The organism is Marimonas lutisalis (genome assembly GCF_005434965.1).
Lineage (GTDB): Bacteria > Pseudomonadota > Alphaproteobacteria > Rhodobacterales > Rhodobacteraceae > Marimonas_A > Marimonas_A lutisalis.
Window position 1 is genome coordinate 1,538,008 of the sequence record NZ_SKCI01000001.1, and the last position, 55,955, is coordinate 1,593,962.

Annotated in this window: 55 protein-coding genes (2 of these 55 only partly in view); 30 read left to right on the forward strand and 25 right to left on the reverse strand. The window is 64.1% G+C overall.

What is annotated here, in order from left to right; genetic code table 11:
- Positions 1–130, forward strand: the 3' portion of a protein-coding gene (locus E0501_RS07350; RefSeq protein ID WP_137700652.1) for an acyl--CoA ligase. The gene continues 1,403 nt to the left of window position 1, outside the view; 130 of the gene's 1,533 nt are visible here — the last part of the coding sequence; its start codon lies off the left edge, out of view; it ends in the stop codon at positions 128–130.
- 19 nt (positions 131–149) lie between these two features.
- Positions 150–1,127, forward strand: coding sequence for a 2-dehydropantoate 2-reductase (locus tag E0501_RS07355; protein WP_137700653.1), 978 nt, complete (start codon positions 150–152; stop codon positions 1,125–1,127).
- Here E0501_RS07355 and tkt read toward each other — a convergent pair.
- Positions 1,121–3,091 carry a transketolase gene (tkt, locus tag E0501_RS07360; RefSeq protein WP_137700654.1) on the reverse strand — a complete coding sequence of 657 codons (1,971 nt, stop codon included), beginning with the start codon at positions 3,089–3,091 and terminating at the stop codon, positions 1,121–1,123. The genes E0501_RS07355 and tkt overlap by 7 nt on opposite strands.
- A 115-nt stretch (positions 3,092–3,206) precedes the next feature.
- Positions 3,207–4,178, reverse strand: coding sequence for a LysR family transcriptional regulator (locus E0501_RS07365; protein ID WP_137700655.1), 972 nt, complete (start codon positions 4,176–4,178; stop codon positions 3,207–3,209).
- 162 nt (positions 4,179–4,340) lie between these two features.
- Between E0501_RS07365 and E0501_RS07370 the strand changes: the two genes are divergently transcribed.
- Genes E0501_RS07370 through E0501_RS07380 form a run of 3 tightly spaced genes read left to right on the forward strand, consistent with a single transcriptional unit; the run spans position 4,341 to position 7,812 of the window.
- Positions 4,341–5,591 (forward strand): ribulose-bisphosphate carboxylase large subunit family protein, encoded by a 1,251-nt coding sequence (locus E0501_RS07370; RefSeq protein ID WP_137700656.1) that lies wholly within the window; start codon positions 4,341–4,343, stop codon positions 5,589–5,591.
- Positions 5,588–6,952 carry a four-carbon acid sugar kinase family protein gene (locus E0501_RS07375; RefSeq protein ID WP_235857765.1) on the forward strand — a complete coding sequence of 455 codons (1,365 nt, stop codon included), beginning with the start codon at positions 5,588–5,590 and terminating at the stop codon, positions 6,950–6,952. The genes E0501_RS07370 and E0501_RS07375 overlap by 4 nt, the downstream gene beginning before the upstream one ends.
- Positions 6,953–6,963: 11 nt before the next feature.
- Complete coding sequence (locus E0501_RS07380) at positions 6,964–7,812, forward strand: phosphogluconate dehydrogenase C-terminal domain-containing protein (protein WP_137700657.1); 849 nt, start codon at positions 6,964–6,966, stop codon at positions 7,810–7,812.
- 40 nt (positions 7,813–7,852) lie between these two features.
- Here the strand turns inward: E0501_RS07380 and E0501_RS07385 are convergent, their stop codons facing one another.
- Positions 7,853–9,199: an NAD(P)H-dependent oxidoreductase gene (locus E0501_RS07385; protein ID WP_137700658.1), complete on the reverse strand. Its 1,347-nt coding sequence runs from the start codon at positions 9,197–9,199 to the stop codon at positions 7,853–7,855.
- A gap of 254 nt (positions 9,200–9,453) precedes the next feature.
- Here E0501_RS07385 and E0501_RS07390 point away from each other — a divergent pair, with 254 nt between their 5' ends.
- The 3 genes from E0501_RS07390 to E0501_RS07400 are packed head-to-tail and all read left to right on the forward strand — an operon-like array spanning position 9,454 to position 12,027.
- Positions 9,454–10,224, forward strand: a complete 771-nt coding sequence (locus E0501_RS07390; protein WP_137700879.1) for a transketolase — start codon at positions 9,454–9,456, stop codon at positions 10,222–10,224.
- Positions 10,221–11,264, forward strand: coding sequence for a transketolase family protein (locus E0501_RS07395; RefSeq protein ID WP_137700659.1), 1,044 nt, complete (start codon positions 10,221–10,223; stop codon positions 11,262–11,264). Before E0501_RS07390 ends, E0501_RS07395 begins: the two co-directional genes overlap by 4 nt.
- Positions 11,265–11,274: 10 nt before the next feature.
- The gene (locus E0501_RS07400; RefSeq protein ID WP_137700660.1) at positions 11,275–12,027 is read left to right on the forward strand and encodes an SDR family NAD(P)-dependent oxidoreductase; all 753 of its coding nucleotides are present in this window, start codon (positions 11,275–11,277) and stop codon (positions 12,025–12,027) included.
- Positions 12,028–12,072: 45 nt separating this feature from the next.
- On the opposite strand, the gene E0501_RS07405 is transcribed toward E0501_RS07400, so the two are convergent.
- On the reverse strand, positions 12,073–12,918 hold the full coding sequence (locus E0501_RS07405; protein ID WP_137700661.1) for a fumarylacetoacetate hydrolase family protein: 846 nt from the start codon (positions 12,916–12,918) through the stop codon (positions 12,073–12,075).
- Positions 12,919–12,945: 27 nt separating this feature from the next.
- Positions 12,946–13,638 carry a GntR family transcriptional regulator gene (locus tag E0501_RS07410; RefSeq protein WP_137700662.1) on the reverse strand — a complete coding sequence of 231 codons (693 nt, stop codon included), beginning with the start codon at positions 13,636–13,638 and terminating at the stop codon, positions 12,946–12,948.
- A 198-nt stretch (positions 13,639–13,836) separates the two neighbouring features.
- On the opposite strand from E0501_RS07410, the gene E0501_RS07415 reads away from it, so the two are divergent.
- From E0501_RS07415 to E0501_RS07455, 9 genes are all read left to right on the forward strand, one after another.
- Positions 13,837–14,850, forward strand: a complete 1,014-nt coding sequence (locus tag E0501_RS07415; RefSeq protein WP_137700663.1) for a TRAP transporter substrate-binding protein — start codon at positions 13,837–13,839, stop codon at positions 14,848–14,850.
- A 94-nt stretch (positions 14,851–14,944) separates the two neighbouring features.
- A complete protein-coding gene (locus E0501_RS07420) occupies positions 14,945–15,754 on the forward strand; it encodes a TRAP transporter small permease subunit (RefSeq protein ID WP_137700664.1) in 810 nt (269 codons plus the stop codon).
- A 3-nt stretch (positions 15,755–15,757) separates the two neighbouring features.
- Positions 15,758–17,353, forward strand: coding sequence for a TRAP transporter large permease (locus E0501_RS07425; protein ID WP_137700665.1), 1,596 nt, complete (start codon positions 15,758–15,760; stop codon positions 17,351–17,353).
- Between the two features lie 109 nt (positions 17,354–17,462).
- Positions 17,463–18,413, forward strand: a complete 951-nt coding sequence (locus tag E0501_RS07430; RefSeq protein ID WP_137700666.1) for a phytanoyl-CoA dioxygenase family protein — start codon at positions 17,463–17,465, stop codon at positions 18,411–18,413.
- Positions 18,414–18,440: 27 nt separating this feature from the next.
- The gene (locus E0501_RS07435) at positions 18,441–19,931 is read left to right on the forward strand and encodes a UxaA family hydrolase (protein ID WP_137700667.1); all 1,491 of its coding nucleotides are present in this window, start codon (positions 18,441–18,443) and stop codon (positions 19,929–19,931) included.
- Positions 19,928–20,992: a Gfo/Idh/MocA family protein gene (locus E0501_RS07440; protein WP_235857766.1), complete on the forward strand. Its 1,065-nt coding sequence runs from the start codon at positions 19,928–19,930 to the stop codon at positions 20,990–20,992. The genes E0501_RS07435 and E0501_RS07440 overlap by 4 nt, the downstream gene beginning before the upstream one ends.
- Positions 20,993–21,004: 12 nt before the next feature.
- Complete coding sequence (locus E0501_RS07445; RefSeq protein ID WP_137700668.1) at positions 21,005–21,895, forward strand: NAD(P)-dependent oxidoreductase; 891 nt, start codon at positions 21,005–21,007, stop codon at positions 21,893–21,895.
- Positions 21,892–22,617, forward strand: a complete 726-nt coding sequence (locus E0501_RS07450) for an SDR family oxidoreductase (RefSeq protein ID WP_137700669.1) — start codon at positions 21,892–21,894, stop codon at positions 22,615–22,617. The genes E0501_RS07445 and E0501_RS07450 overlap by 4 nt, the downstream gene beginning before the upstream one ends.
- A 3-nt stretch (positions 22,618–22,620) precedes the next feature.
- A complete protein-coding gene (locus E0501_RS07455) occupies positions 22,621–23,511 on the forward strand; it encodes a DMT family transporter (protein WP_137700670.1) in 891 nt (296 codons plus the stop codon).
- Here the strand turns inward: E0501_RS07455 and E0501_RS07460 are convergent.
- Entirely contained in the window at positions 23,499–24,293 is a 795-nt protein-coding gene (locus E0501_RS07460) for an NAD-dependent epimerase/dehydratase family protein (RefSeq protein WP_137700671.1), read from the reverse strand. The two genes, E0501_RS07455 and E0501_RS07460, sit on opposite strands and share 13 nt — an antisense overlap.
- Positions 24,294–24,358: 65 nt before the next feature.
- Here E0501_RS07460 and E0501_RS07465 point away from each other — a divergent pair, with 65 nt between their 5' ends.
- Complete coding sequence (locus E0501_RS07465) at positions 24,359–25,492, forward strand: mandelate racemase/muconate lactonizing enzyme family protein (RefSeq protein ID WP_137700672.1); 1,134 nt, start codon at positions 24,359–24,361, stop codon at positions 25,490–25,492.
- 3 nt (positions 25,493–25,495) lie between these two features.
- Here E0501_RS07465 and E0501_RS07470 read toward each other — a convergent pair whose 3' ends face one another.
- Both E0501_RS07470 and E0501_RS07475 read right to left on the reverse strand, forming a co-directional pair.
- The gene (locus E0501_RS07470) at positions 25,496–26,233 is read right to left on the reverse strand and encodes an SDR family oxidoreductase (RefSeq protein WP_137700673.1); all 738 of its coding nucleotides are present in this window, start codon (positions 26,231–26,233) and stop codon (positions 25,496–25,498) included.
- A 35-nt stretch (positions 26,234–26,268) separates the two neighbouring features.
- Positions 26,269–28,050 (reverse strand): IlvD/Edd family dehydratase, encoded by a 1,782-nt coding sequence (locus E0501_RS07475; protein WP_137700674.1) that lies wholly within the window; start codon positions 28,048–28,050, stop codon positions 26,269–26,271.
- 105 nt (positions 28,051–28,155) lie between these two features.
- On the opposite strand from E0501_RS07475, the gene E0501_RS07480 reads away from it, so the two are divergent.
- The 4 genes from E0501_RS07480 to E0501_RS07495 are packed head-to-tail and all read left to right on the forward strand — an operon-like array spanning position 28,156 to position 30,379.
- The gene (locus E0501_RS07480; protein ID WP_137700675.1) at positions 28,156–28,632 is read left to right on the forward strand and encodes a hypothetical protein; all 477 of its coding nucleotides are present in this window, start codon (positions 28,156–28,158) and stop codon (positions 28,630–28,632) included.
- On the forward strand, positions 28,629–29,342 hold the full coding sequence (locus tag E0501_RS07485; protein ID WP_137700676.1) for an AzlC family ABC transporter permease: 714 nt from the start codon (positions 28,629–28,631) through the stop codon (positions 29,340–29,342). Before E0501_RS07480 ends, E0501_RS07485 begins: the two co-directional genes overlap by 4 nt.
- The gene (locus E0501_RS07490; protein ID WP_137700677.1) at positions 29,339–29,668 is read left to right on the forward strand and encodes an AzlD domain-containing protein; all 330 of its coding nucleotides are present in this window, start codon (positions 29,339–29,341) and stop codon (positions 29,666–29,668) included. The genes E0501_RS07485 and E0501_RS07490 overlap by 4 nt, the downstream gene beginning before the upstream one ends.
- A gap of 12 nt (positions 29,669–29,680) precedes the next feature.
- Positions 29,681–30,379, forward strand: a complete 699-nt coding sequence (locus E0501_RS07495; protein ID WP_137700678.1) for an RraA family protein — start codon at positions 29,681–29,683, stop codon at positions 30,377–30,379.
- A 23-nt stretch (positions 30,380–30,402) separates the two neighbouring features.
- On the opposite strand, the gene E0501_RS07500 is transcribed toward E0501_RS07495, so the two are convergent.
- The 3 genes from E0501_RS07500 to E0501_RS07510 are packed head-to-tail and all read right to left on the reverse strand — an operon-like array spanning position 30,403 to position 33,042.
- Positions 30,403–31,293 carry a phytanoyl-CoA dioxygenase family protein gene (locus tag E0501_RS07500; RefSeq protein ID WP_137700679.1) on the reverse strand — a complete coding sequence of 297 codons (891 nt, stop codon included), beginning with the start codon at positions 31,291–31,293 and terminating at the stop codon, positions 30,403–30,405.
- Between the two features lie 29 nt (positions 31,294–31,322).
- On the reverse strand, positions 31,323–32,243 hold the full coding sequence (locus E0501_RS07505; protein WP_137700680.1) for an NAD(P)-dependent oxidoreductase: 921 nt from the start codon (positions 32,241–32,243) through the stop codon (positions 31,323–31,325).
- Positions 32,244–32,280: 37 nt separating this feature from the next.
- The gene (locus E0501_RS07510) at positions 32,281–33,042 is read right to left on the reverse strand and encodes an SDR family oxidoreductase (protein ID WP_137700681.1); all 762 of its coding nucleotides are present in this window, start codon (positions 33,040–33,042) and stop codon (positions 32,281–32,283) included.
- 123 nt (positions 33,043–33,165) lie between these two features.
- On the opposite strand from E0501_RS07510, the gene E0501_RS07515 reads away from it, so the two are divergent.
- Genes E0501_RS07515 through denD form a run of 6 tightly spaced genes read left to right on the forward strand, consistent with a single transcriptional unit; the run spans position 33,166 to position 39,204 of the window.
- Entirely contained in the window at positions 33,166–34,197 is a 1,032-nt protein-coding gene (locus tag E0501_RS07515; RefSeq protein ID WP_137700682.1) for an L-idonate 5-dehydrogenase, read from the forward strand.
- Positions 34,197–34,796, forward strand: a complete 600-nt coding sequence (locus E0501_RS07520; protein ID WP_137700683.1) for a LysE family translocator — start codon at positions 34,197–34,199, stop codon at positions 34,794–34,796. The genes E0501_RS07515 and E0501_RS07520 overlap by 1 nt, the downstream gene beginning before the upstream one ends.
- Positions 34,793–36,169: an FAD-binding oxidoreductase gene (locus tag E0501_RS07525; protein WP_137700684.1), complete on the forward strand. Its 1,377-nt coding sequence runs from the start codon at positions 34,793–34,795 to the stop codon at positions 36,167–36,169. Before E0501_RS07520 ends, E0501_RS07525 begins: the two co-directional genes overlap by 4 nt.
- Positions 36,170–36,182: 13 nt before the next feature.
- Positions 36,183–37,313, forward strand: a complete 1,131-nt coding sequence (locus tag E0501_RS07530) for a fumarylacetoacetate hydrolase family protein (RefSeq protein ID WP_137700685.1) — start codon at positions 36,183–36,185, stop codon at positions 37,311–37,313.
- A gap of 32 nt (positions 37,314–37,345) precedes the next feature.
- Entirely contained in the window at positions 37,346–38,236 is an 891-nt protein-coding gene (locus E0501_RS07535) for a sugar kinase (protein WP_407943404.1), read from the forward strand.
- Positions 38,233–39,204 (forward strand): D-erythronate dehydrogenase, encoded by a 972-nt coding sequence (gene denD, locus E0501_RS07540; protein ID WP_137700687.1) that lies wholly within the window; start codon positions 38,233–38,235, stop codon positions 39,202–39,204. Before E0501_RS07535 ends, denD begins: the two co-directional genes overlap by 4 nt.
- On the opposite strand, the gene E0501_RS07545 is transcribed toward denD, so the two are convergent.
- The 6 genes from E0501_RS07545 to ltnD form a co-directional block, all read right to left on the reverse strand.
- A complete protein-coding gene (locus tag E0501_RS07545; RefSeq protein ID WP_137700688.1) occupies positions 39,201–40,145 on the reverse strand; it encodes a 2-hydroxyacid dehydrogenase in 945 nt (314 codons plus the stop codon). The two genes, denD and E0501_RS07545, sit on opposite strands and share 4 nt — an antisense overlap.
- An 11-nt stretch (positions 40,146–40,156) precedes the next feature.
- On the reverse strand, positions 40,157–41,326 hold the full coding sequence (locus E0501_RS07550; RefSeq protein WP_137700689.1) for a pyridoxal phosphate-dependent aminotransferase: 1,170 nt from the start codon (positions 41,324–41,326) through the stop codon (positions 40,157–40,159).
- A 66-nt stretch (positions 41,327–41,392) separates the two neighbouring features.
- Positions 41,393–42,166: a hydroxypyruvate isomerase family protein gene (locus E0501_RS07555; RefSeq protein WP_137700690.1), complete on the reverse strand. Its 774-nt coding sequence runs from the start codon at positions 42,164–42,166 to the stop codon at positions 41,393–41,395.
- Positions 42,163–42,813, reverse strand: coding sequence for a 3-oxo-tetronate 4-phosphate decarboxylase (gene otnC / locus E0501_RS07560; protein WP_137700691.1), 651 nt, complete (start codon positions 42,811–42,813; stop codon positions 42,163–42,165). Before otnC ends, E0501_RS07555 begins: the two co-directional genes overlap by 4 nt.
- A complete protein-coding gene (gene otnK, locus E0501_RS07565; protein WP_137700692.1) occupies positions 42,810–44,078 on the reverse strand; it encodes a 3-oxo-tetronate kinase in 1,269 nt (422 codons plus the stop codon). The genes otnC and otnK overlap by 4 nt, the downstream gene beginning before the upstream one ends.
- A gap of 4 nt (positions 44,079–44,082) precedes the next feature.
- Complete coding sequence (ltnD, locus tag E0501_RS07570) at positions 44,083–44,985, reverse strand: L-threonate dehydrogenase (protein ID WP_137700693.1); 903 nt, start codon at positions 44,983–44,985, stop codon at positions 44,083–44,085.
- Between the two features lie 130 nt (positions 44,986–45,115).
- On the opposite strand from ltnD, the gene E0501_RS07575 reads away from it, so the two are divergent.
- Positions 45,116–46,033, forward strand: coding sequence for a dihydrodipicolinate synthase family protein (locus E0501_RS07575; protein WP_137700694.1), 918 nt, complete (start codon positions 45,116–45,118; stop codon positions 46,031–46,033).
- 22 nt (positions 46,034–46,055) lie between these two features.
- On the opposite strand, the gene E0501_RS07580 is transcribed toward E0501_RS07575, so the two are convergent.
- The gene (locus tag E0501_RS07580; protein WP_137700695.1) at positions 46,056–47,426 is read right to left on the reverse strand and encodes an aspartate aminotransferase family protein; all 1,371 of its coding nucleotides are present in this window, start codon (positions 47,424–47,426) and stop codon (positions 46,056–46,058) included.
- A gap of 819 nt (positions 47,427–48,245) precedes the next feature.
- On the opposite strand from E0501_RS07580, the gene E0501_RS07585 reads away from it, so the two are divergent.
- Positions 48,246–48,791 (forward strand): SH3 domain-containing protein, encoded by a 546-nt coding sequence (locus E0501_RS07585; protein ID WP_137700696.1) that lies wholly within the window; start codon positions 48,246–48,248, stop codon positions 48,789–48,791.
- A 591-nt stretch (positions 48,792–49,382) separates the two neighbouring features.
- Here the strand turns inward: E0501_RS07585 and E0501_RS07590 are convergent.
- The 7 genes in view from E0501_RS07590 to E0501_RS07620 are tightly spaced (at most 21 nt apart) and all read right to left on the reverse strand, a layout consistent with a single transcriptional unit that may run on beyond the window.
- Positions 49,383–49,988, reverse strand: a complete 606-nt coding sequence (locus E0501_RS07590) for a V-type ATP synthase subunit D (protein WP_161594577.1) — start codon at positions 49,986–49,988, stop codon at positions 49,383–49,385.
- Positions 49,981–51,372 (reverse strand): V-type ATP synthase subunit B, encoded by a 1,392-nt coding sequence (locus E0501_RS07595; protein ID WP_137700698.1) that lies wholly within the window; start codon positions 51,370–51,372, stop codon positions 49,981–49,983. Before E0501_RS07595 ends, E0501_RS07590 begins: the two co-directional genes overlap by 8 nt.
- Complete coding sequence (locus tag E0501_RS07600; RefSeq protein ID WP_137700699.1) at positions 51,362–53,083, reverse strand: V-type ATP synthase subunit A; 1,722 nt, start codon at positions 53,081–53,083, stop codon at positions 51,362–51,364. Before E0501_RS07600 ends, E0501_RS07595 begins: the two co-directional genes overlap by 11 nt.
- 8 nt (positions 53,084–53,091) lie before the next feature.
- Positions 53,092–53,724: a hypothetical protein gene (locus E0501_RS07605; protein WP_137700700.1), complete on the reverse strand. Its 633-nt coding sequence runs from the start codon at positions 53,722–53,724 to the stop codon at positions 53,092–53,094.
- Positions 53,721–54,023 (reverse strand): V-type ATP synthase subunit F, encoded by a 303-nt coding sequence (locus E0501_RS07610; RefSeq protein WP_137700701.1) that lies wholly within the window; start codon positions 54,021–54,023, stop codon positions 53,721–53,723. Before E0501_RS07610 ends, E0501_RS07605 begins: the two co-directional genes overlap by 4 nt.
- Before the next feature lie 21 nt (positions 54,024–54,044).
- On the reverse strand, positions 54,045–54,386 hold the full coding sequence (locus E0501_RS07615; RefSeq protein ID WP_137700702.1) for an ATP synthase subunit C: 342 nt from the start codon (positions 54,384–54,386) through the stop codon (positions 54,045–54,047).
- A 5-nt stretch (positions 54,387–54,391) separates the two neighbouring features.
- Positions 54,392–55,955: the 3' portion of a V-type ATP synthase subunit I gene (locus tag E0501_RS07620; RefSeq protein ID WP_235857789.1), read on the reverse strand. Its footprint extends 275 nt past the window's final position; the window shows 1,564 of its 1,839 coding nt (coding positions 276–1,839); its start codon lies beyond the right edge, outside the window; the stop codon is at positions 54,392–54,394.

Here is a 55,955-nt window from a genome sequence, read left to right on the forward strand (position 1 = left end):
CTTTGCCGCCGAACATGTGGCCGATTTCAAGGTGCCGCGGTCGGTCATCATTCTGGAGGAAATTCCGAAGGGCGCGACCGGCAAGATCCAGCGGATCGGCATGGCCGAGAAGCTGGGGCTGACGGGCTGACAGGCGGGAGGACAAGGCCATGAAGATCTGCATATTCGGCGCCGGTGCGATCGGCGGTTACATCGCGGTCAAGCTGGTGCAGGCCGGGACGGATGTGAGCCTGGTTGCGCGGGGGCCGCACCTGGCGGCGATGCGCGAAAACGGGCTGACCCTGATCGAGGAGGACGGCACGCGGACCAATGTGCCGGTGACCGCCTCGGACGATCCGGCCGAGCTGGGGCCGCAGGATTACGTGATCATCACGCTCAAGGCGCATTCGGTGCCGCCGGTGGTGGAGAAGATGCAGCCGCTGATCGGGCCGGACACGACCATCGTCAGCGGGGTGAACGGGCTGCCCTGGTGGTATTTTCACAAGCTGGACGGCCCGTTCGAGGGCACGCGGCTGGCCTCGGTCGATCCGGGGGATGCGCAGTGGAACGGGTTTGGCCCCGACCGGGTGCTGGGCTGTGTCGTCTACCCGGCGGCGGAAGTGGTGGAGCCCGGGGTGATCAAGCATATCGAGGGCAACCGGTTTTCGCTGGGCGAGCCTTCGGGCGAGAAATCAGAACGCGCGATGGCACTGTCGAAGGCGCTTTCGGCGGCCGGGCTGAAGGCGCCGGTGCGGCCGCGCATCCGCGACGAGATCTGGGTAAAGCTGTGGGGCAACCTGTCGTTCAACCCGATATCGGCGCTGACGCATGCGACGCTGGATGTGCTGTGCACCGATCCCGGCACGCGGGCGGTGGCGCGCGGCATGATGCTGGAGGCGCAGGAGATCGCCGAGAAACTGGGCGTCAAGTTTCCCATCGACGTGGAACGCCGGATCGACGGCGGCGCGGCCGTGGGGGCGCACCGCACCTCGATGTGGCAGGACCTGGATGCCGGGCGGCCGATGGAGATCGACGCGCTGGTAGCCTCGGTTCAGGAGGTGGGCGAGTTGACCGGCACGCCAACGCCGACGATCGACACGGTTCTGGCACTGATCCGGCTGCGGGCGAAGATGGCGGGGCTTTACTGAGCCCCGCCCTGCCCCGCGAGGGCGCGGCCCACCTCGACAATCCGCTCGGACGTGATGCCGAAATGGGCGTAAAGCGCATCGGCGCGGTCGGACGCGCCGAAACCGGGCATACCGATGAAGCGGTCGCCCGGGCGCAGCCAGCGTTCCCAGCCGAACTGCATTGCCGCCTCGACCGCGATGCGCGGCGCATCGCCGAGCACCTCTGAGCGATAGGTTTCGTCCTGGTCGTCGAAAAGCTCCCAGCAGGGCATGGATACCACCGCCGTGGCGATGCCGTCGCGCTCCAACGCTTCGCGCGCGGCGACGGCGAGTGCGACCTCGGTGCCCGTGGCCAGCAGCGTGAGCACGCGGGGGCCGCTGGCCTCGGCCAGAACATAGGCGCCCTTGCGGCTGAAGTTATCGGCCCGATCCGAGCGCACCGGATGCGCATCCTGCCGGGAGAGCGCGAAGAGGCTGGGTGTGTTGCGCGCTTCTAGCGCAATTTCCCAGGCCTCGGCGGTTTCGACCGCGTCGGCGGGGCGAAAGACGCGCATGTTGGGCATGGCGCGGTAGCTGGCCAGGATTTCCACCGGCTGGTGCGTGGGCCCGTTGCTACCGACGCCAATGGAATCGTGGCTGAAAACGAAAAGCGCGGGCAGCCCCATCAGCGCGGCCATGCGCATGGCGGGGCGTTCGTAATCGGCAAAGGCCAGGTAGGTCACATTCACCGGGCGCAGGCCGCCATGGGCGGCGATGCCACAGGCCATCGCGCCCATCACATGTTCGCGCACGCCGCAATGGACGTAGGACCCGGCCCGGTCCTGCGCGGAAAAGGCCGTGCGGCTGCGCTTGTGATTGGTTGGCGCTTCGAGATCGGCGCAGAGCACGAGGCTTTCGGGCATGGGGGCGGCGAGTGCATCGCAGACATCGCCCGAAGCCATGATCGTCGGATGGGGAGTAGCGGCGGCGGTGTTGCGCAGGTTGGCCGCGATTTCGTCCCACGTTGCCGGAAGATCGCCGGCGATGCGGCGGTCGAACTCGACCGCGTGGCGGTGCGCGGCGTGGCGTGCGGACCAGGCGGACCGCGCGGCGCTGCCCCGTTGCGACAACGCGGCCCAATCGGTGCGAATGCCGGCTGGAATGTCGAAGGCGGGGCTGGACCAGCCCAGCATCGCGGCGGCATCGGCGCGGTCCTGTCCTGTCAGCGGCGCGCTGTGGCCGCCCCGCTGGCCCTGCAAGCGCGGGATGCCGCGCGCGATGGTCGTGCGGCAGGCAATGAGCGAGGGGCGCGGATCGGCCTTGGCCGTTTCAATCGCGGCGTCGATGGCGGCGATGTCGTGACCGTCGATGCTTTGCACGTGCCAGCCTGCCGCGACAAAGCGCGCGGGTACGTCTTCGCTGATCGACAGGATGGTGTCGCCGTCATCGGTGATGTGGTTGTCGTCCCAGAGGAAGGTGAGCTTGCCCAGGCGCAGGTGGCCCGCGAGCGAGATCGCCTCCTGCCCAACGCCTTCCTGCAGGCAGCCGTCGCCGACGAAGGCCCAGGTGCGGTGATCGACCAGATCGGAACCGAACTCGGCGGCAAGACGTGCCTCGGCCACGGCCATGCCGACGGCGCAGGCAATCCCCTGCCCCAGGAGCCCGGTGGTGATCTCGATTCCGGCGTGTTGTTCGATCTCGGGGTGGCCAGCGCAGACCGAGCCCAGCCGCCGGAAGGATTTCAAGGCATCGAGCGACAGTTCTTCATATCCCGACAGGTGCAGCAGGCTGTAGAGCAGCATCGAGCCGTGCCCGTTGGACAGCACCACGCGATCGCGATCGGGCCAGAGCGGGTTGGCCGGATCGGCTCTGAGGTGGTTGGCATAGAGCGTCGCCGCGATCTCGGCCATGCCGAGCGGCACGCCCTGGTGGCCTTCACCCGCGTTCAGGATGGAGTCGATCGCGAGAAACCGGATGGCGTTCGCCATCTGCTGGATGTCGGGCATGGCCGTAGCCTCTTTGTCATTCCTGTCTTAGCTGCAGAGGTAGCGGGTTTCGCGGCCGAATCCTTTGAAGAATTGCTAACAAGAAGATGCAGATTTCCGCAGGATCGTGCCCGTTTCAGTTTGCCAGCGGATCGCCCGGGCGGGCCGGCAGGAACGAGCAGCCGAGGTTTTGCAGGCGCGTGCGGACCTCGGCTTCGTGCGCTTGCGCTTCTTCGCTGATCCAGCTGGCGAAGCGGTTCAGAATCCGGCGGTTGAGGTAGCGCGGCGGGCAGACGAACCAGTAGGCGGGAAATTCGATCACCTGAAGCGCTGGGAAAAGTGGCACGAGTTCGCCCCGCTCAAGCTCGGGCAGGCAGAGCGCGGCGCTGTCGAGCGCGACCCCGCCCGACTGTTTCGCCATTTCTATGGCCATCGAGGAGCGGTCGAAGCGGAAGGGATAAACGAGATCGGAAAGCTCGATCTGGTTGGCGGCGAGCCAGAGATCCCAGCGGTAGAGCGTCTTGACGCTGTCGATCAGCCGCGCGGCGCGCAGCTGTTCGGCGGGATCATCGCTGTGCTGTTGGAGGCGGTCGCGATAGGCCGGGCTGCAGAGCGGCAGGACGAGATCGTGCATCAGGCATTCGACGGTGAGGCCCGTCCATTCGCCGTGGCCGTAGCGGAGATCGCAATCGACCGCTTCGGTCTCGAAGGCGGTGAAATCGGGTGTGGCGTCGATGCGGATCGCCCAGTCGGGGTTGCCTTCGGCAAAGCGGGCGACGCGCGGGCCGAGCCAGCGCACGCCGAAACTTGGGCTGACGCGGATCGTCAGGCTGCGCATGTCGCGCTGGCGGCCGATGGCGCTGCGAGCGTTGCGCAGGGCGCCGAAAGCGTGCGTGGTGGTCTGGAATAGCCGGTCGCCATCGAGGGTGAGCACCAGCCGGCGTTTTTCGCGGCGGAAGAGCTTGACCCCGAACTGGCCTTCCAGGAGGCGTATCTGCTGACTGACGGCGGAGGGAGAGACGCCAAGCTCGGCCGCCGCCTTAGTCACCGTTCCGAGCCGCGCAACCGCCTCGAAATACTCGGTCGCCTTGAGATTGATGCCGCGCATGGGGCTTACCTGTCTTTGTTCCGGCGCCTGGCCGGGGCTTCTGCATGGTTGCATCGTGAAGCCAGGCTTCACAACCCTTTTACCCTATTTTCTTGACCCGGGCGCGCGCGCGTGGAACCTCGGGGGCAGATTGCCGCCGAGGACCAAGCCGGGAGAGGCCAGATGAGCACGCGCATCGAAGCCGATTACACGATTGAAACGCCGCTGGACCCGGCCCGCGCGGCCGAGGTGATGGCGGGCGAGCAATCCTCGGGGACCTTCGTGAAGCTGCCGGGCGAGACGGAGGAACTGCGAGAGCGGTCGGCCGCGCGGGTGGAGCGGTTGGAGGAGCTGGAAAGTGTGGGCGCGCCGTCCCTGCCCTGCGTTACGCCGGACCAGGGGCAAGGATACCGCCGGGCGCAGGTGACGCTTTCGTGGCCGGTGGACAACATCGGCCCGGACCTGCCCAACCTGATGGCCACGCTGGGCGGCAACCTCTTTGAGCTGCGCGAGTTTTCCGGGTTGCGGCTGGAGGATATCCGCCTGCCCGGCAGTTTTGCCGCCGCCGGCCCGGGCCCGAAATTCGGCATCGATGGCACAAGACGGCTGGCCGGCGTTGAGAGCGGGCCGCTGATCGGGACGATTATCAAGCCGAGCGTGGGGCTGTCGCCCGAGGCCACGGCGGATCTGGCCGGAGAGCTGGCCGGCGCGGGGATCGACTTTATCAAGGATGACGAGTTGCAGGCCGATGGCCCCGCCTGCCCGTTCGAGGCGCGCGCCCGCGCGGTGATGGAGGTGCTGAACGCGCGGGCCGACAAGACCGGCAGGAAGGTGATGTATGCGTTCAACCTGACCGGCGAGATCGACGATATGCGGCGCCGGCATGATCTGGTGCGCGATTTGGGCGGCACCTGCGTGATGGTCAGCCTGAATTCCATCGGGCTGAGCGGCCTTCTGGCGCTTGCGCGCCATTCCGAGCTGCCGATCCATGCCCATCGCAACGGATGGGGGGCGCTGTCTCGGGCGCCGATGCTGGGCTGGTCCTATCCGGCGTGGTCGAAGCTGTGGCGCCTGGCGGGGGCAGACCACATGCATGTGAACGGGCTGCGCAACAAGTTCAGCGAAAGCGACGACAGCGTGATGGCCTCGGCCCGGTCGCTGCTGGAGCCGCTATTTGGCGACAAGCCCTGCATTCCGATGCCGGTCTTTTCCTCGGGCCAGACCGCCGCGCAGCCGCCGGACACCTATCGGAGGCTGGGCAGCGCCGATTGCATTTACGCGGCTGGCGGCGGGATCATGGGCCACCCCGATGGCCCAGCGGCCGGTGTGCAGAGCCTTCGCGATGCCTGGGACGCGGCAATGGCCGGCATCGCGGCCGAGGATTACGCAAAGACCCACCCGGCCCTCGCCCGGGCGCTGGAGACCTACAGGTGAGCCCGCGCCTGCCAGAAGGCATACTCGTCGGCTGGTATGGTGACGATTTCACCGGTTCGGCCGCGACGATGGAGGTGCTGGCCTTTGCCGGCGTTCCATCGGTCCTGTTTCAGAACATCCCGACGCTCGAGATGCTGGCGCGATTCCCAGATATCCGCGCGGCGGGCATTGCCAGCACGGCGCGCAGCCATGGCCCGGAATGGATGGAAGCACAGCTGCCGCCCGCCTTCGACTTCCTGCGCGAAACATGCGCACCGGTGGTGCATTACAAGGTCTGCTCGACCCTCGACAGCGCGCCGCATGTCGGCTCGATCGGCAAGGCGATCGACATCGGCGCGCGGGTGATCGGCACAGATCTGGTGCCCTTCCTGGTCGCGGCGCCGGTGATGCGGCGCTACCAGATTTTCGGCAATCTGTTTGCCGCAGCGGGCGGTGGCGTCTACCGGGTGGACCGGCATCCGGTGATGGCCCGCCACCCGGTTACGCCGATGGGCGAAGCGGATGTGGGCCGGCACCTGTCGGCGCAGACCGACAAACGGTTCGGCGCGATCACCATCGAGGACCTCGAGCGCGATCCAGCTACCGCCCTGACACGGGAACGCGCGGCGGGGGCACAGGTGGTCACGCTTGATGCGATGACGCAGGCGCATATGCGGGAAAACGGCGCGCTGATCTGGAACGACGGCACAGGCCAGACCTTTGCCGCGGGATCGCAAGGGGTGGAATATGCGCTGGTTGCGCATTGGCGCGCGGCGGGGCTGTTGCAGGGCGCGGACCAGACCGCGGGCGCCGGCCCTGTCGATCAGATCGTGGCGGTGTCGGGTTCGGTTTCGCCCACCACAGCGGCGCAGATCGACTGGGCCGAGGCAAACGGGTTTGCGCTGTTCCATCTGGACCCGGTGCTGGCGGTTGATGAGGCCGACGCCGCCGATCTGGAGGCCTTTGCCCTGAAAGTTTTCCGCGCCGTCGAAGCCGGGCGCGATGTGCTGATCTGTACGGCGCGGGGGCCGGATGACCCGTCGGTGGCGCGGATACGCGCAGCGGTGGAGCGAAGCGGGACCACGATGGAGTCCGCCAATGCGCGGCTGGGCCGTCTGCTGGGCCGGTTGCTGAAGGACTGCATCGAAAAATTCGCGATCAAACGCGCGGTGATTTCGGGCGGCGACACGTCAGGGCACGCGGCGCGCGAATTGGGGATCTACGCCTTTACCGCGCTGGCGCCGACCATACCCGGCGCGGCGTTGTTGACGGCCTATTCCGACAATCCCGCGCTGGATGGCCTGCAAATCGCGCTGAAAGGCGGGCAGATGGGAAGCCTGGATTACTTCGGCTGGATCAAACGCGGCGGTGGCGCTGCATGAAGGAGAACGACATGACCAAGATTGCATTGCTGGGCGCAGGCGGAAAAATGGGTGTGCGCCTGGCGCAGAACCTGAAACCCTCGCGTTTCGAGGTGGACCACGTGGAAATCTCAGACGAAGGCCGCGCGCGGCTGAAAGCCGAGGTGGGTGTCAACGCGGTGGCGCAGGATGCCGCGCTGGCCGATGCGGACGTGATCGTGATGGCGGTGCCCGACCGGCTGATCGGCAAGATCGCGCACACCTTCATCGACAAGGTGAAACCCGGTGCCGCGCTGATCGTGCTGGATGCGGCCGCCCCCTTTGCCGGCGAGATGCCCGAGCGCGGGGACGTGACCTATTTCTGCACCCATCCCTGCCACCCCAACATTTTCGAGGTGACGCCGGACGTGGAGGCGCAGCGCGACTATTTCGGCGGCATCCACGGGCCGCAGGGCATTGTCTGCGCGCTGATCCAGGGGTCGGAAGAACATTACGCGCTCTGCGAGGAAGTGGCGAAGATCATCTATGGCCCGGTGGCGCGGTCGCATCGCTGCACCTTGCAGGACATTGCCGTGCTGGAGCCGGCCCTGTCGGAAACCGTGGGCGCGACCTTTGCGCTGGCGCTGCGCGAGGCCACGGACCGCGCGATTTCAATGGGCGTGCCGGAAGCGGCCGCACATGATTTCATACTCGGCCACCTGAAGATCGAGCTGGCGATCGCCTTTGGCATTTTCCCCGAAGGCAAGTTTTCAGATGGTGCGCTGCTGGCGATCGACAAGGCGAAATCGGTGATCTTCCGCGAAAACTGGCTGGACGACGTGTTCAACCTGAACGCGGTCAGGAAATCGGTCGCGGATATCTGCAACCCCGAAAACGCCTGAGCACGCACCGTTGCCCGGCCCTGTGACGGGGCCGGGTGTGTCAGGTGGCGCTGTCGAGCAGGCGTTTTTGCTCCTCGCGCATCTCGACGATGTCGAGATCGTCGGTCAGCTCGACATCGTCGAAGCTGACCACCTGGTCGCGCTGGATCGGGCGTTTGAGTTTCACGTGATGTGCCAGGCCGATGGGCAGCGCGTTGCGCGCCACGGATTGCGCCGCCGGGATCGCCTTGGCCCAGACCTTGAAGCCGCCTTCGCCATCGAGATAGTCGCCGGCGGCGAAATCGCCCTTCGAGGTGGCGACCGCATCGGCGCGGTAGCGTGTGGAGGAGCCTGTCGCCTCGCCGCGCAGGCAGGCCGAGAGGACCGAGACACTGGTTTCCAGCCCGATCAGGTGGAAGGGCCGCCACATCGAGCCGTACCAGCCCGACTTGTCGGTCAGGAGCCCGTATTGCTGGAAACACGCCCGGGTGTATTCATCGGGCGCGCGGAAGGTGACGAACATGCCATACTGGATGTTGTTGAGCACGACACGGCCATCGGGTTCGCGGCTGGCGGCGATATCGACAAGGCCGGGCCGCGCCAGTTGCCCGCCGTCGCTGGCGGGTTTGAACACCTCGGCCAGGTCCTGCAGCCCGCTGGGGTGAAAGGCCAACCCGTCATCGGGGCAATCGAGGCCGGTGGCATTGGCGACCGCCGCCATTTCGATCGCGGCCTTGGTGCCATCGGTGAAGGAATTGTACATTTTCGGATTGAAGTCGCCGGCGGCGACTTCCTCGTCGCTCCAGCCGAAGAAACCCCAGACCGTATCGGGGGTGGAATAGCGGTAAGGCGGCGCGAAGTTCATGCCCTTGCCGGCAGCGACCAGTTCAAAGCCGCAGGCATGCACCCAGTCGACCAGTTCGCAGATCGCGGCGGGCTGATCGCCATAGGCCATGGAATAGACCACGCCTTTTTGCCGCGCGCGTTCGGCCAGGAGCGCGCCGCAGAGCACATCGGCCTCGACATTGACCATGATCACGTGCTTGCCCGCGTCGATTGCCGCCATGGCGTGCCGGATGCCCGCGATCGGGTGGCCGGTGGCCTCGACCACGCATTCGATGCCGTCTGCGGCGCAGAGCGCCTGCGCGTCTTCGGTCAGGTGGGTGGTGCCGGCGTCAAGCGCGTGAGAGACAGACGCGGCGCCGTAGCGGTCCTCGGGCCAGCCGACCCGCGCTAGCGACTCGCGCGCGCGGCCGAGATCCAGATCGGCGATCGCGGCGACATGGTAGCCGGGGATGCACTTGGCCTGGGCCAGGATCATCGAGCCGAACTTGCCCGCGCCGATGAGGCCGACGCGCACCGGGCGCCCTTCGGCATTCCGCTGCGCCAACATTGCTGAAAGATTCATCCCTGCTCCTCCGCCATGGGTTCATGCGCAGGATAGGCAGCCGCGTGTTGCAGCGGCCACCGGTTTCTGTGCGAAAACATTTTAGTAATTCTAACGAAGTGGTTAAGAATTCAACGTTGCATAACGACCCCGTGCGCGCGAGTGATCATTGTGAAGAGACAAGATTTCCCGGGAGGCGAACCTTGGTACGGCAATCAGGCTCGAATGTCAGTCTTGCGCAGCGCGCGTGGGCGATCCGGCGCAATGCGCTGTTGATGGGCGAGGTCCAGGGACAGGGCTATATCGGCCAGGCACTGGGGGCGGCCGATCTCTTGGCCGTGACGCATTTTCACGCCATGACCTATCGTCCGGAAGAGCCTGAATGGGAAGGTCGGGACCGGTTCTACCTGTCGATCGGGCATTACGCCATCGCGCTGTACGCGGCGATGATCGAGGCTGGCATCCTGCCCGAGGACGAGATCGCCACCTATGGGATGGACGATTCACGCATGCCGATGTCCGGCATGGCGTCCTATACGCCGGGGATGGAGATTACCGGCGGATCGCTGGGCCACGGGCTGGGCATCGCGGTGGGCGCGGCGATGGGGCTGAAGCGCAAAGGCAACCCGGCCTTCGTCTATAACATGCTGTCGGATGGGGAACTGGGCGAAGGCTCGACCTGGGAGGCGGTGATGTCGGCGGTGCAGTGGAAGCTGGACAACCTGATCGCGGTGGTCGACTTCAACAACCAGCAGGCGGACGGACCCACGCGCGAGGCGCTGGCCCGGACGCCCGAAGCCGCCAAGTGGGAAGCTTTTGGCTGGCACGCGCAGGAGGTGGACGGCAATGACCTGGACGCTCTGGTCGCGGCCTTCGACACCGCGAGACGCCACGAGGGCGCGCGGCCGCGTGTGATCATCTGCAATACCAAAATGTGCAAAGGCATCCCGTTCCTGGAAGAGCGGGAAATCACGCATTTCATCCGGGTCGAGCCGGACGAATGGCAAAAGGCACTGGCCATTCTGGACGAGGAGAAGCCGCAATGAGTGATGTCCCGTTCGGCGCCCATTCGCGGCGCAAGTCGAAATACACCCCGCGCAAGGCCGCCAATGACGGCGCGCGCACCTCGGCGATGATTGCCTCGCTCGATGCGGAAGGGCGCGAGACGATCGCGGCGCCCTTTGGCGAGGCGCTGTGCGAGCTTGCGAAAACCCGCGAAGATATCGTTGGCCTGTCGGCGGACCTGTCGAAATACACCGACATGCATGTTTTCGCCAACGCCTATCCCGACCGGTTTTACCAGATGGGCATGGCCGAGCAGGTGATGATTTCGGCCGCGGCGGGGCTGGCGCGCGAGGGGTTCACGCCCTTTGCCACCACCTATGCCGTTTTCGCCTCGCGCCGGGCCTATGATTTCATCGCCATGGCGATTGCTGAGGAAAACCTGCCGGTCAAGATCTGCTGTGCCTTGCCTGGCCTGACCACCGGGTATGGCCCCAGCCACCAGGCGACCGAGGATATCGCGATTTTCCGCGGAATGCCGAACCTGACCATCGTCGACCCCTGCGATGCGGTGGAAACGGCGCAGGCGACCCATGCTATCGCCGACCATCCCGGCCCGGTCTACATGCGCCTTCTGCGCGGCAAGGTGCCCGACGTGCTGGGGCGCTATGGTTACCGGTTCAAGCTGGGCAAGGCGCAGACGATCCGCGACGGGCGCGACGTGCTGTTCATTTCGTCGGGCTTCATGACGATGCGGGTGCTGGACGCGGCCGAGAAGCTGGCCGCCGATGGCGTGGATTGTGCGGTGCTGCACGTGCCGACGATCAAGCCGCTGGACGTGGACACCATTGCCGCCGAGGCCGCGAAATCGGGGCGGCTGGTGGTGACGGCGGAAAATCACACGGTGATCGGCGGCCTGGGCGAGGCGGTAGCGGGCGCGCTGATGCGCGCGGGCGTGCATGTGCCGTTCCGCCAGATCGGCCTGCCCGACGAGTTTCTGGATGCCGGCGCGCTGCCGACGCTGCATCACCAATACGGACTGTCCGTGGAGGCCGTTATGGCCTCGATCAAATCATGGCTGTGAGGAGAACCTGATGAAACTGCTGGAAGGCAAGACTGCCATCGTGACCGGCGCGGCCTCGCCGCGGGGCTTGGGCAAGGCGACGGCCTCGCTCTTTGCCGCGCATGGCGCGCGCGTGGCCATTCTCGACCTTGACGAAGGCGCGGCCAAGAAAGCCGCCGCGGATATCGGTGACGCGCATATTGGCCTGGCCTGCGATGTCACCGACAAATGGGCCTGTGTCGACGCGGTCGCGGCGGTGCTGGATGCCTTTGGGCAGGCCGATATCCTGGTCAACAACGCCGGCATTACCCAGCCGCTGAAGATCATGGATATCGAGCCCGAAAATTACGATGCCGTGCTGGACGTGAACCTGCGCGGCACGCTGTACATGAGCCAGGCGATCATCCCGCATATGCGCGAGCGCAAAACTGGTTCGATCGTCAACATCTCGTCGGTTTCAGCGCAGCGCGGCGGCGGCATTTTCGGCGGCCCGCACTATTCGGCGGCGAAGGCGGGCATCCTGGGCCTGACCAAGGCGATGGCACGCGAGCTGGCCCCCGATGGGGTGCGTTCCAACGCGGTCTGCCCGGGATTCATCGCCACCGACATCACCGGCGGCATGCTGACGGATGAGATGATGACGATGATCCTGGACGGCATCCCGATGGGCCGCGCGGGCGAGGCCTCGGACGTGGCGGGCTGCTGCCTTTTCCTGGCGTCGGACCTGGCGGCCTATGTCACCGGATCGGAAGTCGACGTGAACGGCGGATCACTGATCCACTGACCGCCCAAAAGGGACCGCCCCCGCATTGCGGGGGCGACCCGTGGATCAATCGGCGGCCACGGCCTTCTGGCGTTGCTCGCCCAGTCCTTCGACCCGGACCGTCATGACGTCGCCGGGCTTCAGGAAGCGCGGCGGCGTCATGCCCAGACCGACCCCGGAGGGTGTGCCCGTCGCGATGACATCGCCCGGCATCAGCTTCAAGAACTGGCTCATGTGGCTGATGATCTCGCGCACCGAGAAGATCATGTCGTCGGTGGAGCTGTCCTGCACCGTCTCGCCGTTGAGATCGAGCGACAGACCAAGCGCCTGGGGATCGGACACCTCGTCTGCGGTGACGAGCCAGGGGCCGGTGGGCCCGAAGGTGGGGGCCGATTTGCCCTTGATCCATTGACCGCCGCGATCCATCTGGAACGACCGCTCGGAGACATCGTTGATCACGCAATAGCCCGCAACATAGTCGAGCGCGTCAGCCTCGGAGACGTACGAGGCCTCGCGCCCGATGACGACGCCCAGTTCGACCTCCCAGTCGGCCTTTTCGGAGCCGCGGGGAATGACCACCGGATCGAACGGGCCGGAGAGCGCCGAGCTGGCCTTGGAGAAGAGGATCGGCTCTTTCGGAGGTTCGGCGCCGGTTTCGGCGGCGTGTTTGGCGTAGTTCAGCCCGATACAATAGAAATTCGGCACCGAGGCCAGGCAGGCGCCGATACGTCCGGGGGTTTCCACAAGCGGCAGGTCGGACAGGTCGAGCGCACGCAGCTGTTCGAGCGCAACGTGTGAAACCGCCGCCCCGGCGAGGTGAGGGACATGCGCGCTCAGATCGCGGACGCGGCCCTCGTCATCGAGGACACCTGTTTTCTCGGCCCCGGCCGGGCCGTAACGCAACAACTTCATCTTTGGCTTCCTTCGCGTTGATTTATCTCATGTTTTTTCGGGAACGGCTTCCGGTTCAGTCGCCTCCGGCAACAGCCCATCCTCTTCGAAACGGTGCTGCACGTTTATGACCAGATGTTCAAGGTGACTTCCGATTTCGCGGGTCACGGCCTCGGGATCGCGCGACAGAAGGCCGGCGACGATGGCGCGGTGCTGTGAAAGCACCCTGTCGCGCGAGCGTTTGCGGATCGCCGAGAGATAGCGCGCACGCCACAGACGGGAAAGAAAGGCGTTATGCGCCTCGGCCATGGACGGGTTGTGCGAGGCCCGGGCGATGGCGATGTGAAAACTCATGTCGATCTCGAACACGTCGATGGGATCGACCGTGTCATAGACGGCTTCCATATGCTGCTGAATGCGCTGGATTTCCTGCAACTCGTCATCGGTTGCGCGTTCGCAGGCGAGCTGCGCAGATTTCAGTTCGAGACAGGACAGCACCTCGATGTTGTCGGTGATTTCCTGCAGGCTCGGGCTGGCGACGATCGGGCTGCGCGAGGGACGCAGGATGACGAGCCCCTCTTTCGCCAGGATGCGGATTGCTTCGCGCATCGGTGTGCGGCTGACACCCATTTCGGCGGCATTGTCACGCTCCTTGATCGAATCGCCCGGCGCCAGCTTGCCGCGCAGGATGTCGCGGCGCAGAGTTTGGGCAATCTGATCAGGCAGGGTCTGGTCTGTCATAGAGCACTCTCGGTTGTGGGCCCAACTGCCGAAAAGCCCGATCCTAAGGCGTCCGGCCCGGCAACCTGGATTTGGTATACCAAAAAAACGTTGATTGTCGAGATTGCTTTCGCTAGCGTCCCGGCAGGATGGTATACCATCTGGCGCGTGGAGGGCGCGCCACTTAATGGGCCACGCGCCTGACAAGGGAGGAATTACATGAAACTTACCTCGATTCTGAAAACCGCGGCTGTTGCAAGCGTGATCGCGGTGCCCGCCGTGGCGCAGGACGTCACGCTGCGCATTCAAACGCACTATGCCACCGAGCACCCAACCGGCCAGCGCCTGGCCACGTTCATCGACGATGTGCAGACCATGTCGGGCGGCGAGATCGCCATTGAAATGTTCTATTCGTCCTCGGTCGTGGCCACGACGGAGACCTTCGACGCCGCGATCAACGGCATCGTCGACTGCGACGCCACCGGCGGCGCCTACCAGACCGGCAAGAACCCCGCGTTCCAGTTCGTCGGTGACATCATGGGCGGGTATGAAACCCCCTGGCAGCAATATAGCTGGCTCTATCACGGCGGCGGTTACGACGCGGCGCAGCAGCTTTACAACGCGCAGGGCATGCAGCTGATCGGCTGGTCGATCTATGGCCAGGAATCGCTCAGCTCGTCGAAGCCGATTGCCGGTTTCGAAGACCTGAAAGGCTGGAAGTTCCGTTCGCCCCCGGGCATGGAAACCGAGATCTTCGAGAAGCTGGGCGCCTCGCCCATCGTGATGGACTTTACAGAGATCTTCACCGCGCTGGAAACCGGCATCATCGACGGGGCTGACGCCTCGGGCCTGGCCAACAACGTGGGTCTTGGCCTTTACGACATCGTCAAGCACGCCACCTATCCCGGCTTCCACTCGATGCCGTCGGACCACCTGGCCTGCAACCAGGCCGTCTGGGAAGGCCTGAGCGATAAGCATCGCCGGATCATCGACACCGCCTGGCAGAAGCTGAGCTTCCAGATCGCGCTCTACAACGAAAAGGCCAATGCCGAGGCCGCGGCCAAGCTGCAGTCGGAAGGCGTGACGCTGTACAACTGGTCGTCGGCCGACCGTGCCGAGTTCCGCAAGGCCGCGCAGGCCGCGTGGGATGACTGGGGCACGCGTTCACCCGAGGCCGGTGCGATCCTGGCCAGCCACAAGGAATACATGAAGCAGCTCGGCCTGATCGAATGATCCGCAGGACTGTGCGCTTGTCCTTGTGACAGCATCCGGCGGGTCCCTATCGGGGCTCGCCGATTTTTTCCAAAGAAACGGGGGGAGGCGGAGTATGCAACAGGAAAGCCTGTGGCTGGGGCGTCTTAGACAACCTGTGAAAAAGGCGATGATCGGCTTTACCGGCCTGACCATCATCTTGTTCGTCTGGCTGGTGGCGAACCAGCTTATCAGCGCAGATGCCATTGGCATGCACGAGATGATCCGCCCGCAAGGCCGGCCGTTGGTCTGGCTGATGTTGCTGAGCATCGCGGCAAGCCTGTTTTTCGCCTCGCTATACCTGTCGGACACAAAGGGCGAGATTGAACCCCAGGCCGATGGATTCTTCGACATCGTGTCCCTGGTGTGTTCGCGGCTGGCCATGATCGCGGTCGCGCTAATCGTGATCGTGATGTTTTACGAGGTCGTCTCGCGCTACGTGTTCTCGCGCCCGACGCTATGGGCCAACGAGCTTTCGCTGTGGATCGCAGCGTTCGTGTTCCTGCTGGCGGGACAATACGCGATGCAGCAGCGCAGCCATATCCGGATCTACGTGATCTATGACATCATGCCGCGATGGATGCAGAAGACCGCCGACGTGATTTCGGTGGGCCTGATCTGCGGCTTTTTCTTCGCCCTCGTCTGGGGCGGTTATAACGATGCGATCCGACGCATGATGCGTATGGAGACCTTTGGCACGGCATGGGATCCGCCCATTCCCGGCACGGTCAAACCGGCCATCCTTGTCATTATCCTGCTGGTAACCATCCAGGCGATCTCGAACCTGATCGCCGACTGGAACAAGCTGCCCGAACATCACAAGGGCATCGAGGATATCGACGAGACCGAGATCGAAAACATTCGCCGCACGCTGGAGGAGAAGTAAGCCATGGTCGATATCGGCACACTGAGCCTTATCATCCTCCTGGCGATGTTCGCATTGCTCGCCATCGGGATGCCCCTGGGGTTTGCCTCGGCCTTCCTGGCCGTGGTCACCCTGATCCTGAAATTCGATTTCGACATCCTGTTCAGGACCTTCGGACAGGGCCCCTTCTCGGTTCTGGGGCAGGCCGTTTATCGGCAGATGACGAACTATGTCCTGATATCCGTGCCGTTATTCATATTCATGGCCGCGCTGCTGGAGCGATCCGGCATCGCGCGGGACATGTACAACTCTCTAAATCAATGGCTGTCGCGCACCCGCGGCGGTATCGCCATCGTCACCTCGATCATGGCGGTGATCATGGCGGCCATGTCTGGCATCATCGGCGGTGAGGTGGTTCTTCTGGGGCTTATCGCCCTGCCCCAGATGCTGAGGCTGGGGTACAACCAGAACCTTGCCATCGGCACGATCTGCGCAAGCGGCAGCCTGGGCACGATGATCCCGCCCTCGATCGTGCTGATCTTCTATGGTCTTGTAACCGAGACCTCGATCAAGGCGCTGTTCACCGCGTCGTTCCTGCCGGGGTTCATGCTGGCTTCGTTCTTCATCCTCTACATCATCATTCGCACGCGGCTGAACCCGTCGCTGGCGCCGCTGCCCGAGGAAGATCCGAATGCCCCGAAAGGGGCAGAGAAAGGCCTGATGTTTCTCGGCTTCGTATCGCGGTTCGGCATGTGGATCGTCGGCGCGCTGATGCTGCGCGCGCTGTTCTTTACCGTGACGGGCGCGAATGCTGTGACCGAAGGGGTCGATCCGATCTTCCTGGGCATGGTGGCCGACATACCGTGGCTGGTGGGTTTCTTTGCGCTTTTCGCCGTTCTCATGGTGTTCGTCGCCGGCAAGGAACGCACCGCCAAGGGCTGGGAAATGGGCAAGGGCCTGATCGCGCCTATCGTGGTAATCGGGGTTGTTCTGGGCTCGATCTATGGCGGGATCACCGGCATCACCGAGGCCGCGGGCATGGGCGTGGTGGCGGTGTTCGTCATCGGCCTGATCCGCCGGGAAATGACCTTCGAGATCGTCTGGGACAGCCTGATGCGGACCCTGCGATCGACCGGGACGATCATCTGGGTGACGATCGGCGCCGCCGCGCTGGCCGCGGCCTACACGCTGGCGGGCGGGCCCACCTACGTGGCCAACATGATCGTGGGATCGGACCTGCCGACGATGGGCGTGATCCTGGTGATGATGGTGATCTTCCTGATCATGGGGATGTTCATGGACTGGATCGGCATCGTGTTGCTGATCATGCCGGTCTTCCTGCCGATCGTCGTGCGGCTTCCGGCCGAGGAAATCGGCTGGCTGGGGTCGATCGACGCACGCTACATCCCGATCTGGTTCGGCGTGGTCTTCTGCATGAACATGCAGGTCAGCTTCCTGTCGCCGCCCTTTGGCCCCGCGGCCTTCTACCTGAAGTCGGTGGCGCCACCGCATATCTCGCTGACGGCAATCTTCCGCGGCTTCCTGCCATTCATCGTGCTGCAGCTGCTGGCGCTGTCGGTGCTGTTGATCTGGCCGCCTATCATTACGCTGTTCCTGTAAGGCAGCGCTGTTCCGGGGCGGTTGCCGCCCCGGGCTTTTCTCAACCCTCCGGCACGGACAGTCGCCAGTGTGAATGAGCGGGCCGGTGTTGTCGCAAGAGGCATGACACATGGCCCTTTTCCTGACCCGGGATCAGATCGACGCGTTCAACGCGAACGGTGTTCTGGTCGTACCGGATGTTCTGCCGCCGCAGGTACTGAACGGGGTGAAGGCCGAATACGAGAGCCTGCTCGACGGGCTGTATTCGGCCTGGCATGCCGAAGGCCGCGTACCCGCACCCGAGGGGATGGATTTCTGGGACAAGCTCCTGGTCAGCTACGAGGCCGGATGCGACTGGTTCCAGCCGATGGACATTTCCCTGCCGGGCGACGAGATCACGCCGGAGACGCCGTTTCACTTCGGCCCGGCGGTGTTCGAGATGATCACCTGTTCGCACCTTCTGGACCTTGTCGAAGACCTGATTGGGCCCGAGATCACCTCGAACCCGATTCAGCACGTGCGCCTGAAGCCGCCGGTGCCCCGGCTGCGAGACGGCGAAATCCGCGCCCATATCGGCGGCACCGACTGGCACCAGGACAAGGCGGTGGCGCATGAGGAGGGCGACAACACGCAGATGGTGACGGTCTGGCTGGCGATGAATGATGCGACGGTCGAGAACGGCTGCCTGCAGGTGATCCCGGGCAAGCCGCAGATGTATCCGCATTGCCCCAAGACGCAGACCGCCATCGCCGACGGGTTCATTGATCCGGCAAAGGCCGTGCCGCTGCCCGTCAAGGCGGGCGGCGCGGTCATTTTCCATCCGCTGACGCCGCATGCATCGCTCGCCAATCTCTCGGACCGGTTCCGCTGGTCCTTCGACATCCGCTTCAACGTGACCGGACAGCCCACTGGGCGCGGTCATTTCCCCGAATTCGTCGCCCGCTCGCGGGCAAACCCCGAGACCGCGTTGACAGACTGGCGCGATTGGCGCGATCTGTGGGTTGCGGCCCGCGCGCGCCTGTCGGGCGCGCCGCATATTCCCATTCACCGCTGGACGGGCGACAGCCCAGCCTGCGCCTGACCACCCCCCCAAGCCGGAAATACCGCCATGAAAACCGTCCGCCTGTCAGATGCCGACAATGTCGTTACCGCCGTCACCCAGCTTCAGGCCGGAGATGACGGCGCAACCCAACTGATCCCGCGCGGCCACAAGATGGCCACGCAGCCTATTGCCAGGGGCGAAGCAGTGCGGAAATACGCGCAGGTGATCGGCTATGCCTCGGAGGATATTCCGGCGGGCGCGCATGTGCACACGCACAACCTTGAATTTCGCAATGTGGAGGCCGAATACGAGTTCGGCACTAATCTGCGCCCCGTCGCCCCTGCCGCAAAGCAAGACACGTTCATGGGCTATCGGCGCGCCACGGGCCAGGTGGGCACGCGAAACTATATCGCGGTTCTGACCTCGGTGAATTGTTCGGCCACCGCCGCGCGCATGATCGCGGATCATTTCACGCCCGAGGTTCTGGCGCCCTACCCGAACGTCGATGGCGTGGTCGCCTTCGTGCATGGCACGGGCTGTGGCATGGCCGGATCGGGCGACGGGTTCGAGGCGCTGCAACGCGTGATGTGGGGCTATGCCCGAAACCCCAACGTGGGCGGAGTTCTGATGGCCGGGCTGGGCTGCGAGATGAACCAGATCGACTGGCTGGTCGAGGCCTATGGCCTGACGCCGGGGCCGCTTTTCCAGGCGATGAACATCCAGGATGTGGGCGGGCTGCGCAAGACCGTCGAGCTGGGCATCAAGAAGATCGAGGCGATGCTGCCGATCGTGAACCAGGCGCAGCGCGAGGAGTGTCCGGCCTCGGAGTTGATGGTGGCGTTGCAATGCGGTGGCTCGGACGCATGGTCGGGGATCACCGCCAACCCGGCTGTTGGGCATGCCTGCGACCTGCTTGTGGCGCAGGGCGGCACAGGGGTTCTGGCGGAGACGCCCGAGATCTATGGCGCCGAGCACCTGCTGACCGCCCGTGCCGTCAGCCCCGAGGTGGGTGAAAAGCTGATTGGCCTGATCCGCTGGTGGGAGGATTATACCGCGCGCAACCACGGCAGCATGGACAACAACCCCAGCCCCGGCAACAAGAAGGGTGGGCTGACCACGATCCTGGAAAAATCTCTGGGCGCCGCGGCCAAGGGGGGCACCACGCCTCTGACCGGTGTCTACAAATACGCCGAGCCGGTGACCGCAAAGGGGTTCACCTTCATGGATAGCCCCGGCTACGACCCGGCCAGCGTGACCGGCCAGATCGCCAGCGGCTGCAATCTTGTGTGCTTTACCACCGGGCGCGGATCGGCCTTTGGTGCGAAGCCGAGCCCGTCGATGAAAGTGGCCACGAACACCGAGATGTACGAACGCATGACCGAGGACATGGACATCAACGCGGGTCGTATCCTGACAGGCGATGCCAGTGTCGAAGAGGTGGGCCGCGAAATCTACGAGATGTGGCTGCGCATGGCCTCGGGCGAGGCGTCGAAATCCGAAGCGCAGGGCCTGGGCGACTACGAGTTCGTGCCGTGGCAGATCGGAGCCGTGATGTGACCACCCCCCTGCCCCTTTGCGTGATCGGCGGCGGCGTGATCGGCCTGCGCCATGCCGAGGTTTCGGCCGTTTCGCCCCGGATCGAGTTGACCGCGATCGTCGAGCCCGATGAGACGCGGCAGAAGGACCTGCGGGATATGGGCCTGCCTGTCGTGACATCGGTCGGGGATGTGCCGGACCGAACCCGAGCGGCCATCGTCGCGACGCCGACGCCCGCGCATCTGGCCTCGACCCGGGCGGCGCTTGAGCGCGGCTGGCCGGTGATCGCGGAAAAACCGCTGGCCGAGACCCTGGATGCGGCACGCGCACTGATCGCGGCGGCCGAGGCCGCGGACCTGCCGCTTTTCACCGGGCATCATCGCCGCTGTCATCCGTTTTCGCTGTCGGCCCGGGATGCCCTTGGGCAGATCGGGGCGCCGGTGGGCGTGCAGGGCCTGTGGTCATTGCGCAAGCACGACACATACTATGATGTGCCGTGGCGCACACAGCCCGGTGCCGGGCCGCTGCTGACCAATCTCAGCCATGAAATCGACCTTTTGGGCTTTCTCTTTGGACGGGTGACCGAAGCGACCGCGCTGATCTCTTCGGCGCGGCGCGGGTTCGAGATCGAGGACAGCGCGGCGATTTCCCTGCGCTTCGACAATGGCGCGCTGGGATCGTTTCTGATGTCGGATGCCGGCGCGTCGCCCTGGGCTTTCGAGGCGGCGAGTGGCGAGAACCCGGCGATTGCCGCATCGGGCGAGGATTACCTGCGCTTTGTCGGCACCGAGGGCGCGCTGGCCTTTCCATCGCTGACCTTCTGGGGGCGGTCGGCACCGGGGGAGATCGAGTGGAGCAAACCGCTGCGTCGCCGCGAGGGTCAGAGCTTTGACCGGGTCGATCCGTTGTTGGAGCAGATCGAACGCTTCGCGCGGGTTGTCGCGGGCGGCGCAGATGACGTGCTGTGCACTGGGCAGGACGGGCTCGATGCGCTGGAAATGACACTCGCCGTCGCCCTGTCTGCGCGACAGGGCGCACCGGTGGCCCGCGGGGCCGTGCCGGGCGATTACAGCGGCGTCTGACAGGAGGAAGACATGACGAAACCCCGTATCGGATTTATTGGCCTGGGCCTTATGGGCCGGGCGATGGTGGAATGCCTGCAGGGCGCGGGCTATGGCGTGACGGTGCTGGGCCACCGTGACCGCAGCGGGATCGAGGAAGCGGTGGCGCGTGGCGCTACCGAGGCCAGTACAGCCCGCGACCTGGCCGAGGCGAGCGACATCGTGATGATCTGTGTCGGCACCTCGGAGCAGGTGGAAGCCCGCATTTATGGAGATGACGGCGTCCTGGCCGCGGCGCGCGAGGGGCTGGTGGTGATCGATTTCGGCACGTCCCTGCCCGCCTCGACCCTGAAGATCGGGGCGGATATGGCCGACAAGGGGGCCGCTTATCTGGATGCGCCGCTGGGGCGGACGCCGGCGCATGCGAAGGACGGCAAGCTCAACATCATGGGCGCGGGCGACAAGGCCGCCTTTGACAGGGTGAAGCCGGTTCTGGATGTGCTGGGCGAAAACGTCTTTCACCTGGGCAAGCTGGGCAATGGCCACACGATCAAGCTGATCAACAATTTCTACGCCATGACCACGGCGATGGCGATGTCGGAAGCCTTTGCCGTGGCCGATGCCTCGGGGATCGAGCGGCAGGCGCTTTACGAGGTTCTGGCCGCCGGCCCCAACCATTCGGGCATGATGGATTTCATCCGCAACTACGCTACCGAGGGCCAGATCGACCTGGCCTTTTCGGTGGCCAACGCGGCCAAGGATGTGGGGTATTACGCGCAGATGACCGCCGATCTGGAGCGCCATAGCCGGATGTCGGGCGCGGCCCTTGCCACGCTGCGCGAGGCCCGCGATGGCGGCGATGGCGATCTGATGGTGCCGCAGATGGTCGACTGGATGGCAAGACACCTGGGAGAGAAACCATGAGACTGACCGGCAAGCGTGCCTTCATCACCGCCGCGGGCCAAGGGATCGGCCGCGCGATTGCCGAGGCCTATGCCCGCGAAGGCGCGGCGGTGACGGCGACGGACCTGAACGCCGACCTGCTGGAGGGGCTGGAAGGCGCGGAGACCTTTGCCCTCGACGTGACCGACAAGGCGGTGCTGCGGCGGACGATCGAGGCGGCACGGCCCGACATCCTGGTCAATTGCGCGGGCTTCGTGCATTCCGGCACCATCCTGGAGGCCACCGACGACGAGTTCGATTTCGCCTTCGGCCTGAACGTGCGGTCGCAGTTCCACGCCATGCAGGCCGCCCTGCCCGGCATGATCGAGCGCGGCGGCGGATCGATCGTCAATATCGCCTCGGTGGCCAGTTCGATCGTCGCCGCGCCCAACCGCTGCATCTATGGCGCGTCGAAGGCCGCCGTGATCGGGCTTACGAAATCGGTGGCGCTCGACTATGTCACGCACGGTATCCGGGTGAACGCGATCTGCCCCGGCACGGTCGACAGCCCCTCGCTGCATGACCGGTTGCGCGCGATGGGCGATTACGAGGCCGCCTACAATGCCTTTGTCGCGCGCCAGCCAATGGGCCGGATCGGCACGGCCGAAGAAATCGCGCAACTCGCCATCTACCTCGGCTCGGACGAAAGCGCGTTCACGACCGGACAGGCGCATGTGATCGACGGGGGGTGGGCCACGGGCTGAGCCATGGCAATCGCGAAACCCAGAGAGGAGCGTACCGCTGCCGGCGTGATGATGATGGCGCTGGCCGTGGTCGGCTTTACCTGCATCGACACCACCGCCAAGTGGCTGATCCTAGGCGGGCTTCCGGTGCTACAGGTGGTGTTCGCGCGCTATTTCGGCCATTTCATCGTCGCGCTGGCGATATACCTGCCGCAGGAAGGGCTGCAGGTGTTCCGCTCGAACCGGCCGTTCCTGCAATTGCTGCGCTCGTTTTTCCTGTTGGGCAGCACGGTCCTAAATTTCCAGGCACTGAACCACCTGCCGATCACGGTGACAACAACGATCATGTTTTCAGGGCCCATCGTGGTGACCTTGCTGGCCATCCCGATGCTGGGCGAAAGGGTTGGGCTGCGCCGCATCGCGGCGGTCTGCACAGGGTTCGCGGGTGTGCTGGTGGTGATGCAGCCTTGGGGGGCCGAGTTTCATCCAGCGATGTTTTTCAGCCTCGGCGCGCTGTGCATGGCGTCGATGTATTTCATCATGACGCGGATGCTGGCCGGGCTGGAGGGCAATTCGACCCAGCAGATCTGGGCCAGTTTCGTGGCCGCCCTTGCGCTCTTGCCCTTTGTCATTCCCGGCTGGGCGTGGCCGTCGCATCCATTGCAATGGGTGATGTTCGGCATGATCGGCGTATTCGGCGCCTCGGGCCATATCGCGGCGGTGATTGCGCACCGCTGGGCGGATGCGTCGATCCTGGCGCCGGTGATCTATATCCAGGTTTTTCTGGCGGCGCTGGCGGGCATTCTGGTTTTCGATACCTGGCCCACTGTCTGGACGCTGGGCGGCGGCGCGATCATTATCGCCTCAGGGCTCTATATCTGGCAGCGTGAGCGCGCCAAGGCTCAGTCCTCGTAATGGCCGGCCTTGGCGAACCCACCGCCCTGGTATTTCACCGCCGGATCATTGGGATCATCCGGTTCGAAATCGGCGAACTTGGCCGCGAACTGTTCGGAACTGTCCTGCGGCTGCCAGCCGAGATAGGCCGCCTTGCCATTGTCCCACCAGCTTTCGCGGTTGTCCGAGACACCGTAGACGACCGGGCAGCCAAGGCGCGGAGAAAAGAGCATCCGTTCGATCAGGCGCAGCATGTCGCGGTCGCTCATCCAGGTGGCCATCATGCGGCGGTCTTTCGGTTCCGGAAAAAGCGATCCGATCCGCACGATCAGACTCTCGATGCCGAATTTCTTCCAGTAGTATTTCGCCAACGCCTCGCCATAGGCTTTCGACACGCCATAGATGCTGTCCGGCAGGATTTCGGCATCGGCGTCGATGCGATTTTCGCGCGGGTGAAACCCGATGGCGTGGTTGGAACTGGCAAAGAGGATGCGCTTTACACCCGCCTTCCGCGCGGCTTCGTAGACGTTGTAGGTGCCCTTGACGTTGACCTCGTGGATCAGCTCGGCGCGGTTCTCGGTCGAGATGCCGCCGAAATGCAGGATCGCGTCGCAGCCCTCGACGATCCGGGCGACGGCGGCCGGATCGGTCAGATCGCCCATGACCCAGGTTTCGCCATCGGCGCGCGGCATGTCCGGCTCGCTGACATCGCTGAGCCGCATGGTGACCTTCAATTCGTGCAGCATCGGCCGCAACAGCGTACCGATCCCGCCCGAGGCCCCTGTCATTACCACCTGCTGCATTGTCGTGCCTCCTCTGCCATGATGGAGGCAGCCTAGCAGCCTATTGCCCGAGCGAAAGACCCAGGATGAAAATCACCGACCTCAAGACCCATATCCTGCATCACCGGCTGGACCAGCCGTTTGAAAGCGCGTTTTCCACCTTTACCGACCGCTGGGCCTGCCTGGTCGAGATCGCTTGTGACGATGGCACCGTGGGCTGGGGTGAATGCCTGGGGCCTGCCGGTCCGAACGCCGCGACCGTTGCCGCCATGGCGCCGCTGATCCTGGGGCGCGATCCGCTGGCGATCGAGCCGATCTGGACGCTGATCTACAACCAGTTCCGCGACCAGGGTCAACGGGGCCTGAGCGTGACGGCGCAATCGGGTATCGACATCGCGCTGTGGGATATTGCCGGCAAGCATTTCGGCGTGCCGGTGCACGTGCTGGCGGGCGGCGCCTATCGCGACAGCGTGCCGGCCTATGCCACCGGCGGGTTCCGGCAGGTCGGGCGCGACCGGATCGCGGCGCTGGAAGAGGAGATGGCGCAACACGTCGCCGACGGGTTCGGCGCGGCCAAGATCAAGATCGGCTACGGCCATGAGATCGACGTGGCCGCCATCCGCACGGCGCGCGCCGTGCTGGGCGCTGAGCGGGCCCTGATGATCGACGCCAATCATGGCTATGACACGGTCGAGGCGATCCGCCTGGGACGCGCGGTGGCCGACCAGAACATCGCCTGGTTCGAGGAGCCGGTCGTGCCCGAGCAATTGGCCGCCTATCAGGACGTGCGCCGAGGGCAGCCCATTCCAGTGGCCGGCGGTGAGACCTGGCACACGCGTTATGCGCATGCGCAGGCGCTGGACGCGCGCGCGGTGGACATCCTGCAACCGGACGTGGCGGGCTGTGGTGGTATTACCGAGATGCGCAAGATCGCGACGATGGCGGAAACTGCGGGTGTGCGGCTGGTGCCGCATGTCTGGGGCACCGGGGTCACGGTGGCGGCATCGTTGCAGATGCTGGCCATCCTGCCCCCTGCCCCGCAGCGCCATGCGCCGTCGGACCCGTGGCTTGAATTCGACCGCACGCCAAACCCGTTCCGCATGGCGATCCTGAAACAGCCCATCACCTGTGAAAACGGGCGTGTTGCCGTTCCGGATGGCCCGGGCCTGGGCATCGAGATCGACCGTGAGGCGCTGGCCCGGTGGAGCGTGGGTGACTAGGCGTCAGCCGCGACCGATATAGGGCATGGCCGAGGCCATAACGGTCATGAACTGCACATTCGCGTCCAGCGGCAACGAGGCCATGTGCAGCACCGAACTGGCCACGTGGCGCACGTCCATGACCGGCTCGACCTTGATGGAGCCGTCGGCTTGCGGCATGCCTGTGGTCATCTTCTGCGCCATGTCGGTGAGCGCGTTGCCGATGTCGATCTGACCGCAGGCGATGTTGAAGGGCCGGCCATCGAGACTGATCGAGCGGGTCAGCCCGGTGATCGCGTGTTTCGAGGCGGTATAGGCTGCCGAGCCCCAGCGGGGCACATAGGCCGACACCGAGCCATTGTTGATGATCCGTCCGCCCTGCGGGTCCTGAGCGCGCATGATCGCGAAAGCATGCTTGGCGCAGATGAACGAGCCGGTGAGGTTGATGTCGATCAGCTGTCGCCAGGCGTCGACCTCGATCTCGTCCACGGTGGCCGAGGGCAGCGACACGCCGGCATTGTTGAAAATCGCATCGAGATGCCCCCACGCGCCCATGGCGCGCTGGAACGCGCCTGCAACGGCCGCGTCTTCGGTCACGTCGCATTCGAGCACGAGTGCGCGCTCGTGCCCGGCGGCGACATCCTCAAGCGCGGCCCCGGTGCGGCCAACGAGGCCCACGCGCCAGCCCTCTTCCAGAAACAGCTCGGCGCAGGCCTTGCCCACGCCGCGGCCCGCGCCAGTGATGATGATGCTTTTTTCCATTCTGTCCTTCCCCTTGATGGGCCCGTTTTACCGGATCAGTGGTTATCGCGCGGCAGGTCGCGGCCGACTTTCTGATAGGCTGTTGCCAGTTCCAGGCACCCGCCATCGGCCAGTTGGCCGACATGGGTGCGGTAAATCTCCTGCCAGGGTGTCTGGTTCACGATCTCGGGCTCTTTCCAGTCGGCCTTGCGGCGGGTCCATTCGGCATCGTCGACCATCGCATCGAGCGTTCCCGCGTTCAGGTCAAGCCGCACCTGATCGCCGGTCTGCAGATAGGCAAGCCCGCCGCCCACCACGGATTCGGGCGAGGCATTGAGGATCGAGGGGCTCTCGGATGTGCCCGACTGGCGGCCGTCACCCACCGTGGGCAGGTGATTGATGCCCGCCTTGATGAGCGCATCGGGCGGCTGCATGTTGACCACCTCGGCGCTGCCCGGGTAGCCCACGCAGCCGACATTGCGGATAAAGAGCATGCAATGCTCGTCGATCTTCAGCGCGGGATCATTGATCCTGTCGTGGTAATCCTCGGGGCCTTCGAACACGATGGCGCGGGCTTCGAGCACGCCTTCGTTGCCCGGCTCGGACAGGAACCGTTTCTGGAAATCCGGCGAAATCACGCTGGTCTTCATCAGCGCCGAGTCGAAGAGATTACCGGACAGCACCTTGAAGCCCGCATTCTGGCGCAGCGGCTTGTCATAGGGGGTGATGACGTCGGTATCGAGGCTTTCACAGCCCGCGAGGTTGGCGCCCATTTCGTTGCCGGTGGCGGTCATCGCGCCGGTATGGATACGCCCGGCCTTCATCAGTTCGGCCATCACGGCCGGCACGCCGCCGGCACGGAAGAAACTTTCGCCCAGGTATTCACCGGCCGGCTGCATGTTGACCATCAAGGGCACGTCATAGCCGATGGTTTCCCAGTCGCGCACGTTCAGATCGACGCCAATATGGCGCGCCACGGCCTGCAGATGCGGCGGCGCGTTCGTCGAGCCGCCGATCGCGGTGTTGACGACGATGGCGTTTTCGAAGGCTTCGCGGGTCAGGATGTCGGAGGGTTTGAGATCTTCGTAGACCATCTGCACGATCCGTTTGCCGGTCTCGAACGCCATTGCCATGCGCTCGCGGAACGGGGCGGGAATGGCGGAATTGCCGGTCAGCGACATGCCGAGCGCCTCGGCCATGGCGTTCATCGTGCTGGCGGTGCCCATCGTGTTGCAATGCCCGAGGCTGGGCGCCGAGGAACAGACGCGCGACATGAATTCCTCGTAGTCGATCTTGCCTTCGGCCAGCAGCCGACGGCTTTCCCAGACGATCGTGCCGGAGCCCGCGCGCTTGCCCTTCCACCAGCCATCGAGCATCGGACCGCCATTGAGCGCGATCGCCGGCAGATCGACCGTGGCGGCGCCCATCAGCATCGCCGGGGTGGTCTTGTCGCAGCCCGTGGTCAGCACGACGCCGTCGATGGGATAGCCATGCAGAACCTCGACCAGGCTGAGATAGGCAAGATTGCGATCCAGCGCGGCGGTGGGCCGCTTGCCGGTTTCCTGGATCGGGTGCACCGGGAACTCCATCGGGATGCCCCCGGCCTCGCGGATGCCGGCCTTGATCCGGTCCATGAGGAAGACGTGGATCTTGTTGCAGGGCGCGATATCGGACCCGGTGTTGGCGATGCCGATCACCGGCCGCCCGCCCTGCAATTCTTCGCGCGTGAATTCCTGGTTCTGGTAGCGTTCGACATAGAGCGCCGTCATGCCTGGGTTGTTGGGATTGTCGAACCATTCCTGCGAGCGGAATTTCTTGTTCGCGCGAGTATCTGTCATGGCTGTCCTCCCTTCCGTGCGGCACGGCACCTCGTCAGTCTTGTGACAGGTTTCCAATTTGGTATACCAAATGCAAGTGGATTCATGCCGAGAGGAGGAGCGGCAATGAAGATATCCCGGTTTCTGTGCTCGGCAGCGTTCTGCGCGGCGCTTCCGCTGACCGCGCGCGCCGAGATCGACCTTGCCGCGGTCAAGGCTTGCGTGGCACGGCATGCGGCCGAGGACACCCTGCCCGCGCCCTGCGTGGCCGAAGCCATGGGCGATTGCCTGGCGATGCCGGCGGATGCGCCATCGCTTGCCAGCCAGTGTTTTCGCAGCGCGCATGACAGCTGGTCCAAGGGCATCGCCGCGCACATGGCGCATATCCGCGACACGGCGCCCGAGAAGATCGCTGCAATTGCCGGGATCGAGGTCAAGTATGACCTACTCGCCGGGCTGACCCAATGCGACCGGGCCGAAGAGCTCGCCCTGCTTGGGCGGACGCCCGTCGAAACCATCCAGCGCGACAAGGACCGCTGCACCGCTGCTGCCTCGGGAATCGCCTATGTCCGGTTGCTTTGGCGTTCGCAGGACCTGCCATGACCAAGTCCCAGGCCTTCTGGCGCGGATTTCGCGATTGTGCGCCCTTCATAATCATCGTCGCGCCCTATTCGATGCTGTTTGGCGTTGTCGCGCGCGATGCCGGTCTGGATGTGCTGCAGACGATGTCGATGGCGGTGCTGGTCATCGCCGGGGCATCGCAATTCACCGCTCTTGCGCTGTTGCAGGAGAACGCACCCGTGATCATCGCGTTGCTGACCGCGCTGGCGGTCAACCTGCGCATGGCGATGTATTCCGCCGCGCTGGTGCCGCACCTGGGGCACGCGCCTTTGGGGCTGCGGGCACTGATGGCGTATCTGATGGTCGATCAGGCCTTTGCCGTGGCGGTGCGCACCTACGAGGACAACCCGGCCATGCCGACCCATGTCAAGGTGGCCTATTACTTTGGCTGCATGATGCTGATCTGCCCGTTCTGGTATGGCTTTACCCTGATCGGCGCGCTGGTGGGCCAGGCGTTACCGTCGGGACTGTCGCTGGATTTCGCGGTGCCGGTCTGTTTCATCGCCCTGCTGGCGCCGCTGTTGCGCTCGCTGCCGCATATCGTGGCGGCACTGGTCTCTGCGCTGGCCGCCGTGGCCTTTACCTGGGTGCCCTGGAGCCTTGGGCTGATCATCGCGGCCACGATCGGCATGCTGGTGGGTGCACAGATGGAACTGTTTCTGCGTCGCAGGGCGGATAGGGTAGCGCCATGATTTCGGACACGACCTTCTGGCTTCTGACCGTGCTGTTGGGCATCGGCACCTTCCTGATCCGGTTTTCCTTCCTTGGCCTGCTAGGCGGGCGCGAATTGCCGCCCGTCGTGCTGCTGCATCTCAAGTATATCGGCGTCGCGGTTTTTCCCGCGCTGTTCACGCCGCTCGTCCTCTGGCCCGAGGCGACGGGGGGCAACCCCGACCCTGCCCGCCTGATCGCCGCGGCTGCCGCCCTGCTCGCCGGTCTTTACGGCTCGGTCATCGGCGCGATCATCGCCGGGATGGGCATGCTCTATTTCGTGCAATTTCTCACCGGACAGATCTAGAAAGGTCCCAACATGATCGAAGAACCCCCTATCCTGACCATCGTGAAGAACCGCCCGCGCCCCACGCAAGCGCAGATCGACGCCTTTCGCGGCGTGCCGACCGGTTTTGTCTGTGACGCCATGGACGGCATGGGCGCGCTGGAGACCGCCATCGCGCCGGTTGGCGGGCGGGTAGATCCGCAGATGCATGCCGCGGGCCCCGCGCTGGTGGCCGAGAACGGCCCGGCCGAGATCCTGGCCACCCTGGCCGCCGCAACGCTGGCGCAGCCGGGCGACGTGATCGTGTCGTCGGTCTCGGGTTGGCAGGGCTGTTCGGCCGCGGGCGACCAGGTGCTGGGAATGATGAAGAACGCAGGCGCGGCCGGGTTCGTCACCGATGGGCCAATGCGCGATTTCGAAGGCATTCTGCAGGTCCGCCTGCCCGCCTGGTGCACGGGGCTGAACCCCAACTCGCCCTATGGCAACGGCCCGGGCCGCGTTGGCGGCAGCGCCGTGATTGGTGGCGTCACCGTGGCCACCGGCGACCTGATCGTGGCCGATTGCAACGGGGTGGTCGTGGTGCCGTTCGCCCGCATCGACGCGGTCATCGCGACACTGGCCAAGGTGCGCGCGCTTGAAGCCGATCTCGAGACCAAGGTCGGTGACGGCTTCCGGTCTCCGCTGGACCTGGACGAGATGCTGGCCGCGGGGCGCGCGGTCGAGATCGACTGAACAGCGCGCGGGCCAACCGCAGGTCAACTGAAAGCGCTTCTGGCGCCCGCCGATTCCTGGGTCTTGAAGATCGAGCTATTGTCGGGCGCCGGCGGCAGAGGCATGCGGACCGGCACCTGTTCGAGACGCGGTTCAAGACAGGGCTGCCCGGTGACCATGCGATCCTGCAGATCGGCCCAGAAACGCCGCTGGCCCAGTTCGTGAATATAGCTTGACGCGCCGAGGATCGGCCAGGCATCGGCTGAAGCGCATTCATAGAACAAGATCAGGCGCGCCCGGTCGCTGACATTCGGGGCCGACCCGTGCAATGTGCGGCAGTGATGCACCGTCATGCTGCCGGCCTTGCCAGTCAGGGTGACAGCCTTGTCACGCTGAAAAAGCGGATCGTCGGGATCAATGGCGCCGGCGAAGACGCCGTTCATATGATGCGAGAGTAACGGACCCTTGTGCGTACCCGGGATCACCATCAGTGGTCCGTTTGCTTCGTCCACGTCCTCGAGCATCAGGCCAAAGGCCAGGAGATCGTCATTCGTGTGCGGATAGAAGGCCCAGTCCTGGTGCCATTCCACAGCGGCCCCGCCGCCCGGCGCCTTGGTGTTGAGTTTTGATGTGATAATCGATGTGTCGGGCCCCAAAAGATCGGTCAGCACCTCGGTGACCTGCGATTGCGCCAGGATTTCCCAGAAACAGGGATCGCGCTTGTGTGGCAGCTTGATCCGCGTCAGCCGGGGAGTGTCGCGCGAATGGCCCTTATCGAGGTCATAGACCTCGTCGCTTTCGCCGACATCCCGCGATGCGTCGATCAGCCGGTAGGTAATCTCCTGCAAGCGCGCCAATTGCTGAGGCGTGACGGCATCTTCGACCATCAGGTAGCCGTTGTCCTGGTAGAAGGCTTTTTGCGCGTCGCTCAGCATGTCTTTCCTCCGAAAGGAAAAGGACGCCCTCAGGCGTCCTTTTTGGTGACCTCTTCCATATCAAGACCGTTGAGACGACCCACGTGATCAGACAGCATCGGCACGTAGTCATCGGCAGCGCCGATCGCCTCGACATGGGTGTAGTAATGCCGCGCGGCGGCGGCCATGATATTTACCACCCCTGCATCGGATGCCATCGCGTTGACATAGCGCAGGTCCTTGGCAGCATTGGCGATGGCGAATTTATGCGCGTCGCGGTTGCGGTCGACGACATAGCTCATGAACGTGTCGAAGAAGCCGCAGCCCATCCGGCTGGGGGCGATCACCTCGCGCAGTTGGGCAGGAGAGATACCCACCTTGGCCGCCAGCACCGTCGCTTCGGAAAAAAGCGCGCCATAGCTCATCGAGATGAAGTTCATCAGCAGTTTCATTTTGTGGCCGGTGCCGACAGGCCCCATGTGGGTGATCGAGCCGGCCCAGGTATCGATGACCGGCTGCACGCGCTCGAACACGGACGCATCGGCGCCCACCATGGCATCCAGCGTGCCTTCCTCGGCCTCTTTCGGGGTGCGCCCGAGCGGTGCGTCGACCATCGCCGCGCCCTTTGCCGCCAGATCGACGGCGAGCGCCATGGTCGACGTTGGATCGGCCGTCGTGGTGTCGATCACGACCAGGCCGTCATGCGCGCCGGCGAGGATGCCGTCCTCGCCGCGGATGACCTGCTCCACCTGGGGCGAGTTCGACAGGCAGAGATGGATGATGTCGCATTTCTCGGCCATCTCGCGCGGGCTGGCCGCTTCGGTGGCGCCCATGCCGACAAGGCTTTCCACCGGCGTGCGGTTGCGATGCCCCTTGATGATCAGCGGATAGCCCGCCTGCAGGATGTTCTTGGCCATACCATGGCCCATCAGGCCCACGCCGATGAAGCCCACCACGGGTTTATCGCTCATATCCATCTTCTCCCTCGATTCAGATTCCAGTTCGTGCCTAAAGGCTAGCGGTGATCCCGCCATCCACGTAAAGTGTGTGGCCGTTGACAAAACTTGATGCCTCGGACGCCAGGAAAACGCAGGCGCCGACCAGTTCCTCGACCCTGCCCCAGCGTCCTGCTGGCGTGCGTTTTTCCAGCCATGCGCAGAATTCGGGGTCGGCCACCAGCGCCGCATTGAGCGGGGTGTCGAAATAGCCCGGCGCTATGGCGTTGCAATTGAGGCCGTGTCGCGCCCAGTCGGTCGCCATGCCCTTGGTCAGATTGGTTATCGCGCCCTTGGAGGCCGTGTAGGGCGCAATACCCGGCCGCGCAAGTGCCGACTGGACCGACGCGATATTGATGATCCGCCCGGCGCCACGCCCGATCATGTGCCGCGCTACCGACTGGCCGACATAGAAGGCCGAATTCACATTGGTGCGCATCAGCCGGTCGAAGGCGTCGACCGGGAAGTCTTCGAGCGGGGTGCGGTGCTGCATCCCGGCATTGTTAACGAGGATATCGATGGCGCCGTGCTTAGCCTCGAACTCGTCGACGGCGTCGCGCACGGCCGCTGCGTCGGTGACATCGAAGACCAGCGCTTCGACCGAGGCGCCTTCGCCGCGCAATGTTTCTGCCGCCGCGTCGAGCCGTGCTGAATCGCGCGCGTTCAGCACCACGGAGGCGCCTGCCTGCGTCAATCCGCGTGCCAGCGCAAAGCCGATTCCCATCGACGACCCGGTGATCAGGGCCCGCCGGCCGCTGAGATCGAAGAGCTGCATGATCCCTCCCCTGCCGCGTGGTTTGCGGACGGTTGACATTCCCCGTCCGAGCGGCCTTGATTGCGAAAATGGTATACCATTTTGACGGCGTTGCAAGCCGTCGATGCACGGGAGGCCCCACCGATGAAAGCGCTATACGCCCACGCGGCGCGTGACCTTCGCCTGTCGGCCTGTGACAGCGCCGATCCCGGACCGGGCAAGGTGGCGATCCGGCTGGCCCGCGGCGGAATCTGCGGTTCGGATCTGCACTACTACCTGCATGGCGGCTTTGGCACCGTGCGCCTGAAAGAACCCATGATCCTGGGCCACGAGGTGGCCGGCTATGTCGAGGCGCTGGGCGAAGGCGTTACCGGTCTGGCAAAGGGCGATCTCGTGGCGGTTTCCCCTTCGCGGCCCTGCGGGCATTGCGGCGAATGCCTGCGTGGATTGCCGAACCAATGCCTGAACATGCGCTTCTACGGCTCCGCGATGCCGTTTCCGCATATCCAGGGCGCTTTTCGCGAATGGCTGATCGCCGATGCGAGCCAATGCGTGCGCGCCGAGGACCTTGACCCGGCCGAGGCGGCGATGGCGGAACCGCTGGCGGTGGTGCTGCACGCGCTGCGCCAGGCCGGCAATCTTGTGGGCCGGCGCGTTCTGGTGACAGGCTGCGGCCCGATCGGCGTACTGGCGATCCTGGCCGCGCGCCGCGCCGGCGCCGAAGAGATCATCGCCACCGACATTGCCGACAACGTTCTGAATTTCGCGCGTCAGGCGGGCGCCGACGTGACGCTCAACACGGCCACGACACCGGATGCGCTGGCGCCTTATTCCGGCGGCAAGGGATGCCTTGACGTGCTTTTCGAATGCTCCGGTGCGGAGCAGGCGCTGCGCGGTGCGATCCCGGCGTTGCGCCCGCGCGCCACGGTGGTGCAGCTGGGCCTTTCCGGCGACATGGCAGTACCAATGATGCAGATCACCGCGAAAGAGCTGAACCTGCGCGGTTCCTTCCGTTTTCACGAGGAATTCGCAACCGCCGTTGCGATGATGCAAAAAGGTTTGATCGACGTGCGACCGTTGCTGACGCACAGCTTTCCGCTGGCGGACTTCCAGGTAGCCTTTGATACGGCGGCAGACCGGTCGCAAGCGATGAAAGTGCAACTGGAGTTCACCTGATGCTGACATTCGCCGCCGCGGTCTTCTTTCTGATCATCACGCCCGGGCCGGGGGTTCTGTCGACCGCTGGTGTCGGCTCGGGCTATGGCTTTCGCGCGGGGTTGCGCTATGTGCTGGGGCTTTTTATCGGCACCAACCTTGTAGCGCTGGCCGTGATCACCGGCGTGGCCGCAATCGTGCTGTCGGTGCCGGTTATCCGGATCGTGCTGATGGTGGCTTCGACCGCCTACCTTCTCTATCTCGCCACGAAGATCGCCTTTGCCGGATCGAAGATCGCCTTCATCGAGGCCAAGACCGCGCCCGGCGTCACCGCAGGCATTCTGCTGCAAGCGATCAACCCCAAGGCCTATGCCGTCAACACGACGTTTTTCGCGGGTTTTCCCTTTGCCCCCGACAATCTGATGTTCGAAACTCTGGCCAAGCTGGTGATCTCGAACGCGATCTGGATCCCGATCCACCTGGGCTGGCTTTTTGCCGGGGCCACGCTGCACCGGCTGAACCTGTCGGAAGACGCGCATCGGCGCATCAATTACCTGATGGCGGCCTCGATGCTCGCGGTTGTCGTGCTGGCCATTCTTGCAGGTTTGCGCCAGTCATGAACCATGAGACCGCCCTTTCAGAGCTGAGCGGATTGCTGGGTGACCGCCTGTCGACGAGCATGGCCGAGAGAGAATTGCACGGACAGAACGAAACCTACTATGCGGCGATGCCGCCTGATGCGGTGGCCTATCCGGAAACCACCGCCGAAGTTTCGGAGATCCTGAAGATCTGCAATGCGCATGGCTGTCCGGTCACCGCTTATGGTGCGGCCAGTTCACTTGAGGGCCAGCATCTTGCCCGGGCGGGTGGCATCAGCCTCGACATGGCGCGGATGAACCGGGTTCTGGCGGTCAATGCCGAAGACATGAATGCCGTGGTGCAGCCTGGCCTGACCCGCAAGTTTCTGAACGAAGAACTGCGCGCGACCGGGCTCTTCTTCTCGGTCGATCCGGGCGCCGATGCCTCGCTGGGCGGGATGGCCGCAACGCGCGCCAGCGGCACCACTGCCGTGCGTTATGGCACCATGCGTGAAAACGTGCTGGCATTGGAGGCGGTGATGGCCGACGGCACGGTCATCCGCACCGGCACGAAGGCGCGCAAGTCCTCGACGGGCTATGATCTTGCGCATCTGCTGATCGGATCGGAAGGCACGCTGGGGATCATCACCGAACTGACGGTCAGGCTGCATGGCATCCCCGAGATGACCGCCGCCGCCACCTGCCGTTTCGACAGTGTGGAAGACGCTGTCAACTGCGTGATCACCACGATCCAGGCGGGCCTGCCGATGGCGCGGATCGAGCTTCTGGACGAGATGATGGTGCGTGGATTCAACGCCTATTCCCACGCCGGACTGCCGGAAAAGCCGCATCTTTTCCTGGAGTTTCACGGCTCGACCGCGGGCGTTGCCGACCAGATGGACACCTTTGGCACAATCGCCGACGAGTTCGGCGCCGAGGCCTTTCGCACAGCCACCACGACCGAAGATCGCAATGCGCTCTGGGCCATGCGGCATGACGCGCATTATGCCAGCGCCGCGCTGGGGCGTGGCAAGCACATCTGGCCCACGGATGTCTGCGTGCCGATCTCGCGGCTGGCCGAAGCCGTCGTGCAGGCGCAGACCGATGCGCGCGAGATGGGCCTGACATGCACCATCGTGGGCCATGTGGGCGATGGCAATTTCCATGCCGGCCTGAGTGTCGACCCCGAAGACGCCGAAGAGATGGCCCGCGCGAAGGAGTTTACCGACAAACTGGCCAGAACCGGGCTGCGGCTGGGCGGCACGGTCAGTGGCGAACATGGTATCGGCATCGGCAAGCGGCAGCACATGGCCGCCGAACACGGCGATGCGCTGGGTTTCATGCGCCGGATCAAGGCCGGGTTTGACCCGAACAACATTCTCAACCCGGGCAAACTGTTGCCCGCCAACGCCTGAGAGGAGCCCGTCCATGCTGCCCTTCTCCAACCCCGAGCCGGATGCTTTCTTCGTCGGGCGGATCGATCGCCCCGGTATTGGCCCGGCCATTGTCCTGCTGCAAGGCGATCGCGTGCTGGACATCACCAGCCGGGATACCCCTACCCTGCGAGATCTTCTGGAGCGCGAGGACCTGCCCGCCTATCTGCGATCCGCCGGGGGAGAGGATCTGGGCCTGTTGTCGGACCTAATCGCATCCTCCGATATGGCGATCCTGCCGCCCTGCGACCTGCAGGCGGTCAAGGCCAGCGGTGTCACCTTCGCCGAGTCGATGGTCGAGCGTGTGATCGAGGAACAGGCCGCGGGCAACCCGGACCGTGCCGATGCGATCCGCCGCAAGGTGCAGGCAGCCATCGGCGACACGCTGTCGGGGATCGAGCCCGGAAGCGAAAAAGCGATGGAGGTCAAGCGCGTGCTGCAGGCCGAGGGGTTATGGTCGGCCTACCTGGAGGTGGGCATCGGCCCCGATGCGGAAGTGTTCACCAAGTGCCAGCCGATGGCCGCCGTCGGATGGGGCGCCGATGTCGGACTGCATCCGATCTCGACCTGGAACAACCCCGAGCCCGAGATCGTTCTTGCGGTCAATTCCCGCGGCGAAATCAAGGGCGCGACCCTGGGCAATGATGTGAACCTGCGCGATATCGAAGGACGTTCTGCGCTTCTGCTGGGCAAGGCGAAGGACAACAACGCCTCGTGCGCGATCGGGCCATTTCTGCGTGTCTTCGATGATGGCTACGGCATGGCCGACGTGGAACGCGCCGAACTGTGTCTGCGTGTCGAAGGCGAAGACGGGTTCGTACTGGACGGCCATTCCTCGATGACCAAAATCAGCCGCAGGCCCGCCGACATCGTGGCGCAGACCATCGGGCGGCATCACCAGTATCCCGACGGTTTCATGCTTTTCCTCGGCACGCTCTTCGCCCCGGTGCAGGACCGCGACGCGCCCGGACAGGGCTTCACCCACAAAACCGGCGATGTCGTCACCATCACCGAGCCGCGACTGGGCGAGTTGCGCAACACCGTAAAGCTGTCCACGGACTGCCCGGAATGGACCTTCGGCACCGCCGCGCTGATGCGTAATCTAGCCGGTCGGGGGCTGCTTTGAGCGCGAAACGGTTTCTCTCGATCGGCGAGATCATGGTTGAAATGGCGCCCGCGGAAAACGGGCTTTATGCCATGGGGTTCGCCGGGGACACGTTCAACACCGCCTGGTACGCGCGCCGGCTTCTGCCAGAAGACTGGGCCGTCGACTATTTCAGCGCCGTGGGCACCGATGGCGTATCGAGCGACATGATCGACTTCATGGCGCGCGAGGGTGTCGGCACCTCGCTCGTGCGCCGCGTTCCGGACCGCACCGTGGGGCTCTACATGATCCAGCTGAAGGACGGTGAGCGCAGTTTCTCTTATTGGCGCGGACAATCCGCCGCGCGCACATTGGCCGACGATCTGGAAGCGCTAGATCACGCGCTTGCGGGGGCGGAGATCATCTATTTTTCCGGTATCACCCTTGCCATCCTGGACGATACTGCGCGCAATGCATTCTGCGACGCCCTCGCCCGGGCGCGTATGGCGGGCAGCCACATCGCGTTCGACACCAACCTTCGGCCACGGCTTTGGCCCGGACCCGAGGCGATGCGCGCGGGCCTAATGCAAGGCGCAGCGGTGGCCGACACGGTGTTGCCATCGCTGGACGAAGAAGAACTGGCCTTTGGCGACACCCGTGCGGATGACACGATTGCCCGCTATCGCGAGGCCGGGGCCAGTGCCGTGGTCGTGAAAAACGGCCAGCAGACCTGCACCGCCTGGTCTGCGAAGGAGGGAATGGTGCGCCACGCCCCGCCAGCCGTGGCGCGGCCCGTCGACAGCACCGCCGCGGGCGACAGTTTCGGCGCGGCGTTTCTGGCGGCACGGGCGCAGGGGGCCGGTCTGGCCGATGCAGTTGCACAAGCAGCCCGGCTCGCCTCGCAGGTGATCATGACACGCGGGGCGCTCGCCCCTGCTCTATTCGACAAGGGAGACACGACATGAAGGTTCTTATCATCGGTGGTGGCGGCCTGATCGGCCAGAAACTTGCCCGGTCACTGGCCGCGCGTGGCACGCTGCGCGGCGCGGCCATCGACACGCTTGTGCTGGCTGATATCGTCGATCCGGCCCCGGTCGAGGCGTCATGCACGGTCGAAACCACCCGCTGCGACATCGCTGATCCGGCCTCGGTAGCGGCGACGATCGACGCCGATACCGACGTGATCTACCTGCTGGCGGCCATCGTCTCTGCACATGCCGAGGAAGATCTCGACGCCGGGCTGAACATCAACATGATGGGTACGCTCAACGTGCTGCAGCGGTGCCGAGAACTGGGCACGAAGCCGGTGCTGGTCTTTACCTCCTCCATCGCGGTGAATGGCGGCGACGTGCCGCAGCCCTATTCCGACTATACCGCGCTCAACCCGCAGACATCCTATGGCGCGCAAAAGGCCATCGGCGAATTGCTGGTCAACGATTTCTCGCGCCGTGGTCTGATCGACGGGCGCGGCTTCCGCCTGCCGACGATCTCGGTGCGCCCTGGCAAACCGAACCGGGCCGCCTCGGGCTTCATGTCGTCGATCTTCCGCGAACCGCTGCAGGGCCAGAGCGCCAATTGTCCAGTCGATCCCGACTTTAACCACTACTACCTAAGCCCCCGGAAATGCGTGGAAAACCTGATAAAGGGTGCCGAGTTACATGCCGAGGACCTCGGTCAGAACCGCTGCATGGTGATGCCCGGACGGGTCTGGACAATTCAGCAGATGATCGACGCCATGACAGCCGTTGCCGGGCCCGAGCCTGCCACCCGCATTACCTGGGAGAAACAGCCCGAGATCGAGCCGATCCTGAAAGGATGGCGCATGGATGTGCGCGCCGACAAGGCCGAGGCGCTCGGGCTGGAGGCGGATGCAAGCTTCGAAGACAATATCCGCTATTTCCTCGAAGACGACATCGCGCCGGGTGGCGCCTAGTTTACGGGCGTTAAAAGCTCCTGCCCGTCGAGGAAGGCCTGCACGTTTGACAACTGCAGTTCCGCCATGGCCCGGCGCGTTTCGACCGAGCCCGAGCCCTGGTGGGGTTGCAGCACCACGTTGTCGAGCACCAGGAAGCGAGGATCGATATTGGGCTCGTTCAGGAAAACGTCGAGCCCTGCCCCGGCGATCCGCCCGGCCTCGAGCGCGTCCAGAAGCGCGCTTTCATCCACCGTGGTCCCGCGCGAGATGTTTATGACCACACCGCGCGGCCCGAGCGCGTCGATCGCTTCGCGCGTGACATAGCCCTGGGTTTCCGGACCGCCCACCAGGGCGACCACCAGGAAGTCCACCGCCTCGGCCAGCGACACGACATCGTCGTGATAGGTCCAGCCCGGCGTGTCCTTTTCCGACCGGGAGTGATAGTGGATCTCCATCTTGAATGCCGCAAGCCGGTTCGCGATCTCGCGCCCGATACGGCCCAGGCCGACGATTCCCGCAGTCGAGCCCGACACCTTGCGATTAAGCGGAATTTCCCCATCCCGCGCCCAGGCACCCGAGCGCACATGCGCCTCGCCTTTCATCATCGTGCGGCATTGCGCGATCAGCATGGCCACGGCCAGGTCGGCCACGTCATCGTTCAGCACGTCGGGCGTGTTCGTTACCCTGATGTCGCGTGCGCTGGCCGCCGCGACATCGATCGCATCATAGCCCACGCCGTAATTCGCAATCAGGCCCAGCCCGGGCAGCGCGTCCATCGCTCCGCCGCCAAAGGGTTTGTGCCCCTTGAAGGCCACCGCCTTCACGCTGGCGCGCGTTGCTTCGTCCAGCGCCACGATTTCGTCGGGGCCGCTGACATAGACGGCGGGAAAGGCACCCTCCAGCCGCGCGCGCTCCTCGTCGGTGAAGGCTCCGACGATTACAAGTTGCGTCTCACTCATGGCGCGTCCTTTCACAGAAGTTTGCGGATGCGCGACAGCGCTTCCAGTATGTTTTCGGCCGAGTTGGCATAGGAAAAGCGTAGGTATCCCTCGCCCCAGGCGCCAAATGAGGTGCCAGCCACCGTGGCGACGCCGGCCTCATCGAGGAACCGGTCCTGCGCCTCTTTCGCGCTCATCCCCGTGCCCTCGATATTCGGGAAGGCATAGAATGCGCCCGCCGCATCGGCACAGCGCACGCCGGGCAGCGCGTTCAGTTCGCGCACGATGATTTCGCGCCGGGCATCGAATTGGCGCACCATGTCATGCACGGCGTCCTGCGGCCCTTCCAGCGCGGCAATCCCGGCAAACTGAGTTGCCGCGTTCACGCAGGAATGGTCATTGATGCAGAGCCTGGTTACGTGATCGACACAGGCGTCAGGCCAGACGGCATAGCCAAGCCGCCAGCCTGTCATCGCGTAGGTCTTGGACCAGCCATCCAGCATGATCAGCCGGTCGCGGATCTCGGGATATTGCAGCAGGCTGACATGTTCACGCCCTCCGTAGAGCATGTTGGAATAAATCTCGTCCGACATGAGAGCCACATGAGGATGATCCAGCAAGCCCTTGACCAATTTATCGATTTCTTCGCGCGGGGTCACGCCGCCAGTGGGGTTTGCGGGCGAGTTGATGATGATCAGCCTTGTCTTGTCGGTGATCTGGCCCAGCACCTCCTCGGCGGAAAAGGCAAAACCGTTTTCCTCTTTCAGCGCGATCGGCACGGGCGTGGCGCCGCTGTATCTGATCACCGACTCGTAGATCGGGAAACCGGGATTGGGATACATGATCTCGGCGCCGGGTTCTCCAAACATCAGCACGGCGAAAAACATCGTCGGCTTGCCCCCCGGAACCACGACGACATTGTCGGGGTTCACCTCGACCCCATGACGCCGGTGCAGGTCGGCCGAGACCGCCTCACGCAGCGCCGGCAGGCCGTTGGCCGGCGTATAACCGTGATGCCCGTCACGCAGCGCCTTGATCCCGGCCTCGACGATATGGTCGGGGGTTTTGAAGTCGGGCTGGCCGATGCCAAGGTTGATGATGTCGCGGCCCTGCGCGGCCAGCTGCTGTGCCCGTGCGAGCACGACGAAGGCGGATTCCGTGCCCAAACGCGACAGGCTTTCTGCGAATTTCAGTTCCGTCATTCAGAGTTCCCTTTCCGGACTCGGAGCCTGGATATCCGACCTTGGTATACTAGAGCGCCAGGCAAGTTAAAGCCGCCCCGCTCGTGCAGCGCCGAGCCAGTTCAGTGTCTCATCCGTGGGGCGCACGGGCCTGTATTCGGCGCCAAGTGGACGATCCCAACCAAGGCCTTCGAGCACACCGAACAGGTACTCGAAATTCACCTCTCCCTCATCGGGTGGCCCGCGATCGGGGACCGAGGCGAACTGGATATGCCCGATAATGTCGATCAACGCCGCGACCCGGCGGCTCAGGTCGCCCTCCATCACCTGCACGTGGTAGAAGTCGAACATCAGCTTCAGGTTCGGCAGTCCCATGTCCGTGACGATCGCATGCGCCTGGTCCGTTGTTGTCAGGAAGTAGCCCGGCGCGTCGTAACGGTTCAGCGGTTCGATCAGGATGATGATGCCATGCGGCGCGGCCTGAGCGCAGGCATATCGCAGGTTTTCACGAAACGCGGCGTCGGCCGCCGGGCCATCGGCAAATCCGGCCATCACATGCACGGCCCCCGCCCCTACCGCGCGGGCATAGGCAATCGCCTCGTCGATCGCGGCGCGGGCTTCGGCTTCACGCCCCGGCAGCGCGGCCAAACCGTTTTCGCCTGCCGCCACGTTCCCGCGCCGGGTGTTCAGCCCCAGCATCGGCAGGCCGGTCTCCTCCAGGGCTTGGCGCACATCTTTCGCGTCCACGTCATAGGGCCAGTGACATTCGACCGCGTCGAACCCCGCCGCCCCCGCTGCGCGTATGGCATCGGGCAAGGGCCGGTCGGCCCAGAGGAACCCGAGATTTGCAGAAAACTTCATGTGTCCCAGTCCACGTCGAATTTCGTGACAACCGCGCGCACCTGCGCATCGCTCAGCTGCCGTGCGTCTATCCCGCGCATCAGTATGGCGAGCTTCGCGGTCGCTTCCAGCTCTTCGACGGCGTTGCAGGCGGCTTCAGCATCCTTGCCGGCCACCACCGGCCCGTGATTGGCCAGCATCACCGCGCTGCGCCGCCCGGCCAGACCGCGCACGGCCGCCCCCATGGCCGGATCGCCAGGTAAGAAGAACGGCAACAGCTTGACCCGCCCCAGCTGCATGATCGCATAGGGCGTCAGCGGCGGCAGGAAATCATCCTCGTCCACTTCGGGCATCATCGACCAGGCCACCGAATGGGTGGAATGCAGATGCACCACCGCACCCGCCTGTGCACGGGTATCGTAAAACGCCGTGTGCAGCGGCATTTCCTTGGTCGGCGCATCGCCGCCCACGTGTTGCCCCGCGGCATCAAACCGGCTGAGCCGGGCCGGATCCAGGCGGCCGAAGCTGGTGCCCGTAGGCGAGACCAGCAACCCGCCATCCGGTGTGCGCGCCGAGATATTCCCGGTCGAGCCATGTGTCAGGCCGCGATCGAAGAGCGACTTGGCCAGCAGGCAGATCTGCTCGCGCAGGCGGGTTTCTTCGGTCATTGTTCCTCCAGGCAGGACAAGGCATCCGCGAAAAAGCTTTCAGCCCCGAAATTACCCGATTTCAAGGCCAGCGCCAGCTGTGCGCCACCGCTTTCGCAATAGGTCCACGGCACACCCGGTGCGATTTCGGCCCCGATATCCAGCCGTGTCACGCCCAGGGCCTGCGTCACCGCGCCCGAGCTTTCCCCCCCGGCCACGACAAACCGCCGCTTGCCCATGTCACGGGCTGCGACTGCGATAGCCGCGAGCGCCTCTTCGACCACGGCACCGGCGCGGGCGCGTCCCAAAACATCCTGTGCGGCGCGCACGGCGTCGGGTTCGGCCGTGGCATAGAGTAGCGGCGCGGCCTCGGGCGGCTGGGCCGAGAGCCAGTTCAGCGCCTCTCCGATACCTGTTTCGGCCAGGGACAACGGTTCCAGCCGGAAGGCCGGCGCCCGCTGCGCATAGGCCGCAACCTGGGCCCGTGTCATCGCCGAACAACTGCCCGACAGGATGATGGCGCCCGGATCCAGCTTCGGGCGCGCGGGCCGCGCGCCGGGCGCTTTCAGGGTGCCGTCGCGCATCCAAAGCTGTGGCAGGGGCATCGCCACGGCGCTGCCCCCCGTCATCAACGGCATGTCCCGGCACGCCTCTGCGATCACTTCGAGATCTACATCGGCCACCGCATCCACCACCACGTGCGCCACGCCCTCTTTGGCCAGTTGCCGAAGCCTGTCTTGCAGCACCGCGGCCCCCCGGGCCACGGTTAGCCTGTCGGCCAACCCGACGGGGCGCGTCACCTGAGGCGCAAGCAAGCGCATCAGGTTGGAATCCTGCATCGGTGTCAGCGGATGATCTTTCATCGGGCTTTCCGCCAGCGGCTGCCGCCCGACGAACAGGTATCCCATGAAGATCGCCCGTCCGTTCTCGGGAAAGGCCGGGCAATAGATGGTCTGGTTCGCGCCCAAATCCGCCATCAGCGCCTCGGCGACAGGGCCTATGTTGCCCTCGGGTGTCGAATCGAAGGTCGAGCAGTATTTCCAGAAGAACCGCCTGGCGCCCGCGGCCTGGAGCCATTTCAGCGCCGTCCGGCATTCTGTTACCGCCTCCTGCACCGGGCTGGTCCGGCATTTCAACGCGATCACTTCGAAGGGCGCGGCATCCTCGGGCGGGATATCCGGCACGCCAATGCGCAACGAGACCGGAACGCCGCTGCGTGCCAGCAGCCCGGCCAGATCAGTGGCGCCCGTGAAATCGTCCGCGATGGCCCCCAGGAGCGTCGCCATGAGTTCAGCCCTCGCCCGGCAATTTCAGTTGCGCGTTGCGGGCGTAGACCTTGGCGATTGCCGCGTCATCCTCCTGCCCCAGACCCATGCCCGAAGCCGCAGCGAACTGCTGAAGCGCCGCCGCGACCAGGGGCGCGCTGAACCTGGCGCCCCGGGCGATGTCGGTCACGATCCCCAGATCCTTGATCCAGATATCAACGGCGCTGAGCGGGGTGTAGTCGCCCGCAACCACATGCGGCGCGCGGTTTTCCAGCACCCAACTGGTGCCGGCGCATTTCGGAATGACCTCGAGAAACTGTTCCGGGCTCACGCCCTGCGTCATGCCAAAGGTCAGCGCCTCACCCATGGCGGCCAGTTGCACACCGACCAACAGCTGGTTGACCGCCTTCATCGCCGAGCCCGGCCCGGCCGCATCGCCCAGTTCGAACACCGTCGCCGCCATTGCATCGAGCACCGGCCGCGCCTTGTCAAAGGCTTCGGGCGCACCTGCGGCCATCACGGCAAGCGTACCGTCGTTGGCGCGCACCTGCCCTCCGGAAATCGGGGCGTCGAGGTAGAGCAGCTCGGAGTCGCGGCAGCGTGCTTCCATCGCGCGGGCAAATTCGGGGGCGACCGTGGCACAGGATACCACCACGGTACCGGGGTTGAGATGCTGTGCGATACCCTCGGCACCGAACAGGACCGCCTCGGTTTGCGCGGCGTTGACGACCACGACGACAACCACGCTGCATCGGGCGTAGTCCGCCGCGGTTTCGACAACGCCGCCGCCCGCGTCACGGAACCGCGCACAGGCCTCTTCGTTCAGGTCCGCGCCCAAGGTCTGCAGCCCCGCCCGCAAGAGCGACCGCGCAATGCCCATCCCCATCGAGCCCAGCCCGACAACCGCCGCCGTCGTTTCCGCACCCATCGCGTTCCTCCTTTTCGCCCCGCCGGCGCGTGCCGGCCGCTGGCTCCAAGCCCTAGCACGACGCAAAAATATGGTATACCAGAATTTCACCAACCCGGCCGACCGAAACCGATTGTCCAAGGAGACCACGATGCGTGACGTGCTAAGCGGCATTCTGCCCGTCGCCCCGACCCCGTTTCATGACGACGGCAGCCTTGACGTGGCCGGAATGCGCCGGGTGCTCGACTGCATGATCGACCAGGGGGTCGACGCCATTTGCATCCTTGCCAATTACTCCGAGCAGTTCCTGCTGTCGGACGACGAACGCGCGGTGTTGACCAGGGCATGCCTTGAACATGTTGCAGGGCGGGTGCCGGTTATCGTGACCATCAGCCATTTCTCGACGCAGGTCGCCGTTCAACGGGCGCGCGACGCTGCAGAGATGGGCGCAGACATGGTGATGATGATGCCCCCCTATCATGGCGTCGGACTCGTTCCCTCTCCGCAAGGAGTATTCGAGCATTTCGCAGCCGTCTCGGAGGCCGCAGGCATCCCGATCATGGGGCAGGACGCCCCGCTTTCAGGCGTGTCCCTGCCCGTTTCCCTGCTGGCCCGCATGGCACGCGAGATCGAACAGGTCAGTTATTTCAAGATCGAAACCCCCTTTGCCGCCGACAAGCTGGCCGCCCTGATCGAAGCGGGCGGCGCAAGCATCCTCGGGCCGTTTGATGGCGAGGAGGCCGTTACCCTGCTGGCTGATCTCGATGCCGGGTGCACTGGAACGATGACTTCTGCCCTGCAACCAGAGCGGATCAAGCCCATCGTCACGGCGCACATGGCCGGCGATGAGGCGGCCGCCCTGGCGCATTGGCGCGATTGCCTGCCGCTGATCAACCACGAAAACCGGCAATGCGGGCTACGGGCGACCAAGACGGTGATGAAGGAAGGCGGGGTGATCGGCTCGGATCACGTCCGCCATCCGCTCACACCCCTTTCCCCCAGGACCCGCAGCCGCCTGCTGCAACTCGCCCGCGAGCGCGAGCTCGTTGCGCTCAATTGGGGCAAATAAGGCGAAGGCTTCGCGGGCCCGCTTAGCCCAGCACTTCGGCCACGGCGTCCTTGAGCTTGCCTGCGATCTCGTCGGCCTCGTCGCGGGTCAGACAGAACGGCGGCGCGAACCCCAGGATGTCGCCCTCGGGCATCGCGCGCGAGATGATCCCCCGCGACAGCAACGCGGCATTCAGCCTTGCGCCGACGCCCTGGGAAGGATCGAAGAACCTGCGGCTGTCGCGGTCCTCGACGAACTCGACCGCGCATAGCAGGCCCTCGCCGCGCACGTCGCCCACGTTCGCATGGCCGCCCACCGCATCCTGCAACACCTTCTTGAAATAAGCGCCGGTTTCGCCCGCATTCCGGACGAGATCCAGCTCGTCGATGAGCTTGAGGTTCGCCACGCCGGCCGCCGCGCCGATCGGATGGGCGGAATAGGTCCAGCCATGGCCGATCGGGCCGTTTTCGTCGGTGCCCTGCTCCAGCACTTTCCAGACCTTGTCCGACACGATCGAGCCCGACAACGGTGCATAGGCGCTGGTCAGCCCCTTGGCGATGGTGATGATATCGGGCCGGATGCCGTAGTGCTCGGAACCGAACATCGTGCCGAGCCGTCCGAACCCGGTCACCACCTCGTCGGCGATCAGCAGGATATCGTGCTTGTCCAGCACTGCCTGAATCGCTTTCCAGTAGCCCTCGGGGGGCGGGACCAGCCCGCCCGTGCCCAGTGCCGGTTCTCCGATCATTGCGGCGATGGTGTCGGCCCCTTCCCGCTCGATCAGCGCCTCCAGCTCGGCGGCGCAATGGGCGACGAAATCGGATTCGCTCATCGAAAGGTCGTCACGGCGGAAGAAATAGGGCGCCTCGGTGTGCACCACCTGCGACAGCGGCAGATCGAATTTCTTGTGAAAGAGCCCCAGCCCCGTAAGCGAGCCGGTCATCAGCCCCGAGCCGTGATAGCCGCGCCAACGCGAGATTATTTTCTTCTTCTCGGGGCGGCCGAGGATGTTGTTGTAGTACCAGACCAGCTTGATGTTGGTCTCGTTCGCATCCGACCCGGACAGGCCAAAATAGACCTTGCTCATGTGTTCGGGTGCGCGGTCCAGCACCATCTTCGCCAGTGTAATCGACGCCTCGGTGCCGTGTCCGACATAGGCGTGATAATAGGCCAGTTCGCGCGCCTGATCGGCAATGGCCTCGGCGATCTCCGGTCGGCCATAACCCACGTTTACGCAATACAGCCCGGCAAATGCATCCAGAAGGCGGTTGCCGTCACGATCCTCGATATGGCACCCCTTCCCGCCCGCGACCACGCGCTGGGGCACGTTGCCCCGGGCGAACTCGGCCAGGTGGGTCGAGGGGTGAAAGAAGTTCTCGCGGTCCCACGCATCGAGTTGATCGTTTTTCAGCATTGTTGGCTTCCTTTCTCCGCCAGCCGCAATCGCGGCAGGCAACCTTGCATTCCATATCGTCGGGCACACGGGCGCAGTGCGTTCCAGCACAAGTCCCGACTGTTCCGCACCGCCGGGGGGATCGGCACGCCGGTTACCTTCGCGCGCACCCCCTCTAATGCCGAAGCGCAGATGCCACCGTGCCCGAAATCGCGTCCCGCGTCTGCACTGCGCAAGCCGGCAATGCAGCCATATTCGCTGTGACTTCCGCGTGCAATCGCTTCTTCCGGGCCAGCGAAGGGTACATCATGGTATCCGGGTCAAGGGTTCTTTCCGGGAGGATGCCCGTGATTTCAGGCGACATCCGGTACGTGGCGCCCAGCTCCCGGGCTGTGTGCAGGCACGGCACTCGCTCCCTCAAACGAGTCTGCTGATCAATGCACCTTGCGACTCCGGTCCAATGTCGCAGATCAACTGGCCATTTGTGATGACGAAGTAACTCAACCCAATTTCAGGAGGCAGGAAAACAATGAAGAGGATTGTCTTGTCCGTTTCGGCTGCAGCGCTTTCGCTGCAAGTCTGGAACGGCCCGGCGCTTGCCGTGAACGACAATCAACGGCGCGATATCAGGCCGTTACTACACCGATCGCGTGATGCGCCTCATGGCGGGCCAACGTATGAACGTGACCCTTCGAGTGACTGGCACCAACGGGAACGGGAGCGTTTGCTTCAACATTCTTCCGGCGGGCCGGGATTGTGGCGGCCTCTTAACCGGCTCTGCCGATAGTCACAACGCAAGCGTCACGCATTCCCGGGGTAGCAGCTGGGCAACAGCTTGACGTGTTCGAGGCCGGTTATCTGAACGCGCACGGTCTCAGTGGCCCCTTGAACATCCGCGAATCCGCCAGCACGCAATCGGCAATCGTCACACGTGTTCTTGCCGGTACACTGCAGCGCAATGCAGGCTGCGCAAAGCAGGACGATCGCGACGGGTGCGAGATCGAGTGCCTGGACGCCTCCGGAACCCGCGGATGGGCAGCGGCGGAATACCTTCAGCCCGCACCCGCAACCATGCGGGCACAAAATGGCCGGTTCGACAATATCGGACGCTTATCCTGCAGGATCGGAGCAACCCAGGAGGCACAGGACTGCGGATTCGGCATCGCCCGCGATGGAAACCAATCCGCCATTCCCGTCGTTTTCAAACCTGATGGATTCGAACGCGTTGTCCATTTCGCGAACGGTGCGATGTCCTACGCGAAACTCGACGAAACCGATGCTCCGACGCTCATGGAGAGCTCGGTTTCCGACGGTATGATGCATATCCGCATTTCGGACGAACACTACGCCATCGCGGCACATGTCGTGGGCGGCAACGGGCAATAGCCTGCACCCGCCGAGGCCGCGCCCGATGATGACATACCGCCATGCCCCGCGGCCATATTCGAGGAGTGAGAATTCTCGATCCAGAAATGCCTGAACCCCGTTCCGGGTCTTGTCCTGGCTCTCGGCGCATCCGTCACCGGTGCGGGCGAAGACAACGTCGTTGATGCGATGGCGCTGCAACTTGTGCCGAGCAAGGCGGCCAGCGCGGTTTCGGCCGTTCCCGACGAGGGGCGCAAATTGCTGGCGCTGCGAAGCTATTAGCGCTCTGCGAAGACGCTGGAAGAGCGCTGGAGCTGGACCAAGGAAGAAATCGCTGCGTTCCAGGGCTCAGCCGGCACGGACGGGCCCGTGCCATAGACTTCCAAATCATGCAGAACTGCAGAATCTACGCCGGCGCCAATTCCAAGGACATGGAGCCGGTTTCAAACGTAAATGACGCACTTGCATGCCGTGGAAGAGTCGCTATTCAACTAGAAAGAATGGATTGTTTGACCCTAACTGCAATAAATCCGGTCAAGAAAGCCACGCGCCTGAAGGCAGCGTGTATGCCAGCCCGATTAACGCAACTCTTATCTGGCATGAAGCACTCGGCTAGCGCACCGCATTGCGAATGCGGATCGCTTCCTCCTGGTCGAACTCGTTCAGGTACTCGTTGATCTGCGCCAGCTTTTCGCGCGTCTCGGGTATCAGCACGTTTTCCAGGGCCCGTGCGCGGCGGTCGGTATCGCGGTATTCCCTGAGCAACCGGCATACATTCGACTGCCGAAACGCCAATCGAACTGCCAGCGGCACCAACCTGGCTGCTTCTTTGCGCAGGTTCTCTGCGGCCTCGGACAAGTCGGGGCCGTTTTCGACGCGCGGTGCATGCCACTGCAACTCCGGCATATCGAAAATAAGCCCCACGCCAAGAATCGGAGACTGGCGGATGCCGGGCAACTCTCGCAGCGTTTCCAACACCGGATAACGCTGCAAATTCTCAAGACCGTGGCGCGTTATAGCAGCTTTCATGGCGCTGACGGTGCGCGCGATCTGTTCGGAATACTCGTCACGAAGATCAGACCAGGCGCGCAATTCCCGCAAAAGGGTTGCCGCCAGCATCATGCGTTTTTCATCAAGAAAACCGAAGCCCGTTTCGAGGAAGCTTTTTTCTTCGGCAAGGGCCAGCGCCGTGCCGCGTGTCGGGGTTACTTCAACCACTGGCAGTCTCCGCGCGAATATGCGTCGCGATCTGTTCATCCGACAACCGAGACAATTCGACGGGCGGCAGCAGGCTCAAAACGCGCCAGCCAATTTCCATACTCTCTTCCAGTTCCCGAACTCCTGTTTGCTGAACGAACTCGGCCTCGAATCTGTCGCCAAAATCAAGGTAGAGGCGATCGGTTGGCGTCAATCCCTCGCGCCCGACCACGCTGGACAGGATACGCACCTGAGCCGCACGCGCATACGAGGCGAAAAGCTGCTGCGCAAGCGACGGGTGATCAGGGTCGGTAAACCCTTCGCCGATGCCCTGGTCCATCAACCGTGACAAAGAGCTTCGCACCTCGATCGGCGGATAGATCCCGCGATGATCCAGTTCGCGGTCCATGACGACCTGGCCCTCGGTGATGTATCCGGTGATATCCGGGATCGGGTGACTGATATCATCCGCCGGCATGGTCAGGATCGGCAGCTGTGTCACGGTCCCGGGGCGCCCTTCGACCCAGCCGGCGCGCTCATAAATTGTCGCAAGGTCGGAATACATGTATCCCGGATACCCTTTGCGGGAAGGAATTTCGCCATGGCTAGCACTGACCTCGCGCAGTGCCTCGCAATAGTTCGTCATGTCTGTCAGGATGACCAGAACGTGCCGCCCCTCGTCGAATGCCAGATATTCGGCAGCCGTCAGCGCATAGCGCGGAGTGAGAAGGCGTTGCGCCGTCGGTTCACTGGCAAGGTTCAGAAACATCGCCGTATGCTCGAGCGCGCCGCTGTGCTCCATCGCGGCGCGGAAGGATTCGGCACTGTCATGGCTGACACCGATACCGCAGAACACCACCGCAAAATCCTGCCCGTCTTCCTTTAACAACCGGGCCGATTGGGCAATCGACGTCGCCAACTTGTCATGCGGCAGGCCGCCTGCCGAGAAAATGGGCAGCTTTTGCCCCCGTACCAGCGAATTCAATACGTCGATCGCGGACACTCCGGTCAAGATGAAATCCTGCGGCAGTCCACGCTCTGCGGGGTTGATGACCGCCAGATCGATGCGCCGTTCGACCCGGGCGGCGACTGGGGCGCCGCCATCCCGCGGACGGCCCAACCCGTCGAAGATACGCCCCAAGAGCCCGGTTCCAAGTGGCATCAGCATCGGCTCTCCAAGAAAACGGATGCGCGCGTCTTCAATGCCAAGTCCCGTCGTGTCCTCCAGCAATTCAACGACAACCTGATCGCCGTCGATGGCCACCACCCGGCCAATTCTTCCATCGCCACCCGCATGGCTGACCTCGACCGCGTCGCCCAGCCCCACGTTCACGTTGCGGCGCAGAAAAACCAGCGGCCCTTCGATTGCAGTGACAAGATCTTCGGCATGCAGGTCAAACAGCATCGACGTCACTCCTCTTGAGCGTGGCCATCTCGCGTTCCATGTGCGCGATCAGTTCTGCGAAGCGGTCTGCTTCGCCCTCTCCGATCTCTTCGTTCATCCGCGCCATGCGCCGGTAGAACTCGCTGCCGGCAATGTCATCCGGCGAAACCCCTTCTGAAACGGCTTGCTCGGCGGCATCGAAGAACTGGATCAGCGCGCCCAGCATTGCCGTTTGTCGCTCGGGCGAACAGTATCGATCGACCTTGGAGAAGGCCGACTGGCGCAGGAAGGCGTTTCCGACAAGATCCGCGCAGAGCAGCTTGACCTGCTGCTCGGCCGGCAGGGCATCCTTGCCGACGATCCGCGCCATGCGCTCAAGGTTCGCCTGCTCCTCCAGCAAGACCAGCAGCCGCTCGCGCCACGCGCGCCAGTTGGGGTTGCCTTGTTTCGTCCACCATTCGACCAGGTTCGCGGCATCCTCAGAATAGCTCTGCAGCGGATGGATCGCCGGGTAGAACCGTGCCTGCGCCCGCCCCCTGTCAAGCCCCCAGAAGCAGCGAACATATCGCTTGGTGTGGCTTGTCACGGGCTCCGAGAAGTCTCCCGCTGGCGGGCTGACCGCTCCGATCAGCGTAAGCGATGCCTTTTTCCCGGCCAGCGTTTCGACCCGCGCGGCACGTTCATAGAACTCCGACAGCCGCGAACTGAGATAGGCGGGATAACCCGACTCCGAGGGTAGTTCACCCAGCCGTCCCGAAACCTCGCGAAGGGCCTCGGCCCAACGCGAGGTGCTGTCGGCCATCAAGGTGACGTTGTAGCCTTGATCGCGAAAGTACTCGCCCACGGTCACGCCGGTATAGATCGACGCCTCGCGCGCCGCGACGGGCATATTCGACGTATTGGCGATCACCACGGTCCGTTCCATCAGGGGCCGGCCGCTGCGCGGATCCTCCAGCTTTGGAAACTCGTGCAAAACCTCGGCCATTTCGTTGCCGCGCTCGCCACAGCCGACATAGACGATCACATCGGCATCGCACCACTTGGCCAGCGTTTCCTGAAGCACCGTCTTCCCGGTTCCAAAGCCGCCCGGAATAGCGGCTCGCCCTCCGCGCGCCACGGGGAACAGGCTGTCGAGAATGCGCTGACCTGTTACCATCATCTTGTTTGGCGCCAGTCGCCGGCGCACCGGGCGCGGCTGGCGCACCGGCCAATGTTCGATCATCCCGATCTCGCGCTCGGATCCGTCTTCAAGCGCGATCCGTGCGACAACGTCGTTTTCACCGGCACTGCCCGACGCGATCCATCCAAGAACGCCCTCTGGCAGGTCATGCGGGACAAGAACGAACTGCTCTTTTGCCGGGCCTTCGAGCCGCGCGAGACGCTGGCCCGCCTGCACCTTCTCGCCAGCTTCCAGCAGGGGCAGAACGGTGTATTGCACCTCTTCGCCGCCCTGTTGCAACGGCCGCAGCAGACCATCAAAGATATTGCCCAAAAGCCCCGGGCCCAACCTCACCGAAAGAGGCTGCCCGCTACCGATCACCGCATCACCAAATCGCAGGCCCGTCGTTTCCTCATAAACCTGGATGGTGCATTGTCCTGCGCTGACACGCACGACTTCGCCCAGAAGGCCAGCCGGGCCAACCGATACCGCCTCGCCAACGCTCAGCGGCGCGTGCCTGAGGGCCTTGACGACCGGGCCCGATACGGACTCGATCACTGCTGCTGCGGTCATATCTCCAATCACGGCTGCACCTCGTCCATCATTGCCTGCAATTCGGCCTGGAACAGCGCCCGCAGTCTCGTGCTTTCGCGGCACAGGGTCTGGCTTGTCGCATCGATCCAGGCCGTATCTGACCTGATCAACAGGCCCGCCTGTATCGCATCCGACACACACGTCTCGGGTGACACACCGCAAAGTGTTTCGACCTTTTCCAGGATGGCCGAACGCTCGACTTCGGGCCAGTTCCGGGGATGCTCGATCCTCCAGGCACCCAGCATGAGATGTCTCCCGGCCTCCTGCAGCGCCTGGTCGCACCAGGCCACCCTGGCCGCCTGATCTTGCCACAGCGCGTCCAGGGCGGCGCATAGCCGGGCAAGTCCCCGGTCCTGCGCCTTTGCAGCCTGTTGCTGGTGCAGTTGCCGCAATTCGGTATCGATACGCGACATGACCTTCGCTTTTTCGCGCGCCCCGGCACGGCGCAGTTCGGCGATCTCGGCGCGCAGCCTGTCGCGTGCCTGCGCTCGGGCAGCCGTCACGATGGCATTAGCCTCGTCTTGGGCTTCGGCGAGTATCCTATCGCATTCCGCCTGCGCCCCGGAGTCGATCCTGGCCACCAGCCGCCCGGCATTCTCCGACTGCGTTTGCTCGTTCATTTGCCTACATCAATTCCCAGTTCACGCCGCACACGAGCCTCGAGGTCCAAGGCGTCCACCCGACCGGCCAGGTCCGGCAGAAACACGACCAGAGGCTCCTGTGATTTCAGCAATCGTTCGTACAGGGCGACCGGCAAGGACCGCCCGATTTCGGTTGTCGTCAGGATCATCCGCCACTGGCCAAGTGCGTCCGTTACTATCCGCGCGACGTTTTGATCTTCCGCCAGCAGAATGTCGATTCCGGCCAGGCGGAATGCCGTGGCTGTCACCTCGTCCCCGATGAACACGATGTCTTGCATTGAGTCCCTTTGGTTGCCGGACTACACCGTGTTGAGTATCAGCACGGCAACGATCAGGCCGTAGATCGCGATACCTTCGGCAAGACCCACAAAGATCAGCAGGCGCCCCATGAGTTCTGGTTTTTCGGTCATCGACCCAACCGCCGCGCTGCCCACGACGGCCACGGCATAGGCCGCACCGAGGGCGGCCAAGCCGGCCGAAAGCGCTGCGCCGATCATTGCCCAGCCGGCATGATCCGAATTTGACGCAGCCACCGCGCCCCCCCCTTCGGATGCGGCCATTGCGTCGCCGGCCAGAAGGTACCAGGCCCCAACAGCCAGAACTACATTCCACAGAACGAACCAGGACACCGGTGTGGACATTCGTTTCACGTTGCCTCTCCATTTTTCGATTTGAAGTCATGTTCGGGAAAACTCAACGGACGGAACTCCCGCCCGCTGGCATGGAAGAACCGGGTAAAGAACTCGAAAAGCATCAAGCGCGTGATTTGGATTGCCGTCACCAATCCCTCGAGCGCGATGATCAGAATGTTGCCCAGCATCAGGATCACGAGGCCCAGTGCCCCGCCTGCCGCGTCGGCCATCCCGAAAATGGCGGCGGACAACCCGGCATGTGCCAGCGCAAAAGCGCCGACGCGCGAAAACGACACGCTCGAAACAAGAAGCCGCATCAAAGATTCAATGTACTCGCCGAACGCCTTGATCACGGCGGCGGGGCTGAACACGCCATCCGCATCACGCGCCCCGGCGATGGTAAGGGCAAGGCCAAGCGGCACGCCCCAGATTGCCCAGGTCTGAAGGAACGCTGCCAGGGCCGATACGTAAGCCAGCACGATACCGCCATTGGCCATTACCCAAGCCCCCAACCGGTGACGCCATACGGCCTGAACCGCGTCAAGAACAACACCGGCAAGAAGGAACACGATGCCCATTGCCAATGCCACACCCAGCACCGTCAGCGGTTCATTCAGTGGATGCAGCCAAAGCGCCGGCAGGATATCTTCGCGGCTGAACACAGAGCCGAACAACAGGCCGAAAACCATCGCCATGATCCCGCCGGGGACAAGGAGCGCCAGCATGGGGTAGCGACTGCGCCCCCATAACCCGATTGAAAGCAAAACCGCCCCCTGCCCTACGTCTCCGAACATGAAGCCGAACATCAGTGGAGCAATGACCGCGACAACGGGGCTTGGATCCGCTTCGCCGACCCCGGGAATACCCAGCAGACGCGGAAAGAACTCGAACGGCTTCAACCAGGCGGGATTGCTCAGAACCATGGGCGCCTCGCCATCGTCACCCACGGGCGGCAGGTTCAGAACGGCGTCAGCCCCGGCCGCCTCGAGAGCTTCCGCGACCTGTTCACTTTGGTCGGGGTCGATCCAGCCCGTGATGCGCACGGTCCAGTCCGAGCCTTGCAAATGCCTGCTATGGGTATGCAACCAGCGAAACAGGGCGACATGCGCCAAGACATCAGCGATATCCATCGCCTTTGAAATTCGTTCGATGCGTCGCGCCACGTTTCGCTGCGCTTCGGCGTTCTTTGCCGATGCTTCGGCAATCACCTGATGGGCCTCGCGCCCATCCTGCGACAGAAGTGCCGTAGGTGGGCGCACTTCCCGCGCCTGAGCCGCTTCCATTTCGCTGCGCAAGCTCGCCATGTCTTCCGCTGCACCGACGGCTACGAAAAACTCGCCCCGTGGCGACGGATACCTAAGAACCAGCATGCCCCCTGTGGCAGGTTCGATAGTTTCCCCCTCACGCGCCAGGAAAATCGTCCAGAAAAGTATTCCACTCTCCTTTGCCGGCAACCCGGCAAAAGGATAACCGCCGGCCGCTTCTACTAAGTCGCGAAGCAGCTCCAATTCTGCTTTTTCGGTCTCCAGTCGCTGGCTCTCGGCGATCGCGGGTTCTGCGCGCCGCGCCCACAGGCGC

Bases quoted from the DNA above. Each gene is read 5' to 3' on its own strand.
- E0501_RS07605 (WP_137700700.1), bottom strand. From the start codon at position 53,724: ATGAACGAGCAAACGCAGTCGGAGAATGCCGGGCGGCTGGTGGCCAGG.
- E0501_RS07480 (WP_137700675.1), top strand. From the start codon at position 28,156: ATGAAGATATCCCGGTTTCTGTGCTCGGCAGCGTTCTGCGCGGCGCTT.
- E0501_RS07495 (WP_137700678.1), top strand. From the start codon at position 29,681: ATGATCGAAGAACCCCCTATCCTGACCATCGTGAAGAACCGCCCGCGC.
- E0501_RS07600 (WP_137700699.1), bottom strand. From the start codon at position 53,083: ATGACCGCAGCAGCAGTGATCGAGTCCGTATCGGGCCCGGTCGTCAAG.
- otnC (WP_137700691.1), bottom strand. From the start codon at position 42,813: ATGACCGAAGAAACCCGCCTGCGCGAGCAGATCTGCCTGCTGGCCAAG.
- E0501_RS07595 (WP_137700698.1), bottom strand. From the start codon at position 51,372: ATGCTGTTTGACCTGCATGCCGAAGATCTTGTCACTGCAATCGAAGGG.
- E0501_RS07415 (WP_137700663.1), top strand. From the start codon at position 13,837: ATGAAACTTACCTCGATTCTGAAAACCGCGGCTGTTGCAAGCGTGATC.
- E0501_RS07615 (WP_137700702.1), bottom strand. From the start codon at position 54,386: ATGTCCACACCGGTGTCCTGGTTCGTTCTGTGGAATGTAGTTCTGGCT.
- ltnD (WP_137700693.1), bottom strand. From the start codon at position 44,985: ATGGGTGCGGAAACGACGGCGGCGGTTGTCGGGCTGGGCTCGATGGGG.
- E0501_RS07380 (WP_137700657.1), top strand. From the start codon at position 6,964: ATGACCAAGATTGCATTGCTGGGCGCAGGCGGAAAAATGGGTGTGCGC.
- E0501_RS07510 (WP_137700681.1), bottom strand. From the start codon at position 33,042: ATGCAGCTCTTCGATCTCAGCGGCCGGCGGGCCCTGATCACCGGGTCG.
- E0501_RS07445 (WP_137700668.1), top strand. From the start codon at position 21,005: ATGACGAAACCCCGTATCGGATTTATTGGCCTGGGCCTTATGGGCCGG.
- E0501_RS07435 (WP_137700667.1), top strand. From the start codon at position 18,441: ATGAAAACCGTCCGCCTGTCAGATGCCGACAATGTCGTTACCGCCGTC.
- E0501_RS07525 (WP_137700684.1), top strand. From the start codon at position 34,793: ATGAACCATGAGACCGCCCTTTCAGAGCTGAGCGGATTGCTGGGTGAC.
- E0501_RS07530 (WP_137700685.1), top strand. From the start codon at position 36,183: ATGCTGCCCTTCTCCAACCCCGAGCCGGATGCTTTCTTCGTCGGGCGG.
- E0501_RS07490 (WP_137700677.1), top strand. From the start codon at position 29,339: ATGATTTCGGACACGACCTTCTGGCTTCTGACCGTGCTGTTGGGCATC.
- E0501_RS07420 (WP_137700664.1), top strand. From the start codon at position 14,945: ATGCAACAGGAAAGCCTGTGGCTGGGGCGTCTTAGACAACCTGTGAAA.
- E0501_RS07390 (WP_137700879.1), top strand. From the start codon at position 9,454: ATGGGCGAGGTCCAGGGACAGGGCTATATCGGCCAGGCACTGGGGGCG.
- E0501_RS07470 (WP_137700673.1), bottom strand. From the start codon at position 26,233: ATGGAAAAAAGCATCATCATCACTGGCGCGGGCCGCGGCGTGGGCAAG.
- E0501_RS07370 (WP_137700656.1), top strand. From the start codon at position 4,341: ATGAGCACGCGCATCGAAGCCGATTACACGATTGAAACGCCGCTGGAC.
- E0501_RS07405 (WP_137700661.1), bottom strand. From the start codon at position 12,918: ATGAAGTTGTTGCGTTACGGCCCGGCCGGGGCCGAGAAAACAGGTGTC.
- E0501_RS07400 (WP_137700660.1), top strand. From the start codon at position 11,275: ATGAAACTGCTGGAAGGCAAGACTGCCATCGTGACCGGCGCGGCCTCG.
- E0501_RS07425 (WP_137700665.1), top strand. From the start codon at position 15,758: ATGGTCGATATCGGCACACTGAGCCTTATCATCCTCCTGGCGATGTTC.
- E0501_RS07385 (WP_137700658.1), bottom strand. From the start codon at position 9,199: ATGAATCTTTCAGCAATGTTGGCGCAGCGGAATGCCGAAGGGCGCCCG.
- E0501_RS07555 (WP_137700690.1), bottom strand. From the start codon at position 42,166: ATGAAGTTTTCTGCAAATCTCGGGTTCCTCTGGGCCGACCGGCCCTTG.
- denD (WP_137700687.1), top strand. From the start codon at position 38,233: ATGAAGGTTCTTATCATCGGTGGTGGCGGCCTGATCGGCCAGAAACTT.
- E0501_RS07465 (WP_137700672.1), top strand. From the start codon at position 24,359: ATGAAAATCACCGACCTCAAGACCCATATCCTGCATCACCGGCTGGAC.
- E0501_RS07355 (WP_137700653.1), top strand. From the start codon at position 150: ATGAAGATCTGCATATTCGGCGCCGGTGCGATCGGCGGTTACATCGCG.
- E0501_RS07500 (WP_137700679.1), bottom strand. From the start codon at position 31,293: ATGCTGAGCGACGCGCAAAAAGCCTTCTACCAGGACAACGGCTACCTG.
- E0501_RS07475 (WP_137700674.1), bottom strand. From the start codon at position 28,050: ATGACAGATACTCGCGCGAACAAGAAATTCCGCTCGCAGGAATGGTTC.
- E0501_RS07485 (WP_137700676.1), top strand. From the start codon at position 28,629: ATGACCAAGTCCCAGGCCTTCTGGCGCGGATTTCGCGATTGTGCGCCC.
- E0501_RS07515 (WP_137700682.1), top strand. From the start codon at position 33,166: ATGAAAGCGCTATACGCCCACGCGGCGCGTGACCTTCGCCTGTCGGCC.
- E0501_RS07535 (WP_407943404.1), top strand. From the start codon at position 37,346: ATGGTTGAAATGGCGCCCGCGGAAAACGGGCTTTATGCCATGGGGTTC.
- otnK (WP_137700692.1), bottom strand. From the start codon at position 44,078: ATGGCGACGCTCCTGGGGGCCATCGCGGACGATTTCACGGGCGCCACT.
- E0501_RS07520 (WP_137700683.1), top strand. From the start codon at position 34,197: ATGCTGACATTCGCCGCCGCGGTCTTCTTTCTGATCATCACGCCCGGG.
- E0501_RS07365 (WP_137700655.1), bottom strand. From the start codon at position 4,178: ATGCGCGGCATCAATCTCAAGGCGACCGAGTATTTCGAGGCGGTTGCG.
- E0501_RS07545 (WP_137700688.1), bottom strand. From the start codon at position 40,145: ATGAGTGAGACGCAACTTGTAATCGTCGGAGCCTTCACCGACGAGGAG.
- E0501_RS07610 (WP_137700701.1), bottom strand. From the start codon at position 54,023: ATGCAAGACATCGTGTTCATCGGGGACGAGGTGACAGCCACGGCATTC.
- E0501_RS07410 (WP_137700662.1), bottom strand. From the start codon at position 13,638: ATGACAGACCAGACCCTGCCTGATCAGATTGCCCAAACTCTGCGCCGC.
- E0501_RS07460 (WP_137700671.1), bottom strand. From the start codon at position 24,293: ATGCAGCAGGTGGTAATGACAGGGGCCTCGGGCGGGATCGGTACGCTG.
- E0501_RS07395 (WP_137700659.1), top strand. From the start codon at position 10,221: ATGAGTGATGTCCCGTTCGGCGCCCATTCGCGGCGCAAGTCGAAATAC.
- E0501_RS07505 (WP_137700680.1), bottom strand. From the start codon at position 32,243: ATGAGCGATAAACCCGTGGTGGGCTTCATCGGCGTGGGCCTGATGGGC.
- E0501_RS07580 (WP_137700695.1), bottom strand. From the start codon at position 47,426: ATGCTGAAAAACGATCAACTCGATGCGTGGGACCGCGAGAACTTCTTT.
- E0501_RS07575 (WP_137700694.1), top strand. From the start codon at position 45,116: ATGCGTGACGTGCTAAGCGGCATTCTGCCCGTCGCCCCGACCCCGTTT.
- E0501_RS07550 (WP_137700689.1), bottom strand. From the start codon at position 41,326: ATGACGGAACTGAAATTCGCAGAAAGCCTGTCGCGTTTGGGCACGGAA.
- tkt (WP_137700654.1), bottom strand. From the start codon at position 3,091: ATGCCCGACATCCAGCAGATGGCGAACGCCATCCGGTTTCTCGCGATC.
- E0501_RS07455 (WP_137700670.1), top strand. From the start codon at position 22,621: ATGGCAATCGCGAAACCCAGAGAGGAGCGTACCGCTGCCGGCGTGATG.
- E0501_RS07430 (WP_137700666.1), top strand. From the start codon at position 17,463: ATGGCCCTTTTCCTGACCCGGGATCAGATCGACGCGTTCAACGCGAAC.
- E0501_RS07450 (WP_137700669.1), top strand. From the start codon at position 21,892: ATGAGACTGACCGGCAAGCGTGCCTTCATCACCGCCGCGGGCCAAGGG.